We start from the raw sequence: 57,671 nt of genomic DNA, 5'->3' as shown, positions 1-57,671 counted from the left end.
GCGAGCGCCCGCGCCCCGGCGATGGAGGCGTGGCGGTCGGGGGCGGCCAGCGAGACCGGCGCGAGGTCGGTGAGCACCGGCTCCAGCGCGGTGGCCAGCTGCTCGGGCGCGATGCCGGTGCGCCCCACCACGAGGTGCACCGAGCTCACGCCGTGCTCGAGATCGGCCGCCACCTGCTCGGCAGTGCGGGCGGCGTCGGGGTCGTCGAAGGCCTGGCGCACGTCCCACGGCAGCTCGGCCGGTCGCACGGACCCGCCCCGGGTGAAGGGGAACTCGCCCGGCGCCTCCAGCGGCACCGACGGGGAGCTCGCGCCGGTGTAGAGCGGCTCCACGCGGTAGTCGTCCAGGGTGCGGGTGCGCAGCGAGTCGACCGCGTCCTCGACGCTCAACTGGCGCCCCTCGCCGCGCGGCTTGTTGACGACGGCGGCGGCGCTGGCCTCCCAGGACTCCACGGAGCGGGCGTCGAAGCCCTCCATGAGGTCGATGTGGGCCTCCCCCACGTCCGCGGGGGGCGCCTCGGGCGTCGCCTCGGTGGCGGCGGCGGACGGCTCGTTCATGGCACCTCTCTTCACCAGGGGACGGGCACAGGATAGTGACCTGCGCCACGCCCGCTGCACGCGGTGCCGCGGACCGGCGACCGGGCCCCCGTGGCGGTCAGCCCAGGCCCTCGAGGAGCTCGGCCTCGGCGGCCAGCAGGTAGGAGCGCATGTCCCCGGCCGCCTGCTCCCAGGCGCCGTCGCGCATCGTCTCGGCCAGGCTCCGGTTGGTCTCCACGAAGTGGGCGTGGAGCGCACCAGGCAGGTCGAGGGAGCGGAAGGCCAGGCGGGCGTGCGCCAGGAGGGGGGCCGCGGCCGCATCGAGCACCGCCGAGCCACCCAGGCGCACCACGGCGGCGTGGAAGTCCATGTTGAGGTCGCCCACCAAGCGCCACTCCTGGCGCTCCGCGGCGTGGAGGGCACGGGCGGTCACGTCGAGCACCTCGGCCGCGACGCCGGGCCCGCTGAGGGCATGGGTGCGGGCCTGCTCGTGCAGCACGCCGCACTCCAGGATGCGGCGGGCGGTGTAGAGGCGGCGCACGTCCTCGGCGGTGGGGGCGGCCACGAACACGCCACGGTTGGGCTCGTGGCGCACCAGGCCGTCGCCGGCCAGCTCGCGGAAGCCCTCGCGCAGGGTGTTGCGGGAGACCCCCAGCCGGCCGGCCAGGTCCAGCTCCCGGAGATGCTCGCCGGGCCCGATCTCGCCGGCCGTGATCATGGCGCGCACCGCGGCGGCCACCCTCCGGCGGGCGGGCACGGAGGCGTCGGACCTGGCGAGGGACGCTCGGGGGCTCAGGGATTGCGCGGTCATCGCCTGCATTCTGCCCTCCTGGGACGGGGACCGCCTCCGGGCCCCGCGGGAGGACGGACGAGCCGCGACGGGGGCGCCCCATCGGTCAAGGGAGCGTCACGGTTGGGTCACGATCGCCCCGGACCACCTGCACGCATTGTTCAACAATGCCTACGCTACGGCCCATGAACACCCTCGACCCCCAGTCCTCCGGCGGCGCCACGCTCGCCGACGAGGGCACCGGTGGCACCACGGACGCACCCGTCCGCGACCGCAAGGCCACCCGCACCGCACTGCTCGGCGCCATGTTCCTCATGGCCACCAGCGCCATCGGCCCCGGGTTCATCACCCAGACCGGCCAGTTCACCGTCAAGCTCGGCGCCGCGTTCGCCTTCGCGGTGCTCGTGTCGATCCTCATCGACATCGCCCTGCAGCTCAACGTGTGGCGCGTCATCGGCATCAGCGGCCGCCGCGCCCAGGAGCTGGCCAACGAGGTCCTGCCCGGTCTGGGCTGGGTGCTCAGCGCCCTCATCTTCATCGGCGGCCTGGCGTTCAACGTCGGCAACGTCGGCGGCTCGGGGTCCGGCCTCAACATCCTGCTCGGTGTGAGCCCCGCGGTGGGTGCGGCGATCTCCTCGCTGCTGGCCGTGGGCATCTTCCTGAGTGCCTGGGCCGGTGCCGCCATGGACCGCGTCGTGGTCTTCCTCGGCGCGCTGATGATCGCCCTCACGGCCTACGTGATGTTCGTGTCCAAGCCCCCGGTGGGCGAGGCCCTGCAGAACACGGTGGCCCCGAGCACGATCGACGCCACCGTCATCACCACGCTGGTCGGAGGCACCATCGGCGGCTACATCATCTACGCCGGCGCGCACCGCCTGGTGGACTCCGGCAACACCGGCATCGAGGCCGTCCAGGACATCAGCCGCAGCTCCCTGCTGGGCATCCTGGTCACGGGCCTGCTGCGCGGCCTGCTCTTCCTCGCCATCCTCGGCGTGGTGGCCGCCGGCCACGACCTGAGCCAGTCCGCCTCGGTGGCCGGCGACGCCTTCACCATCGCGGCCGGCGACGTGGGCCGACGCCTCTTCGGCCTGGTGTTCTGGGCCGCCGCCATCAGCTCGGTGGTGGGCTGCTCGTACACCACGGTGTCCTTCCTCACCTCCTCCAGCGGGACCTCCACCCGGGTCCGCAACGGCGTCACCATCGCGTTCATCGTGGTGTGCACCGCCATCTTCCTGGGCCTGGGCGCCGCCCCGGCCACCCTGCTGGTGCTGGCCGGCACGCTCAACGGCGTGCTCATCCCGCTGGGCATCGCCGTCATGCTCTGGGTGGCCTGGTTCCGCCGCGACCTGCTGCACGGGTACGTGTACCCCAAGTGGCTGCTGGTCATCGGCTCCGTCGCCTGGCTGGTCACGGTCTGGCTGGCCTACGTGACCGTGAAGGCCAAGTGGCCGGAGCTCGTCGCCCTGTTCAGCTGACACACCCCGCACCATCCCCCGGGCCGGGGCGTCCACACCGACGCCCCGGCCCCACCCACGAGGAGGAGTCCCCATGACCGCCACCATCGACCTCAACGCCGACCTCGGAGAGGGCCTGGGCGCCTGGACCATGGGCGACGACGCGGCCCTCCTGGGCGTCGTGAGCAGCGCCAACGTGGCCACCGGCTTCCACGCCGGTGACCCCACCATCATGCGACGCACCTGTGCCGCGGCCGCCGAGCGCGGCGTGAGCGTGGGCGCCCACGTGGCCTACCGCGACCTGCACGGCTTCGGCCGCCGCGCCCTGGCCGTGGACCCCGAGGACCTCACCGCCGACGTGCTCTACCAGGTCTCCGCCCTGGAGGGCATCGCCCGCGCCGCCGGCACGCAGGTGGCCTACTGCAAGCCGCACGGCGCGCTGTACAACACCATCGCCAAGGACCCCGCGCAGGCCGCCGCCACCGCCGAGGCGCTGGCCGCCTTCCGCCCCGGCCTGACCGTGCTGGGGCTGCCCGGCACCCCCTGGCAGGAGGCCGCCGAGGCCGCCGGGCTGCGCTTCGTGGCCGAGGCCTTCGCCGACCGCGCCTACACCCCGGCCGGCCAGCTCGTCCCCCGCTCCCAGCCCGGGTCGGTGCTGCACGACGTGGACGAGATCACCGCCCGCTGCGTGGCCATGGCCCGTGGCGAGGCCGTCACCGACGTCGAGGGCGGCCAGCTGGTGCTCACCCCCGGGTCCATCTGCGTGCACGGCGACACCCCCGGCGCGGTGGAGATCGCCCGCGCGGCGCGCGCCGCCCTGGAGCAGGCCGGCGTGACCCTCGCCCCCTTCGCAGCCACCCCGGGCCGGGAGGGCTGATGCGCCTCCTCGACTCCGGCACCCGCGCCCTGCTGCTCGACCTCGACGGGCTCGACGACGCCCGCACCTGGCACACCGCACTCACCCGCGCCGTCGGGGCCGGGGAGCTCACCGGCGTGGCCGACGTCGTGCCCGCCGCGAGCACCGTGCTCGTGGTGGCCGCCACCCCCGCCGACGTGCCCGGCCTCCGCGCCGGCATCGAGCAGCTGGCCGAGCGCGGTGTGGACGCCGCGGCCACGGCCGCCGACGACGCCCCGGTGGTGACCGTCCCCGTGGTCTACGACGGCGAGGACCTCGCCGAGGCCGCCGCCGCGCTGGGCATCGAGCCCGCCGAGCTGGTGCGCCGCCACACCTCCGAGGAGTGGACCGTGGCCTTCGCCGGGTTCGCCCCCGGGTTCGGCTACTGCGTGGGCCGCGAGTTCGCCTGGGACACCCCCCGCCGCTCCGAGCCCCGCACCCGCGTGCCCGCCGGGTCGGTGGCCCTGGCCGGGGAGTTCACCGCCGTCTACCCGCAGGACTCCCCCGGTGGCTGGCAGCTCATCGGCCGCACCGACGCCGTCCTGTTCGACCCCGACGCCACCCCGCCCGCCCCGATGCGGGCCGGCGTCCGCATCCGCTTCGAGGAGGTCACCCGATGAGCCTGCGCGTCATCACCCCCGGCCCCCTGACCACCGTGCAGGACCTCGGCCGCCCGGGCCGCTCCGACATCGGCGTGGGCCCCTCGGGCGCGGCCGACCGCGCCGCGGCCGCCCTGGCCAACCGCCTGGTGGGCAACGGCCCCGGCGCGGCGGTGCTGGAGACCACCTTCGGCGGGCTCGAGCTCGAGACCACCACCGACGTCGTGGTGGCCGTCACCGGCGCCCCCTGCCCCGGCGCCCCGATGTCGTCGACCACCCGGCTGCGCGCCGGCCAGCGGCTCACGCTGGGCACCCCGGCGACGGGGCTGCGCACCTACGTGGCCGTGCGCGGCGGCATCGACGTGGAGCCGGTGCTCGGCTCGCGGAGCACCGACCTGCTGGCCCGGCTGGGCCCCGACCCGCTGGCCGAGGGCGACGAGCTGCCGGTGGGCGACGACCAGGACCCCGAGCTGTACGGCGTGGACTGCGCCCCCGCCCCCACCCCCACCGGCGACGTGGTGCGCCTGCCGCTGGTGCGTGGACCGCGCGACGACTGGTTCGGCGACGCCGGGTGGGCCGACCTCACCGGCCGCACGTGGACCGCCTCGCGCAACAGCAACCGCGTGGGCCTGCGCCTGGAGGGCGAGCCGCTGCGACGGGAGCGCGAGGGCGAGCTGGCCAGCGAGGGCATGACCCGCGGCGCCGTGCAGGTGCCGCCCAGCGGCGAGCCCGTGGTCTTCCTGGCCGACCACCCCATCACCGGTGGGTACCCCGTCATCGGGTACGTGTGCGACGAGGCGCTCGACCTGGCCGCGCAGGTGCGCCCCGGGCAGGGCGTGCGCTTCCTCGGCTGAGGCCGGGCGCCGTGAGGGGTGTCAGCGGGCGTCGGCGCGCAACTGCGCGGACACCTGCTCCACGGCCGGCTCCCAGGCCTGGCCGGTGAGACGGGCGAGCTGGCGCACCATCATCGCGAAGTAGGCGTGGAGCCGGCCGAAGGCGACCCCGAAGCCCAGCTCCCGCCCCAGCTCAGCCAGGCGCTCCTGGCCGGCCCTCCCGCCCAGCGCGGCACCCAGCAGGGCCAGCGACTCGGCCTGGTGACCGGCGCGCTCGCGCTCCTGCTCGTCGGTGGAGTCCAGCATCCGGCGGGTCAGCTCACCGAAGGTGTCCTGGATGGCACCGCCCACCACGAGCTGGTCGGGGGTGGTGCCCAGCGCGCGGCCCAGGGCGACCGGGTCCGGCAGCCAGCCGCGCTGCTCGTCGGTGAGGGACTCCCCACGGTCCACCAGCTCGCGGGCCACGCGGATCTGCGCGGCGTGCGCGGCCATGGCCGTCAGGAAGAGCACCGCCGGCTGGCCGAGGCGGTCCCCCAGGGCCAGCACCTGCTCGTGGGAGAGGCTCGGGTCGCCCAGCACGTGCACCACGTCCTGCAGCAGCTCGGCGGTGGTGGCGCGCTCGGTGGCGTCGGGGGTCTGCTCGGTCATGGGTGGCTCCGATGGGGGCTGGCGCGGCGTCCGCCGCGGACCGGGCGGCGTGCCCGGCGCGGGCGGGAGGGGCGGGTCGCGTGGAGCCTACGCCCCCTCCTCGAGGGCGGCACGCGCCTCGGTGAGCCGCAGCAGGACGTGCAGCTCCAGCGCCCGGCCGGGGCGCCGCCAGTCCGCGCCGATCAGCCCGTCCACGACCGCCAGGCGCTGGTAGACGGTGTTCACGTGCACCCCCAGGGCCGATGCGGTGGCCCCCGGGCTGCCGCCGCAGTCCAGGAAGGCCGCCATGGTGCCCAGCAGCGGCACCCCGCGGCGCGCCTCGTGGGCCCGGACCTCGCCGAGCTGCCGCTCGAAGGCCTCCCGCAGGCGGCCACGCCCGGCGTCGCCGAGCAACAGCCGGTGCAGCCCCACGTCCTGCGGCCCCACCACCGCCCGGGTCTCGCCGAGGGAGCGCAGCGCCTTCATGGTCTCCACCGCCTCGGTGTAGGCCGCCCGCAGCCCGTCCACCGGCACCACCGGGGCGCTCACCGACGCCAGCAGGTCGGCCGGGCGCAGCACGTCGGCCACCGCCTCGGGGCCCGCGGGCACCACGAGCACCGCGTCCTGCCGGTGCCCCAGCACGGCCGTGCCCCGCGGCAGCCGGCGCAGCCACTCCGGCGGGTCCTCGGCCGCCGCGCCCTGCCCGTCCACGATGACGACCACGTGGCGCCGCCGCGGGTCGAGCCCCGCCAGCCGGAGCTCGGCCGGGTCCACCTCCTCGTCCTCCCGCGTGGTGAGCAGCTCCAGCAGGTGCAGGGTGCGGGCACGCCCCGCAGCCTGGGCCGTGGCCTGCTGGGCCATCAGCGTGAGCGCCACCGTGGGGGCGGCGCGTTCCAGGGCCACCCGGGCGGACTCCTCCGAGAGCGGGGTGGCCGGGACCAGCCAGCCCAGCAGGCGCCCGGCGGCCTCCACCGCGTGGGCGTCGGCGGGCGGGCCACCGGGGGACCCGGCCGGCAGGAGCTCCACCGCCGTGCCCACCGCGGTGCCCACCTCCGTGAGCAGCTCGTCCACGCCCCCGCCACGCAGCACCACCTCGCGCAGCTGCTCGTCCCAGGAGAGGCTGCGCGCCAGCCGTTCCGAGCGCTGGTCGAGCTCGTCGCGAGCCTCGGCCAGGCGGGCCATGCGGTCGGCATTGTCCAACGCGATGCCGGCGTGGAGCGCCAGCGCGCACAGCAGCGTTACCTCGTCCTCCGGGAAGTCCCGGTGGCTGCGCACCCCGGCGAACAGGGCCCCGACCGCCCGGCCCCGCACCAGCAGCGGCGCCCCGAGCACGGAGTGCATGTTCTCGGCACGGGCGGCGGCGTCCGCCGTCTCGGAGTGGGTGAAGCCGGCATCGTGCTGGTAGTCGGCGCTCCACCGCGGCCGGGCGTGGCGGATCACCCACCCGGCCACCCCGTGCCCCAGGGAGAGCTCCACACCCACCAGCTCGGGGGTGATGTTGCCGTCGCTCACCTCGATGCGGAGCACCTCCCGGTCGCCCTCCCCGTGGAGCAGGGCCAGGTAGGCCAGGTCCACCCGGAGCAGCTGCCGGGCGTGCGCCACCACCTGCGGCAGCAGGTCCTGCGGCGAGCGCATGCTCGAGAGCCGGCCCGCGATGTCGCTCAGCGCACCGAGCTCACCGGCCCGCCGGGCCCGCTGCTGCAGGCGGGCGCTGACCTCCAGCGCCTGCACGGTCTGCGCGGCCCCCTGCGGCCCCAGACCGCGCCCGTGGGCCATGAGCTCGGCCACCGAGGCGTCGCGCAGGAGCAGGGACAGCCAGCCCTCGCCGCCGGGCACGGCCTCGTCGGCCGCCCCCTCGTCCCGGTGCGGATCCGGACTCACCGGCGGGGTGGAGGGATCCTCCACCGACTCGGTCTCACGACGTTGCATCTCACCATTGTGCGCCGGCGCACACACTCCTAGCGTTCAGGCCACCTCAGCCCGCCCCGCGCACACACCGGGAGCCCCCATGAACCCCTCGGACGCACCGCCGGTCCCCTCCGCCCTGGAACGGCGCACCCTGCGCAAGGTCACCCTGCGCCTCATCCCGTTCCTCATCGCGCTGTACTTCGTCAACTACCTCGACCGCACCAACATCGGCTTCGCCGGCCCCAACGGCATGAACGCCGAGCTGGGCCTGACCGCCACCATGTTCGGCCTGGCCTCCGGCATCTTCTTCGCCGGCTACCTGCTGCTCGAGGTGCCCAGCAACCTGGCGCTCCACCGCTTCGGCGCGCGCCGCTGGCTGGCCCGCATCATCGTGTCCTGGGGCGTCCTGGCCAGCCTCATGGCCTTCGTCCCCGGCGCCGGCTGGCTCTACGTCCTGCGCTTCCTGCTGGGTGTGGCCGAGGCCGGCTTCTTCCCCGGCATCATCCTGTACCTGACCTACTGGTTCCCGGCCCGCGAGCGCGCCCGCGCCACGGCGCTCTTCCTGCTGGCCATCCCCCTGTCCACCGTGGTGGGCACGCCCCTGTCGGCCTTCCTGGTCAGCACGGGCGACGGCATCGCCGGCCTCTCCGGGTGGCGTTTCATGTACCTCATGGAGGGCGTGCCGGCCGTGCTGCTCGGCGTCGTGTGCTGGTTCCTGCTCACCGACCGCCCCGAGCAGGCGCAGTGGCTGGAGCCCGAGGAGCGCGACTGGCTGGCCGCCGAGATGGCCCGCGAGCAGGCCACCACCGGCGAGCGCTTCCACTACCCGCTGCGCCGCACCCTGCTCGACGGCCGCGTCTGGGCCCTGGCCTTCGTCTACTTCGGCACCACCTACGGCCTGTACGCCATGAACTTCTTCCTGCCCACCATCATCGCCGGGTTCCAGCAGACCTTCGGGGTGAAGTACTCGGTCATGCAGATCGGGCTCATCACGGCCATCCCGTTCGCCTTCGCCGCCGTGGCGATGGTGCTCTGGGCCCGGCACGCCGACCGCACCGGCGAGCGCGTGTGGCACCTCGTGCTACCCCTGCTGCTGGGCGGCGTGGTGATCCCCGCCGCCCTGTACCTGAACTCGCCGTTCACCGCGATGGCGGCCGTGACCGTGGTGTGCATGTGCATCTGCGCCGCGCTGCCCAACTTCTGGCCCCTGCCCACGCACTTCCTCTCCGGCGCGGCGGCCGCCGGCGGCATCGCCCTCATCAACTCCGTGGGCAACGCCAGCGGGTTCGCCGCCCCGTATGTCACCGGGTGGTTGGCCGACCTGACCGGCACCCAGAACGCGAGCATGTGGGTGGTGGGCGGCGTCATGCTGGCCGCCGCGGCCACCGTGCTGGCGCTCAAGGCGTCGCCGGCCCCCGACGCGGGGCAGGCCGCCGGTCACCACCAGACCGCCCCCACCACGCCCGAGACCGTCCTCGACACCCCCACCCCGGAGGCCGCCCGATGACCGACCCGACCACCGCCACCCAGCCCGCCCCCGACGCCGCCGCACTGACCGCCCTGCTGCAGTCCGAGCTGGCCCCGGCCCTCTCGGACGGCGCGCTCGCCCTCGACGCCGACGTGGTGGCCGCCCACTCGGCCGACACCGCCCTGTTCTGCCCCGCCGAGGGCGCCGTGGCGCTGGTGCGCGCCCGCTCCACCGAGGACGTCCAGGCCACCCTGCGCTTCGCCCACGCCCACCACGTGCCGGTGGTGCCGCAGGGCGCGCGCACCGGCATCAGCGGCGGGGCCAACGCGGTGCCCGGCTGCATCCTGCTCAACCTGGCCGGCATGGACCGCATCCTGGAGGTGGACGCCGCCGAGCAGACCGCCACCGTGCAGCCCGGCGTCATCAACCAGGCCCTCAAGGACCACCTCCGCGAGCACGGCCTGGCCTACCCGCCGGACCCCGGCTCGGTGGCCATCAGCAGCATCGGCGGCAACGTGGCCACCAACGCCGGCGGGCTGTGCTGCGTCAAGTACGGCGTCACCCGCGACTACGTGCGCCAGCTCAAGGTGGTGCTGGCCGACGGGTCCCTTGCCACCCTGGGACCGCGCACCGCCAAGGGCGTGGCCGGCCTGGACCTGCGCGGGCTGTTCATCGGCTCCGAGGGGACGCTCGGCGTGGTGGTGGAGGTGACCCTGCGCCTCGTGCCGCAGCTGGCGCCGCCGCTCACGGCGGTGGCCACCTTCCCCTCCGAGGCCGTGGCCGCCGGCGTGGTGGCCGAGTTCATGGCCACCGGCGCACGGCCCAGCATGGTGGAGATGCTCGACGGCGCCACCCTGGGCATGCTCAACGACTACGGCGACTTCGGCCTGGACGCCGGGGCCGGCGCGATGCTGCTGGTGCAGTCCGACGGGTCGGGCGACCCCGCATCGGCCCAGCGGGAGGTGGAGGAGTTCGCCCGGATCGCCGAGGAGGCCGGCGCGCTGGACGTGGGCTTCACCGACGACCCGGCCGACAGCGAGGCCATGGTGGCCACGCGCCGCCTGGCCCAGCCGGCCTACGAGAAGTACGCGATGGCGCACGGCGGCGGGCAGCTGCTGGACGACATCTGCCTGCCGCGGGCGCGGATGGCCGAGTTCTTCGAGCGGCTGGCCGAGGTGCGGGCGGAGTCCGGCGCGACCGTGGCCGTGGTGGCCCACGCGGGCGACGGCAACCTGCACCCGGCCGTCTTCTTCGATGCCGGCGACCCCGCCGAGGTGGCCCGGGCGGAGCGGGCGTTCGAGCAGCTCATGGAGCTGGGGCTGGCGCTCGGCGGCACCATCACCGGCGAGCACGGGGTGGGCTACCTCAAGCGTGAGTGGCTGGCCCGCGAGCTGGACCCGGCCACGCAGGCCATGCACCGCGCGGTCAAGCAGGCGCTGGACCCGCTCGGCATCCTCAACCCGGGCAAGATGCTGGCGGCGCTGGACGGCTGAGCCGCGCGCCGGGGCGCGGGGGCGCGGGGGCGCACCCGCTCTCGATCCCCATGCCGGGGCGCCCCTCGCCGCACGCGAATGGTGCTGGCAGCACGGGAAGTTCCCCGTGCGGCCAGCACCTTCCCCGTGCCGCGTGAGCTTTCCCGTGTCCCGCGCCCACCCGGCCCCTGTGGACGAGCGCGGTGCCGGCAGCCCGCCCCTCCCACCATCCCCAGCCCCTGTCCGACCACCCCGCGGGCACGGGTCCGCAGCCGGCACCCTGCCCGCCATGACCTCACCCACCGGTGCGCCATCGCACGCCGCTTCCCTCCCGGGCCTGGACACCGTGCTGGCCCGGCACGGCGGCACTGCAACGACATCGGACCTGGCGATGCTGGGAGCCACCCCGGCCCAGGTGCGTCGCCTGGTGGCCCGGCGCACCCTCGTGCGAGTGGGGCGGGGTGCGTACGTCGAGGGGGCGCTCCTCCACGGCGCGCGACCACACCGGGCCCATGCCCTGCGGGCCCTCGCCGTCGGCCGCACCTGGCCCGAGGGCACGGCGGTGAGCCACGACTCGGCTGCTCTCCTGCTGCAGCTGCCTGTCCTCGGCCGGGTGGGACTGGTCCACGGCACCCGCACCCGGCACGGGGTCTCGCGGGCACGGTCCGGCGCCGTCCTCCACGGCGGGCGCCTGCACCGTCCCCCGGAGGAGATCAGCGGGTGCCCGGTGGCGACGGCCGCAGAGGCCGCCGCCGGGGTGGCGTCCCTGCACGGCTGCGATGCCGCGGTGGCCGTCCTCGACGCGGCGCTCCACCGGCGGCTCCAGCACGAGCGCATGGTCGCCGGGGAGATCCCCTGGGACCCCTCCCGGCTGTGGGAGGGCGAGTGGCTGTGGGGGCGCGGGCGGCCACCCGGCACCACGTCGATGGAGGAGGTGCACGCGGTGCTGGCCTCCCGCCGGGGCCATCGCGTGGCGCCCCTCCTGCGCACCGCCGCGGGGTTGGTGGACCCGGCGTGCGAGTCAGTCGGCGAGACCCGCGCCCGGTTGCTGCTGTGGCGACTCGGCTACCGGGTGCGATCCCAGGTGGAGCTGCGCGATGCGGTGGGACGGCTCGTGGCGCGCGTGGACTTCGCCCTCGAGGACGAGGCCGTGGCCATCGAGTTCGACGGGATGGAGAAGTACGAGCGCTACGGCCGCACGCCGGCGGAGGACAAACGTCGCGACCTGGCGATCCGCGACCTGGGGTTCGAGCCGGTGCACGTCGGCTGGGACCATCTGGGGCACCCCGAGGCCGTGCGGCGACTGGTCGAGGACGCCCGCCGGACGGTGCGGGCACGGTGAGTGGGGCCGGAGGGGTGGTGCCGCACGGGACAGCGTGACCGGACGGGCCGTGCCGCACGGGAAACCCCACCGGGCACGGAAAAGGTGCTGGCCGCACGGGAAGTTCCCCGTGTGGCCAGCACCTTTCCCGTGCGGTGCGAGGTTTCGCGTGTCAGGCGGTCACGCGGTCACGCCGAGGCACTGGTGTCTCGCGCACGACGTGACGAGGTCAGCCGCGGGCACGGCGGGGGCCCTGCGCGCGACCGCCACCGGAGCGCTGGCCACGGCTGCCGCCCCGGCCGCCGTCACCTCGGGCCGGACGCTGGCCGCGGCTCGCACCGGAGCCGCCGCAGGTGCGGCCGCCTCGGCCTCCCTGGCTGCCACGCGCACCCTCACCACGCGCCGGGTGGGCACCCTCACCACGACCACCGGGTCCGCCCTCGCCGCGGGCCGGGCGGGCCGACTCGATGTGGCGGCGCTCCCGGGGTGCCCGCTCGCCGCGGGCCGAGGACTCCGAGGTGTAGCGCACCGGGCCGCCCTCACGGCGGGCGGAGCGCTGGCCACGGCTGCCACCCCGGCCGCCACCACCAGCCCGGCGCTGGCCGCGACCGGCGCCCCCTCGGCCACCGGCCGCGTCGGCACCGGCACCACCCGCGCCGCGCCCGCCACGGCGACGGCCCCGGCCGCCACCCGAGCCCACACCGGACCCGGACCCCGAGCTGCCGCCCGAGCCGCCACGTCCCTGCGCCGGCGGCGTCGTCGCGGCCACCAGCTCGGCGGCGTCGCGGTACTCCCGCTCCCCGGGCACCACCTCCTGCAGCACCGGCGCCCCGGGCACGGCCGCGGTCTGCGTCACCGGCCGGATCCTCGCGGCCCGCATCAGCGAGCGCACCTCGTCGCGCTGGTCCGGCAGCATCAGCGTCACCACGGTGCCCTCGGCGCCGGCGCGGGCGGTGCGCCCGGAGCGGTGCAGGTACGCCTTGTGCTCGGCGGGCGGGTCGGCGTGCACCACCAGGGCGATGTCGTCCACGTGGATGCCGCGCGCCGCGATGTCGGTGGCCACGAGGGTGGAGGCGACGCCCTCGGTGAACGCGGCCAGGTTCCGCTGGCGGGCGTTCTGCGAGAGGTTGCCGTGCAGGTCCACGCTCGGCACCCCGTTGGCGGTGAGCTGCTTGGCCAGCTTCTTGGCCCCGTACTTGGTACGGGTGAACACCACGGTGCGGCCGGGTGCCGCGGCCAGCTCGCGCAGCACGGGCAGCTTGTCGTCCTTGGCCACCTCCAGCACGTGGTGGGTCATCGTGGCCACGGGCGACTGAGCGGAGTCGGCCTCGTGCGTCACCGGCTGGCTCAGGAAGCGGTCGGCGATCACCTTGATGCCGCCGTCGAGCGTGGCGCTGAACAGCAGCTTCTGACCGTCGCGCGGGGTGGCGGCCAGCAGGCGCTTCACGCCGGGCAGGAACCCCAGGTCGGCCATGTGGTCGGCCTCGTCGAGCACCGCGATGCCGGCGTCGCGCAGGTCGCAGTGCCCCTGGCCGATGAGGTCCTCCAGGCGGCCGGGGCAGGCGATGAGCACGTCCACGCCCTTGCGCAGCGCGGTCACCTGCGGGTTCTGCCCCACGCCACCGAAGACGACGGTGGTGGTCAGGCGCTCGGCGTCGGCCAGCGGCCTGATGGCGCGCTCGATCTGGCTGGCGAGCTCCCGGGTGGGGGCCAGCACCAGCGCCCGGGGACGGCCCGGGGCGGGGCGGCGGCGGTCGGCGGCCAGGCGCGCCACCAGCGGCAGCCCGAACGCCAGCGTCTTGCCCGACCCGGTGCGGCCGCGGCCGAGCACGTCACGGCCGGCCAGGGAGTCCGGCAGGGTGGCGGCCTGGATGGGGCTGGGGGTGGTGATGCCGGCCTCGGCCAGCACGGCCACGAGGGAGGCGGGTAGCCCGAGGGCGTCGAACGAGGTGGGCGCGGCCACAGGGCGGGTCGCGGAGGAGGACACGGAGGAGTGGGGCACGGGGCACCGTCGATTCTCGCTGGAAGGTCACGCAGGCCCCGGTCGAGGGGCAGGCGGCGTCTCGCGCAGCACGCGGCTCCGGGCGGGGCCGGCACGGGGCCGGGCTCAGCGGGGCCCTCTCGCAGGGCCGGGGAACGACGCGGCAGGTGCGTCGGCCGGGGGCCGGACGTCATCGCCAAAGGGCCCGCGGCAAGACAGGGCGGGCCAGATGACGGACAGCCTACCCGGCCGCGCCGCGTCCCCCGGCCCCCCCCTGTCATATCGCTGTCGCACCCCGCTGATCCACCCACCGTCGCATGGCCCTGCCGCGGATTGTGGAGCAATCTCTGCCAGCATCCCTGATGCAGGCCCCGCCCGGCCCCCGACCGGCCGTGACGGACCCCACCCGCCCACCACCCGACGACCGACCGATGGAGGAACCCGGCATGCAGCTGTCCGTGCTCGGCCCCCTCGAGGTGGTGGGCGAGGACGACCGGGAGGTCTCGCTCGCCCTGCGGGAGGTGCGCATCCTCGAGCTGCTCGCGGCCGCGGCCCCCCACCAGGTGCCCACCGAGGAGATCATCGCCGCCCTCTGGCCGCAGGACCCCCCGGGGACGGCCCGCAACCAGGTGCAGGGGTGCGTCGGCCGCATCCGGCGCGCGGCCGGCGGCGCAGGGGTCCCGATGGTGGACACCACCTCGCGCGGCTACCGCCTCTCCCCCTCGGTGGACCTGGACCTCCGCCGCTACCGCGAGCTGGCCCGGGCGGGGCGCGAAGCCGCTGCGGCCGGCCTCACCGAGCAGGCCATCACCCACCTGGCCGCCGCCATGGGCACCTGGCGCAGCCGCCCCTTCCCCGACTCGCTGGCCGGCACGCGCGCGTCGGGCCTCTCGGCGCAGCTGCGCGCCGAGCACCTCGACCTGTGCGAGCTGCGCTGGTCGCTCACCTCCCGCACCGAGCCGGAGCGCGCCGTCGCCGAGCTCGAGCGGATGGTGACGCTCAGCCCGCTGCGCGAGAGCGCCTGGGGCGAGCTGATGTGCGCCCTGGCCCGGTCGGGCAAGACCGCCGAGGCCCTGGGGGTCTTCGCCCGGCTGCGCACCACGCTGCGCGACGCACTGGGCACCGTGCCCTCGGAGACCCTGCAGACCCTCCACACCCGCATCCTGCGGGGCGAGGACGCAGGGTCGCTCTGGGCCGAGCCCGCCGGCACCTGCAGCAACCTGCCGCCCACGGCGGAGCTGTTCGTGGGCCGCGCCGCGCTGCAGGACGCGATGCGGGCCCACCTCGTGGCCGACGGGGAACGCCGGGTGGTGGCACTGCACGGCCCCCGGGGCATCGGCCGCACGTCGCTCGCGGTACGGGTGGCCGGCACGCTCGCGGACACCTTCCGCGACGGCGTGCTGTACGTCTCGGCGCGCGGCCAGGCCGAGGAGGCCCGCAGCGCCCGCTGGGTGCTCGCCGAGCTGCTCACCCAGACCGGTGCCGAGCGGGCGGAGCTCCCCGAGGACGAAGCAGCACTGCGCACCGCGCTGGGCCGGCGCCTGACCGGCCGCCGCGTGCTGCTCGTGCTGGACGACCTGCGCGATGCCGGGCAGGTGCGCCGGGTGCTGCCCGACGGGCCGGTGCACGCCGTGGTGACCAGCCTGCGCCCACTCCCGGAGCTGGACGACGCCCTCGTGCGCCGGGTGCCCCCGCTGACCCGCGAGGAGTCGCTGGACCTGCTGCGCGGGCTGCTGGGGGCCGAGCGGGTGGACGGCCAGGAGCGGCTGGCCCTCGCCGTGGCCCGGGCCTGCCGCCACAACCCGCTGGCGCTGCGGGTGGCCACCCAGCACATGCGCTCCCACACCGGCTGGGGACTGGAGGTGCTGCTGGACCGGGTGACCACGGTGGGCCAGCCCCTGCCGGAGCTGTCCGTGCGCGGGGTGGACCCGGCAGCGGACGTGGCGGCCGCGGCCGCGGACCTGCCCCCCGAGGCCGCCGACCTGCTGCCGCTGCTGCACCTGCTGGGCGAGGAGTCCTTCCCCGGGTGGGCGGTCGGCGCACTGGCGGGCCGGTGCGAGTGGTTCGACCTCCTGGACCAGCTGGTGGAGCGCGACCTGCTCCACGACCAGGGGGTGGACGGGCTGGGGCAGCCCCGCTTCGTGGTCCCGCCGCTCACCGCGGCGGTCTCCCGCGAGCGCGCCGAGGACGTGGACCCCGCCCTCCTGCGGGAGGCGGCAGGCCGTCTGGCGCGCACCTGGTGGTGGGCGGTGGACTCGGCGGTGGTGGCGGTGCCGCTCACCCTGCACCACCCGGGCGTGGCCCTGCCCGCGGTGGACGTGCCGGCCCCGGAGACCGAGCTGGACGCCGGGGCCCAGCGTGCGCTGCGCTCGGGCCGGGAGTGGTTGCACTGCGAGCACCGCAGCGCCATGGCCGCGGTGCACTGCGCCGCCGACCACGGCTGGCCCGAACTGGCGGCACGCCTCACCACAGCCCTGGAGCCCTTCTTCGACTACCGCTGGATGCACGACGAGTGGGAGCAGGTGGTGGACCGCAGCCTGGAGGCGCTCGAGGAGGGCGACGGCCCCGGCCTCGAGATGGCGCAGGCCAGGATGCTCATCACCTCGGCGCAGCTGCACGCCTACCGGGGACGTTACGAGGCCACGCAGCAGCGGGCCCGTCAGGCACTGGACCTCTTCGAGAGGGCGGGGGTGGCGGACGGCTGCGCCCTGGCGCACCTGGCCCTGGCCGTGGCGCTGCGCGAGACGCACCACCCGCAGGAGGCGCTGGAGCACGTGCAGCAGGCCGCCGGCGCCAGCTCGCTGCACGTGCGGGCGGTGGCGCTCTCGGTGTGGGGCGGGCTGCTGCACCGGGCCGGCCAGCACGAGGAGGCCCTCACGCTGTACGACCGCTCCGTGGCCGATGCCACCGAGGTGGGCGACGACCACCGGCTGGCCCAGGCGCTGCGGGGGCGCAGCACGGTGCTGCACGCGCTGGGGCGCACCCCGGCCGCGCTGGCCGAGGCGGAGCGAAGCGCCGGGCTGTTCGACCGGCTGGGGGACGAGGGCTGCCTCGCCCACGCCCTGCGGGTGCTGGCCCGGCTGCGGGGTGAGACCGGGAACACCGCCGGGGCGGATGCCGCGCACCGCCGCGCCGATGCGCTGTACCTGGCCGTCGGCCGGCCCGGGACGCGGGGCCCGTTCGACGTGGCGGCCGGGTACCGCTGAGGCGCCTCTGGGCCCGCACGGACCCCTCGTCCTGTCCCTTCGCTGTCATTCACCTGTCACGCACCCGCAGCGCCCGGAAATCCCCGCCATTCCGCCATGAGCGGTGCCATGCGACTGTCATCATGCGCGGGACCATCCCCTCACCCCAGGAGTTCTCGTGCGCACTGCTGCCCGCCACCTGACCCTCGCCCTGGCGCTCACCACCCTCGCCGCCTGCTCGGGCGGCGACGAGCAGGCCGGTGACCTGCCGGATGCACCTCCCAAGGTGGAGACCGCCCCGGCCAAGAGCCCGTCCGAGACCACCCCGGAGGCCCCGGCCTCGGAGGACGACGGGGCCCCGGCGTCCAGCGCGCCCACCACCTCGGCCCAGGAGAGCCCCACCGACGAGCCAGCCGCCACGTCCCCGGGGTCGGTCACGGCCTCCCCCACGGACTCCGGACCCGCCGGTGACCAGGGCGCCTCCCCCTCCTCGGCCCCGGCCAGCTCGGCCACCTCGTCCTCCCCGACGTCCTCGAGCGCGCCGAAGTCCCCCGCCCCGAGCAGCCCCACTGCGGAGGACCCGCTGGCCGGGTACGAGCGCGTCTCGTTCCTCATGGAGTCGGAGAACGTCGGTTGCGACATCACGGCCGAGGGCGTGAGCTGCGAGATCGACGTCACCGAGTACAGCGCGGCCCAGGAGCCGGACTGCGTCGGCGAGCTCTCCGTGTCCGGGAACGACCGCCCCACGTGGAACTGCGGCGGCCACGCCCTCGGGCACGGTCGCACCAACGACGGTGGCGAGTGGGTGGACGTCCTGCCCGTCGGCAAGACCAAGGTCATCAAGGGCGAGGTCTACAGCATCCTGTCCTGGGGCGACAGCCTCACCTTCAAGGGCACCACCTGCCACAGCAAGGACACGGGTGTCGAGTGCACCCGCAAGGCGTCCGGCCACGGGTTCCGCCTGGCCAAGAAGGACTACGACCTCTGGTGACGCCCCGGGCCACCACCCACGAGCCACGCACTTCCCCCCATCCCGAGAGGACACGCATGACCACCTGCCAGCAGTGCGGGAGCGAGCTCGCTCCCGCATCACACTTCTGCGCCCAGTGCGGCGCAGCCCGCCCCGAGCCGGCCACCCCGCCGGCCGCGGAGGAAAACACCTCGCCCACGGGTGAGCCGACGGCGTCGCACACCGCCGGGTCGCCCCGCGAGGCCGGCCCCACCGTCGAGGGGGTGGCGGACGCCCCCGCGCCGTCGGCCCCCACCACGGCTCCGCTCGCCGCCGCCCGCACCGGCACCGGGTCGCTCGACCTGGACGCTGACACCCTCAAGCCGGCCGCCCTGGGTGGCCTGGTCGCGTACGGCGCGGCCCTGGCCGCCTCCGTGGTGACCATGCTCGTGATGTTCATCGGGTCGGTCATCCAGGGCGACGACGGCCCCTCGGGCTCCAGCGACCTCAGCGGCGCCGACGTGAACCTCGGCGACATCCTGCTCTCGCTGCCCTTCCAGATGGTCAGCCTGGGGTCCTTCGGCACCCTGAGCCTCGCCAACGGCGAGGACTCCCTCGGCCACGTGTGGCTGCCGCTGTTCACCGTGGCCCCGGGCCTCGTCCTGGGCGCCGCCTTCTGGGCCCGTCGGACGCGCCGCGCCGGCCAGTCGATGGGACAGACCTGGACGCAGGCGGCCCTCGCCGGCCTGGTGGCCGGTGCGCTGACCTGGGCGCTGGCCGCCCTGTTCGGCCTGCGCACCGAGGACACCTGGCTCGGTGAGTTCACCCTGCACGCCGGGTCCTTCACCGCGTTCCTCGGGGCGTTCGTGCTCACCGGCGCCGGGTGGGTGCTGGGCTCGCTGGCCCACCGGAGCCACGAGGTACGTCCGCGCGGGGCGTGGGCCGGTGCCCTCAGCACGTACGGCGTCCACGTGGCCGTGGTGTCCGTGGGCCTGCTGCTCGGGCTGCTGGTCGCGGTCCTCAAGGACAACGGCCTGGGGTGGGCGCTCATCGCCTTCCCGGTGTGGCCCCAGGTACTGCTGTGGGGCTACCAGGTGGTGCACTTCGGCAGCGTCACGGCCGGCAACGAGACCGCCGGCCTCTGGTCCGAGGCCTCGGGCCTGGTGCGCACCCTGTGGATCCTCCTGCTGCTGGTGGCCCTCGTCGTGGCCGGCGTGCGGTGGTGGGTGGTCCGCGACCGTCGCCACACCACGCTCAACTCCCCGGCCGGGTGGCTGGCCCTGCCGGCCGTCTTCGCCGGTGGCGCGCTGCTGATGCTGCTGCTCACCCAGGTGAACGCGGGCATGTCCTTCATGGGCATGAGCGAGGCAGGGCGCATCGCGCCGACCACCACGATCCTGCTCACCGCTCCGTTGGCGGGTCTGGCGGTGGAGCTCGTGTCGCGCTTCGTGGCACCCCACCTGGTGCAGTACGTTCCCGCGTCCCTGATGGGGCGCTGGCAGGCCGCAGCCGCGGACTCCACCACCGTCGACGACCCCACCCCGGCCGCCACGCTTGCTGCACCCGCCCCCGGTGCACCCGCCGTGGCGGACGACGCCACCCAGGCCATCCCTACCCCCACCGCCGGAGACAGCGGCGCCACGGCGTGGCACGGCGAGACCGCACCGGGGTCCACGGACACCACGACGTCCACCGCACCGCTGGGTGCGGGCGCCGGGGCCGGCACCCCCATGGACCCGGCGACGAAGCGCCGCCTCACTCTCGGCGCGATGGTGCTCGGCGGTGTCGTGCTGGCCCTGCTGGTCCTGTCGCTGCTGAGCAAGGCGGTCAACTCCGCCTTCTTCGCCCCGGAGAAGCAGGTGGAGCAGTACATGGAGGCCGTCGTGGACGGGCGCGGCAGCGACGCCATGCGCCTGGCCGACCCCAACATCCCCACCGACCAGCGCCTGCTCATGGTCGACGAGGTGTACGCCGAGGTGGAGAACCGGCCCACCGGCTTCGAGATCGGTGAGGTCAAGAAGGAGGACGACCGCGCCGTGGTGCCGGTGAAGTACACGCAGAACGGCGTCACCGAGTCCGTGGACGTGGCGGTGGAGCGCGATGGCTCGTCCTTCGTGTTCTTCGACAAGTGGAAGATCGCGGACGCCTCCCCCCTGACCGGTCACGTGGACGCCTACGTCCCCGAGGGCACGGAGAAGGTGGTCGTCAACGGCCGCGAGGTGCCCACGAACGCCCGCGCGGAGAGCGGCTTCGCCGTGCTGCCGGGCACCTACCGCTTCTCCCTGCCCAACAGCACCTACCAGCAGTCCTCCGGCGAGGCGGTCCGCACCTGGGGCCCGGCGGGCCAGGAGTCGTCCGCCGGCCAGGACGACGGGCAGCTCACCTACGAGCCCACCCCGGCCCTGGAGGAGGAGGCGCTCAAGCAGGCGAAGGCCCACCTCGAGGAGTGCGCCAAGAGCACCGACGCCGAGCCCCAGGGGTGCCCGTTCTCCACGTACACCAGCGAGGACGTGCGCAACGGGTCGTGGAAGATCGACCAGCAGCCGCAGATGCACCTCGAGGCCGGCGACGACTGGGGACAGGGCGGGCTGAGGCTCACCACCGACTCCTCGGGCCGGGCCACCTACTCCTACGAGGAGGACACGGCGATCTTCGACGAGCCCCCCACCTGGGAGAAGAAGACCGACGAGGTCGAGTTCGACCTGAACGGTGAGGTGCTCGTGCAGGGCGACGAGGTGAGCGTCACCTGGCAGTGAGCCGATGACGCTCGACCACCCGGGGTGGCCCGGACCGCACGCGGCCCGGGCCACCCCGTTCGTGTGCCGCGTCGTTCCGCGCCCGCGACCGACCGGGGAACCGGCGGGAGACACCGTGATGCACCTGACAGAAACGGTGGGTACCGTCCGCCCGCCGCGTGGGCGACGATGGGCGTCCACCCGGCGCGCTGCCGGCAGACACCACGGAGGGAACGTGCAGCTCTCGGTCCTCGGCCCCCTCGAGGCCTTCACCGCCGACGGCCGGCCGCTGGACCTCGCCCTGCGTGAGCGACGCATCCTCGAGCTGCTGGCCGCCGCCGCGCCCCGCAACGTCTCCGCCACCGAGATCATCGAGGCGCTCTGGCCAGACGGTCCCCCGCGCACCGCGGCCAACCAGGTGCAGGGGTGCATCGGCCGCATCCGCCGGGCCGTGCCCGAGAGCGAGGGCAAGGTGGTGCTCACGGTGGCGCGCGGCTACCGCCTGGCCGACGAGGTGGGCCTGGACCTGCACCGCTACCGCGAGGCCGTCCGCCTGGGCCGGGAGGCCTTGGCCGCCCAGCGCCCCGAGGAGGCCCACGCCCAGTTCTCCACGGCCATGGACCTGTGGCGCGACGACCCCTTCCCCGATGCCGTGCCCGGCAACCGGGCGAGCGCCCTGGCCGCCCGCCTGCGCAGCGCCCACCTGGACCTGTGCGAGGAGCACTGGCTGCTCACCGCCCGCACCGACCCCGCCCAGGCAGTGGCCGAGCTGCAGCAGGTGGTGGAGCTGCACCCCCTGCGGGAGAGCGCGTGGGCGGCCCTGATGCGCGCGCAGGTGACGGCGGGCAAGAGCTCCGAGGCCGTGGACACCTACGGCCGGGCGCGGACCTTCCTGCGCAGGACGCTGGGCGTGGAACCCTCCGAACCGCTGCGTGCGCTGCACACCGCGGTGCTGCGCGGCGAGGAGCAGCCCGCGCAACCGCCCACCCGCCCGGTGGCGGCCGGGCACCTGCCCCCGGCGCCGGTGGGCTTCGTGGGGCGGGAGGAGCTGCAGCAGCAGGTCTCGGCCGCCCTGCTGGGGCCGATGGTGCGGCGCGTGGTGGTCGTGCACGGCCCGGCCGGCATCGGCAAGACCGCACTGGCGCTGCAGGTGGCGCACGAGGTGGCCCCCCACTTCCCCGATGGGGTGCTGCACGTCCCGGTGCACGGCCCGGGGCAGACCCTCTCGACCGAGCAGGTCGTGGAGGAGTTGCTCTCCCAGCTGGGCGTGCCGACCCGGTCGGGGATGGCGGAGCACGAGCAGCGACGTCGCGCCCTGGCCGAGGAGCTCTCGACGCGACGTGTGCTGGTGGTGCTGGACGACCTGATCGACGCCGACCAGCTGCACCGGGTGCTGCCCGTGGGGCCGGTGACCGTGCTGGCCACCACGACCCACCCGGTGCCGCCGTCGCCCGGGGTGACCTGCCTGCCGGTCCCGCCGCTGGACCCTGAGGAGTCCGTGCAGCTGCTGCACGCGGCGCTGGGCTCGGAGCGCACGGAGGGCCACGAGGCGGCGGCCGCGGCGGTGGCCCGCGCCTGCGGCCACAGCCCGCTGGCCCTCAACCTCGTGGCCGGTCGGCTGCGTACCCGGCCGTCGTGGAGCCTGGAGGTGCTGCTGGACCGGCTCCTGACCCCCGGGCAGTCGCTGCCGGAGCTGGCCGAGCACGGCTTCGACCTGGGCGCCGGCGTGGAGAACGTGGTGCAGGGCCTGGGCGCGGCCGCCCGGGAGGCCTTCGCCCTGCTGCCGCTGGCCGGGGAGGACCCCTTCCCGGGCTGGGTGGTGGGGGCCCTCACCGGCCGGGACGACTGGTTCGACCAGGTGGACGCCCTCGTGGACGCCCACCTGCTGCTCGAGGAGGGCGTGGACGCCCTGGGACAGCCCCGCTACCGCGTCCCCACCCTTACCCGGGCCGTGGCACAGGGGCACGCCGACGCCCTGGGCGCCGAGGCCGTGCGGGCCGCAGCAGGTCGCCTCGTGGCCACCTGGTGGACTCTGGTGGAGCGCGCCCGGCACGCGCTGCCGCCGGCCTTGTACGACCTCGACCTGGTGGCGCCCGAGATCACCCCGCCGGAGCCGGCGACCCCGCTGGACCGCGGCACGCAGCGGGCCCTGGGAACGGCCCGGGCGTGGTTGCACACCGAGCGTCGTCCCGCCGCCGCGGCCGTGCAGGTGGCCGCCGAGCACGACCTGCCCGGGCTGGCGGCGGGGCTGGCCTGCAGCCTCATGACCTTCTTCGACTACGAGTGGCTCCACGAGGAGTGGCGCGCCACCGCAGGAACCGCCCTGGCCGCGGTGGAGGCCGCCGGGGCGGCCACCGGCAGCGCCCCCGACCGTCCCGAGGACGATCCCGACCTGCTGGGGATGCCCGTGGACGCCGTCACCCGCGCCCGCCTGCAGCGGGGCCTGGCGCAGTTCGACCTGTACCGGCAGCGCTACGAGCAGGCCGAGGAGCGCCTGCTGGAGGCGCTGGACGCCTTCGAGGCGGCGGGCGACGAGCGCGGCATCGCGCTGACCCACCTCAACCTGCTCACCGCCACCCGCGAGACGCACCGCCGGGCCGAGGCGCACGCCCACGCCCGGGAGGCCGGGCGGTGCGGGGTGCTGCGCATCCGGGCCTCCGCGCGCTCGGCCCGGGCGGGTCTGGTGCTGGGCGACGACCGCCCCGAGGAGGCGCTGGAGCTCTACGACCTCGCGGTGAGCGACGCCACCCGGGCCGACGACCCGCACCGCCTCGGGCTGGCCCTGCGGGGCCGCGCCCGCACCCTGGCCCGGCTGGGACGGATGCCGCGTGCGGTGTCCGAGGCGGAGCGCAGCGTGGCGTTGTTCGACCAGATCGAGGACTCCGGCTGCCTGGCGCACGCCCTGCGCATCCTCGGCGAGCTGCGCGCCGAGGCCGGCGACGAGGCCGGCGCCCGGGAGGCCATGGAGCGCGCGGACGGGCTGTACCTGACGGTCGGCCGACCCGGCGCCCGCGGACCGTACGACGCCGCGGCGCGCTTCCGCTGAGCACGACGACGGGGCCGGGTGGGGATCAGTCCCCACCCGGCCCCGTCGCGGGTCCGAGGTGCCCGGTGTCAGTTGCTCCAGGTGAGCTTGGTGGGCATCTCGGAACCGCTGCCCCTGACGCTTGCGGTCACCGCGAGGTCGCCGGCGTCCTGCACGCCCCAGGCCACCCGGTAGGTCTGCGACTCCCCCGGCGGCACGGGGTCGCTCGGCAGGCGGATCTCCTGCGTGTAGTCGAAGATGCGTTCGGCGTCCTGGCCGCCGGACTGGGCCAGGAGGTAGTACGAACCGATGCCCAGCGGCGCGTCCCCGCGGTTGGTGACGGTCACCTCGTGGACCACCGCCTCGGAGGTCTTCTGGGCACCGGCCGCGCCCTCGGCGGGCTGGAACGGCTCGGGCCGGCCCACGGTGATCTCCACGTCACCGGCGCTGGCTGCGTCCCCGAAGGCCACCGCGGCGGCGTCCTCGTCCGGGGTGGTCGGGTCCTCCGCCGGGGTCGTCTCGTCCGGGGTGGTCGGGTCCTCCGCCGGGGTCGTCTCGTCCGGGGTGGTCTCGTCCGGGGTGGTCGGGTCCTCCGCCGGGTTGGTCTGCTCCACCGACGTCTCGTCCCCCGTGCTCTGGTCGTCCTCGGAGTCACCCCCGAACCCGCCGAGGACGAAGAACAGCGCTGCCAGCACGGCCAATACCAGCAGGCCAGCACCCACCAGGCACCCGATGGCGGTGCGGTCGTGCCCGCCCCCGGAGCGCCCGCCCGAGCCCCCGTGGCCCGTCATCGGGTGGGCGGGGTACGCGGGCTGTTCCCGGGCCGGGGTGGCGCCGTACTGCCCGTAGGCGTCCTGGACCGGCTGGTCGTAGGGCGACGACTGCTGCCCCCCGTACACCGGCGGGGTGGGCTGGTCGTAGGGACGGGGCGACCCACCGCCACCGGCGGGGCCGGGCTGGATGCGGTGGGGCTCGGTCGGGCGGTCCTCCCAGTCGGGCGAGCCGGGGGGCGGAGGCGGTGTGGTCATGGTCTTCTCCCTCGTGCGATTGCTCCCAGTACACCTGACGCCACGCGGTCGGACGGGCGACCACGGGCCCATTCCGGTCCGTGGGTCCACGACCCGCGGTGGGTGGGACGGTCACCTCTCCCAGGTGGAGGTGCCGCGGCCCCCGTCGGGGGTCACCACCGAGCCGGTGACCGTCAGGTCCTCGGTGTCCTCCACCGACCAGCCTATGCGGAAGGTGGTGGACCCGCCGGGCTCCACCGCGCCCGACGGCTGGCCGAGGTCCTGGCCGAAGTCGAACCCGCGACGCACGTCCTCGCCGCCGGCGGTGGCCCGGAAGGTCAGGAACGAGACCTCGAAGGGCTTCTCCCCGTGGTTGGTGACCGTCACCTCCTGCACCACCGGATGCGCGTCGGGCGAGAAGCCGGCGGCGGTCTCGCTCGGGGTGAACGACTGCGGCTCGCCCACCACCACCTCCACCCCGTGCACGGTCGCACCCTCCCCGAAGCCGACCGCCTCCGGCGACTCGGCGGCCGGGCCCGTGGGCACCGACGGCAGGGCCACGCTCGGCACGGCCGGGGCCGACGGCATCGCGGGGCCGCCCGTGGGGTCGGTCTCCTGCGGCCGGTCCTCGTCCAGGCCTCCGAACAGCCAGAAGCCGGCCACCACCAGCAGCAGGGCCACCAGCCCGCCGCCCAGCAGGCAGCCGAGGGTGGTGCGGTCCGGCCCACCGGACGAGCCACGCCCACCGGAGGACCGCGGCGCGGACGGGGCGGCGTCCGCCATCGGGTGGCTCCCGTCCACGGGGCCGGTCTGGATGCGCTGCGGGTCGGTGGTGCGGCTCTCCCAGTCGGGTGCCCCGGGGGTCGGCGGCGTGCTCATGGTTCTCCTCGTGCGACGGCGCCCCAGTACACACCACCGCACCAGCGGTGCGTCGCTGCCGTCCACAGGGCCCGGTCGTCGCGTGCCGTACGACGTGGCCCGCTCCCACCGACACCCCTCACCGGACCAGGCGGTAGCCCATCCCGGGTTCGGTGAGCAGGTGGCGCGGTGCGGTGGGGTCCGGCTCCAGCTTGCGGCGCACCTGGTTGGCGTAGACGCGCAGGTAGTTGGACTCGCGCCCGTAGCCCGGTCCCCACACGGACCGCAGCAGGTCCGCATGGGGCACGAGACGCCCGTCGTGGCGGGCGAGCTCCTCCAGGAAACGCCACTCGGTGGGGGTCAGGTGCACCGGCTGGCCGGCCACCTCGCACGATGCCGTGGCGAAGTCGAGCACGAAGTGGGCGGTCACGAAGGGCGGTGTGGCCGCGTTGGTCACCGACTCTCCGCGGCGTAGGGCAGCCCGTACCCGGGCCATGAACTCATCGGAGCCGAACGGCTTCGTCACGAAGTCGTCGGCGCCCTCGTCCAGCGCCTCGACCTTGTCGTCGGAGGCCCGCCGGGCCGAGAGCACCACCACCGGCACCCGGCTCGTGCGGCGGATCCTCCGCAGCACCTCCACACCGTCGATGTCCGGCAGCCCCAGGTCGAGCACCACCAGGTCGGGTGCGTCCTGCTCCACGGAGTCCAGCGCGTCACGGCCACAGCCCACGGCCTCCACCTCGTAACCGCGGGCACGGAGGTTGATGCGCAGGGTGCGGCGGATGGCGTCCTCGTCGTCCACTACCAGGATGCGGGGGGTCATGCGTCGCCCTCCTCGGGGACCTCGGCAGCAGGGGACGCACCGGCCACGGCGCAGGGCGCGCCCGGTGACGAGTGGTCGACCCCGGGATCCGGTGCGGGCAGGGTCACCAGCATCGTCAGCCCGCCGCCGGGAGTGGGCGCGGCCTCCAGGGTGCCACCCATCTCCGTGACCAGGCCCCTGGCCACCGCCAGACCCAGCCCCACGCCGTTGCCGGCCGGCACGTCACCCAACCGTTGGAACGGCTCAAACATGCGCGCCCGCTGGTCGGCGGCCACGCCCACCCCGGTGTCCGCCAGCTCGAGCACCACGGAGGCGCCCGAGGGATCCGCGTCGTCTCCCTCCACCCGGCGGGAGCGAAGCCGCACCGGTTCCCCGGCGGGCTGGTGGCGCAGGGCGTTCTCCAGCAGGTTGCCCAGCACCCTTTCCAACAGACCGGGGTCGGCCAGCACCACCCGGGCGGCGGGGTCGAAGTCGCACTCGACCGCAGTGGCACCCTCCTCCCCCTCCAGGGCGCTGTGCACCGTCTCGGCCAGGTCCACAGGACGCAGTGTGGCCACCACGGCCCCGAACTGCAGGCGCGACATGTCCAGCAGGTTGTCCACCAGGGCCTCGAGGCGGTCCGAGGAGTGCTCGATGATCTCCTGCAGCTCCTCGCGATCCTCCGGAGCGAAGTCGACCTCGGTGCTGCGCAACGACCCGATGGACGCCTTGATGGCGGCCAGCGGGGTCCGCAGGTCGTGGGAGACGGCCGAGAGCAGCGCCCGGCGGGCCCGGTTGTCGCGGGCCAGCTCGTCGGCGGTACGCGCCTCCGCCTCCAGGGCGCGGCGCTGCACCACGGCCTCGGCGTGCACGGCCAGGGCGGAAACCACGCGCCGCTGCATGGCCTCCAGCGGTCGGTCGGTGACCAGCACCAGCTGGTGGCCGTCCCCCACCGGTTCCCGCAGGGTCTCGGCACCCTCCGCAGTGCCTGCTGGCGGCTCCGATGCGGTGTCGGCAGGTCCGTCCGTGGCGTCCGCCGACGCCTCGACCACCGGCGGGCTCCCCTCCTCGAGGCGCACCAGGGACACCCGGCGCAGGCCCAGCAGCTCCACGGCCTGGCGCAGGAGGGTCCCCATCGGGTCGGCACTGCCCAGCACGGTGGGCGCCAGGGCCGCCAACGAGTGCGAGACCTGCTGGGCCCGCACGGCTGCCTGGGCCCGCCTCGCCCGCGCATGGACCACCCCTGCCACGAGCCCCGCGATGAGCACGTACACCACGATGGCGGCCACGTTCTGCGGGTCGGAGATGGTCCACTCGTGCACCGGCGGGGTGAAGTACCAGTTGAGCAGGGCCGAGCAGATCACCGCCGAGGCCACGGCCGGCCAGAGTCCGCCGGCCAGGGCCACCACCACGGTCACCAGGAGGTAGACCTGCACGATGAGGGGCAGCGCCCCGCCGGAGGGCAGCAAGGTCATCGGCGGCGTGAGCAGCAGCGGCAGCAGCACCGCCAGCACCCATCCCCAGCGCACCTGCTCGGCCGGGAGGTCCGCCACCGGGCGGGAGAGCCCACCGCGGCCGGCCAACGCATGGGTCACCACGTGCACGTCGATCTCACCGGAGTCCCGGATGATCTTCTCGCTCGTGCCGGCGTCCACGGCACGGCGCCACCACGGCCGCCGGCTGGACCCCACCACCACCTGGGCGGCGTTCACGCCGCGGGCGAACTCCAGCACGCCCTCGGCCGGGTCGCGCCCGGTGACGGTGTGGAAGGTGCCCCCGAGCTCCTCGGTGAGCTGTCGCAGCCCGGCCACCGCGCCCGGCGAGGAGACGGTGAGTCCGTCCATGGGGGCCACGTGCACGGCGTGGAAGGCCCCTCCGGCCGACCGCCCGGCGATGCGGGCGCCGCGACGCAGCAGCGTGCTGCCCTCGCGTCCCCCCGAGACGGCCACCACCACCCGGTCGCGGGTGGGCCAGGTGCCGTCGATGCCGTGCTCGATCCGGTAGGCGGCCAGGCCCTCGTTGACCCGGTCGGCGAGCCACAGCAGGGCCAGCTCGCGCAGGGCGGCCAGGTTCCCGGGCCGGAAGTAGTTCTGCAGCGCGGAGTCCACCCGCTCGGGCCGGTAGACCAGACCGTCGGTGAGACGTGCCCGCAGGGCCTCCGGCGAGAGGTCCACGAGCTCCACCCGGTCGGCGGCGCGCACCTGGGCGTCGGGAACGGTCTCGCGCTGCACCACCCCGGTGATGGCGGTGACCGTGTCGTTGAGCGACTCCAGGTGCTGGATGTTCACCGTGGAGATCACGTCGATGCCGGCCTCCAGCAGGGCGCGCACGTCCTGCCAGCGCTTGGCGTTCTCCGAGCCGGGCGCGTTGGTGTGAGCCAGCTCGTCCACCAGCGCCACCTCGGGTCGACGGTCCAGCACGGCCTGCAGGTCCATCTCCTCCACGGCCACCCCGCGGTGCACGGTGCGGCGGCGGGGCACCACCTCCAGCCCCTCGGCGCGCCGCCGGGTGGCGGGGCGGTCGTGGTCCTCGAGGTACCCGATGACCACGTCCACCCCGTCGGCCGCGAGGGCGTGCCCCTCGTCCAGCATCGCGCAGGTCTTGCCCACGCCGGGGGCGGCGCCGAGTCGGATGCGGAGTCGTCCCTGGCTCATGGCGTGATTGTCACCGGTCCGTCCCGACGGCGTCGGCCAGGGCCAGGTTGAGCAGCAGGACGTTCACCCGGGGCGCCCCGACGAACCCCAGCGAGGGGCCGTCGGTGTGCTCCTCCACCAGCGCACGCACCTGCTCGACGGGGAGGTCGTTGGCGGCGGCCACGCGCGGCAGCTGGTACTCGGCGTACTCGGGGCTGATGTGGGGGTCCAGCCCGGACCCCGATGCGGTGACCGCGTCGGGCGGGACCGGCCCGGCGGCATCGGGGTTCTCCTGCCTCACGGCGGCCAGGCGCTCCCGGACGACCTCCAGCTGGGCGGGCTCGCGGGTGCCCAGGTTGCTGCCGCCGCTGGAGGCACCGTCGTGGTCGGTGGCCGAGGGGCGGGGGTGGAACCACCGCGGGTCGGTGGTCTCCTGCGAGAACAGCGCCGAGCCCACGGCACGGCCGTCGTGGTGCACCACCGAGCCGTCGGCCCGGGCCGGCAGGGCACGTCCGGCCAGCAGCACGGCGGCCGGGTAGAGCACGCCGAGCACCACGGTCATGACCAGCAGCATCCGCACGGCGGCGAGCAGGGGACGGGTCAGGGAGGAGTTCACGTTCATCACACCATTCCGGGAATCTGGGAGACGACCAGGTCGATCAGCTTGATCCCGACGAAGGGGGCCACCAGGCCACCGACGCCGTAGACCAGGAGGTTGCGGCGCAGCAGTGCACCGGCGGACGCGGCCCGGGCGTGGACGCCCCGCATGGCCAGCGGGATGAGCGCCACGATGATCAGGGCGTTGAACACCACCGCCGAGAGCATCGCCGACTGGGGGCTGGCCAGGTGCATCACGTCCAGGCGCCCGAGCCCCGGCAGGACGCCGGCGAACAGGGCGGGGATGACGGCGAAGTACTTGGCCACGTCGTTGGCCACCGAGAAGGTGGTCAGGGCCCCGCGGGTCACCAGCAGCTCCTTGCCCACGCGCACCACGTCGATCAGCTTGGTGGGGTCCGAGTCGAGGTCCACCATGTTGGCCGCCTCCTTGGCGGCCTGGGTGCCGGTGTTCATGGCCACTCCCACGTCGGCCTGGGCCAGGGCGGGGGCGTCGTTGGTGCCGTCACCCGCCATCGCCACCAGCCGGCCGCCGGACTGCTCGGCCCGGATGAGGCGCATCTTGTCCTCCGGCGTGGCCTCGGCCAGCACGTCGTCCACACCGGCCTCGGCGGCGATGGCGCGGGCGGTGAGCACGTTGTCACCGGTGACCATGACGGTGCGGATGCCCATGGCGCGCAGCTCCTCGAAGCGCTCGCGCATGCCGTCCTTGACCACGTCCTTGAGCGCCACCACACCCAGCACGCGGGCCGGGCGGCCGGGACGCTGCTCGGCCACCACCAGCGGGGTCGAACCCTGCTGGGAGACCTCGTCCACGATCGCCCCCAGGGCGTCGCCCACGGTGCCACCGGCCTCCCGCACCCAGGCGCCCACGGCGCTGGCGGCCCCCTTGCGCAGGCGGGTCCCGTCGGGCAGGTCCACGCCGCTCATGCGGGTCTGGGCGGTGAACGGCACCGGTTCGGCACCGGCGGCGGCCAGCTCCTCCACGGTCGGACGTGCGCTCCCGGGGGCGGCGCGGTCGGCGGCCCACTCCACGATGGACCGCCCCTCCGGCGTCTCGTCCCAGAGCGAGGAGGTGCGGGCCGCTGCGACGGCCTCGGCCTCCTCCACACCGGCTGCGGGGTGCACGGCATCGGCCCGGCGGTTGCCGTGGGTGATGGTGCCGGTCTTGTCCAGCAGCAGCGTGTCCACGTCACCGGCGGCCTCCACGGCCCGGCCGGAGGTCGCCACCACGCGGCGCTGCACGAGGCGGTCCATGCCGGCGATGCCGATGGCCGAGAGCAGCGCCCCGATGGTGGTGGGGATGAGGCACACCAGCAGGGCCACGAGCATCACCGGCTCCACCCGGCTCCCGCTGTGCACGGCCAGGGGTTGCAGGGCCATGACCGTCAGCAGGAACAGGATGGTGAGCACCACCAGCAGCACCGAGAGGGCCTTCTCGTTGGGGGTGCGCTGACGGTCGGCCCCCTCCACCAGGGAGATCATCCGGTCGATGAAGCCGGCGCCGGGCGCGCTCGTCACGCGCACCACGATGCCGTCGGAGACCACCGTCGTGCCGCCGGTCACCGCGCAGCGGTCCCCACCGGACTCGCGGATCACCGGGGCCGACTCACCGGTGATGGCCGACTCGTCCACGGTAGCCACCCCCTCGTGGACGTCACCGTCGCAGGGGATGACCTGCCCGGCGGTCACCACCACGAGGTCGCCCACACCCACCTGTTGGGCGGGCACCTCCTCGGTGCTGCCGTCAGGCAGCAGGCGCAGGGCCGTGCGGTCGGTCTGGGCGGCGCGCAGGGAGTCGGCCTGGGCACGTCCACGACCCTCGGCCACGGCCTCGGCCAGGTTGGCGAAGAGCAGGGTGGCCCAGAGCCACAGCGTGGTGCCGATGCTGAACACGGTGGGGTCCAGCACCGTGTACAGGGTGGTCAGACCCGAGCCGATGAGCACGACGAACAGCACCGGCTGGTCGATGACGTGGCGCGGGTCGAGCTTGCGGAACGCCTGGGGCAGCGCGTCGAGGGCGGTGCGGGACAGGGACGAGCTGGACGGGGTGGTGCTCATGAGAGGGCCTCTCCGATGGGTCCGAGGGCGAGCGCCGGCAGGTAGGTGAGGCCGGCGACCAGGAGGGTGACGGCGAGCAGCAGCACCGCGAAGGTGGGTGTGGCCGTCGGGAGGGTGCCGCGCGTGGCCGGGCGGCGGGTGCGGGCGGCCAGGGCCCCTGCCAGTCCCAGCACCACGGCGATGGTCGCGAAGCGACCCAGCAGCATGCAGAAGGCCAGGCTGAGTGTGAACCACTCGTCGGAGGCCGTCAGGCCCGCGAACGCGGACCCGTTGTTGTTGGCTGCCGAGGCATAGGCGTAGAGCACCTCGCTGAGACCGTGCGGTCCGGAGTTGTTCAGCGCCGCCCCGGTGCCGGGCACGAGCACCGCCACGGCGGAGCACCCGAGCACCAGGGTGGGCACCACGAGCACGCTGAGAGCGGCCCAGGTGATCTCCTTCTGCCCGATGGACTTGCCGAGCAGCTCCGGGGTGCGTCCCACCATCAGGCCAGAGAGGAAGACCGCCACCACCAGCATCACGAGCATGCCGTACAGGCCCGAGCCCACACCGCCGGGCGACAGCTCGCCGAGCAGCATGTTGAGCATCAACATGCCGCCACCGACGGCGCTGTAGGAATCGTGCATCGAGTTGACCGCACCGGTGGAGGTTCCGGTGGTGGCAGCTCCGAAGACCACCGACCACGGCACGCCGAAGCGCACCTCCTTGCCCTCCATGCCGCCGGCCGTCCCCCGGGCGGAGACCATCTCGGCCCAGCCGATGACCACCACCGAGCAGGTGAGCAGGGCCCCCATCACGGTGGCCAGCAGGGCACCGTGACGGGCGTCACCCACCATCAGGCCGAAGGTGCGGGTCAGGGCGAACGGGATGACCAGGATGAGGCAGATCTCCAGCACGTTGGTCCACGGGGTGGGGTTCTCCAGGGGGTGTGCCGAGTTGGCGTTGAAGAAGCCACCGCCGTTGGTGCCGACCTCCTTGATGGCCTCCTGCGAGGCCACCAGTCCGCCCTGGAGCACCTGCGTGCCCCCGGAAAGGGTGGTCACCTCGGAGGGTGCCTGCAGGGTCTGGACCACACCGCCGAGCAGCAGGAGCAGCGCACCCAGGGTGGCCACCGGCAGCAGCACACGGAAGACGGTGCGGGTGAGATCCACCCAGAAGTTGCCCACGGTGTCCGCACCGCTGCGGGCCAGGGCACGCAGCAGTGCGCCCGCCACGGCGATGCCGGTGGCGGCCGAGACGAAGTTCTGCACCGTCAGGCCCGCCGCCTGCACCAGGTAGCCCGCTCCGTCCTCACCGGAGTACGACTGCCAGTTGGTGTTGGTGGTGAAGCTGACGGCCGTGTTGAGGGCGGTGTGCCAGTCCATGGAGCGGCCCAGCCCGTAGGGCAGGTGGCCCTGCACCAGGATGAGTCCCCAGAGGAGCAGCACGGACGCGACCGCGAAGGCGAGCACCGCGGCCAGGTAGGCCCGCCACGGCTGCTCGGCGCGGGGGTCGACGCCCACCAGTCGGTAGGTGAGGCGTTCGACGGCCCAGTCGTGCTCGTCGGTGAGGACCCGGTGGAGCCAGCCACCGAGCAGGTGGGCGGGAACGACGAGGAGGGCGGCGACGACGGCCAGCCCCAGCAGGGAGTGCACGAGGATGTTCACGGCACCACCTCAGTAACGGTCCGTCACGAACATGTGGACGATGTAGGCCAGGGTCGCGATCCCGGCACCCAGCGCGATGAGATCTTCGAACATGTCCCCCATCGGACCTCGCGGACACCGGGGTGGTGCGGGGCGTTGACGTGGGCCTGATGCCCTCTTGACGCGTTGTTGACGGCCGACACCGGCCACCCACCGCACAGACGGGGTGGTTCCCCGCCGGGCCCTCACCTCCCGGTGCTGTCGGCCTCCCCCTGTTCACCCACAGGAAACCCGCGCGTCGCCGAGGTGGGGCACGCTGTGCCCACGTCTTGTCCCCTCCCGTCGCACAGGAGTTCCCGTGGCCACCTCCGCACCCGAGTCCCCACCCACCACCGACGCCGGCCGCCACGGCGACGGCGGCCGCGACCTCTGGTGGCACCTGCTGTTCGCCGTGATGCTGGTGGGCACGCTCATCACCTTCACCAGCTGGGCCACCGGGCAGATCGACTCCCACCACGCGGTGCTCGTGGTGACGATCCTCTTCGGCCTGTTCATGGCCTTCAACATCGGCGGCAACGACGTGGCCAACTCGTTCGGCACCTCGGTGGGTGCCGGCACGCTGAGCATGAAGCAGGCCCTCATGGTGGCCGCCGTGTTCGAGGTGGGCGGCGCGGTCCTGGCCGGTGGTGAGGTCACCGAGACGGTGCGCTCCGGCATCGTGGACCTGGACGGCATGGCCCTGGCGCCCATGGACTTCGCCTTCATCATGATGTCGGCGCTCCTCGGGGCGGCCGTGTGGCTGCTCGTGGCCACCCAGATGGGCTGGCCGGTCTCCACCACGCACTCCATCGTCGGCGGCATCGTCGGCGCGGCGGTCACCCTCGGCCTGGTCACCGGCGAGGGCGGCTGGGAGATGGTGCAGTGGGGCGAGATCGGCCAGATCGTCATCTCCTGGTTCCTCTCCCCGCTGCTGGGCGGCGTCATCGCCTACCTGCTGTTCGGCCTCATCAAGCGGGGCATCCTGCAGTACAACGAGGCCGCCGACGAGCGCCTGCGCCGCATCAAGACCGAGCGCATCGAGCACCGCGCCCGCCACAAGGAGGCCTTCGAGCGCCTCAGCGAGCTGCAGCAGATCTCGTACACCAACGCCATGGCCCGCGACGCCGTGGTGGTGAGCGCCGACGGCGACTTCGACCGCGACGAGCTGGAGACCGACTACTACCGGGAGCTCTACCGCATCCAGGACCAGCGCGACGACGTGGCCGCCCACAAGGCCCTGGAGACCTGGGTGCCGCTGCTGGCGGCCTTCGGCGCCATCGTCATCACCGCGATGCTGCTGTTCAAGGGGCTCAAGAACCTGCACCTCACCGACGGGGTGGCCGACAACCTCATCGTGCTGGCCATGGTGGGCGCGGCGGTGTGGGTGGCCGTGTTCATCTTCGCCAAGAACCTCAAGCAGCAGTCGCTGGCCCGTTCCACCTTCGTGCTCTTCAGCTGGATGCAGGTGTTCACCGCCTGCGCGTTCGCCTTCAGCCACGGCTCCAACGACATCGCCAACGCCGTGGGACCGTTCGCGGCGGTGTTCGACGTGCTCAAGACCGAGCAGATCGGCGAGGAGGCCGCCGTGCCCGCCCCGCTGATGCTCGCCTCGGGCGTGGCCCTGGTGGCCGGTCTGTGGTTCATCGGCCGCAAGGTCATCACCACCGTGGGCTCGGGCCTCACGCAGATGCACCCGGCCAGCGGGTTCGCCGCCGAGCTCTCGGCCGCCGGTGTGGTCATGACCGCCTCGCTGCTGGGGCTGCCGGTGTCGTCCACGCACATCCTCATCGGCGCCGTGCTGGGCGTGGGTCTGGTGAACCGGGCGGCCAACTGGAACCTCATGAAGCCGATCGCCCTGGCGTGGGTCATCACCGTGCCGGCCGCGGCCGTGGTGGGTGCCGGGGGTGTGCTGGTGCTGCGGGCCGTGTTCGGCTGAGGCGTCCCCGCACGCGGCGGGCCGGGCGGGGACTCCCTGCCCGGCCCGTTCGCGTGAGGGCTCAGCGGCGCCCGTCGAGCACGTCGGTAACGAACATGTGTCCCGGCGCGTGCGTGATCGCCCACGGCGGGCGGGAGGCCTCGATCACCGCCTGCGGGGTGACGCCGCACGCCCAGAAGACCGGCACGTCGTCGGGCTCCAGGTCGGTGGGGTCGCCGAAGTCGGGGCGGGCCAGGTCGGCGATGCCGAGGGCGGCCGGGTCGCCGGCGTGCACCGGGGCGCCGTGGGCCAGGGGAACGTTCGCGCTGGTGGTGCTGGCCGTGGGCACCAGCGGCAGCGGCATCGGCCGCATCGAGACCACGAGCTCGCCGTGCAGTCGGCCGGCCGGGGTGAGCTGGCGGTCGGTGAGGTACATGGCCACGTTCCGCCCCTGGTCGATGTTCCGCACCGGCACCCCGGCGGCCTGCAGCGCGTGCTCGAAGCCGAACGAGCAGCCGAAGAGGAAGGCCACCGCGTCGTCGCGCCAGTGGGCGGTGGCGTCGGGCACCTCGTCGGTGACCTGCCCGTCGCGCCAGATGCGGTAGGCCGGCAGGTCGGTGCGCAGGTCCGCGCCCCGGGCCCACGAGATGGTGGGGTCGCCGGGGTCGGTGACGTCCAGGAGCGGCATCGGGGCCGGGTTGCGGTGGGCCAGCAGCAGCATGTCGAACGCCCAGTCGGCCGGCAGCACCACGAGGTTGGCCTGGGTGACGCCCGGGGCCACGCCGCTGGTGGGGCGCACCTCGCCGGCGCGGTAGCGGGCGCGCGCCTCGCGGGCGGCGGTCACGGCATCGGGGGTGGTCATGGCGCCAGCGTAGGCGGGCGGGGTGGGCGAGGCGGCCAGTGCGGCTCAGGCGGTCGGCTCCCGCCGCGCGTCGGGGCGGGCCGGCGCACGGGAAAGGTCACCGCGCACGGGAAAGGTGCTCCCCACACGGGTTGTTTCCCGCGCGGAGAGCACCTTTCGCGTCCGCACGGCAGCTTCGCGTGCGGAGAGCACCCTGGCGCAGGCGGACGAGGCGGCCGACGGGGACGGGTGGGGCCGGGTCCCCGGCCGTCCCGGGACGCCGCCCCATGAGCCCGGCGGCGGCTCCGCGCGGCTCAGACGGTCGGCTCAGAGCTGCCAACGTTCACGCCCCAGTTGATGCCGGACGTGTCCGTGAGGTCGCCGTGGACGTCGCCCCACATCTGCTGCTCCATGGGCATGTTCACCGCGCCTCCTCGGCCAGGCCGTCGAACTGGCGGCGCAGGGTGGCCTCGTCGGAGCCCCACAGCACCAGGTTCATGCCGCCGCGCACCACCTCGTCCTCGGGGCGGGTGCCGTCGGCCGCCATGAGCACGTAGCCGCCATCGGTCTCCAGCTGGCCGTGCATGACGCCCTCCGGGGAGCCCATGGCCGATCCGGCCGTGTGCCACCATGCCGTATGCCCTCCCCCGCACCCCGCCTGCGCGTGGCCACCCCGGCCGATGCCGCCGCTTGCGCCGCCATCTACGCCCCGTCCGTCCGCGACACCGCCATCACCTTCGAGCTGGAGGCCCCCGACGCCGCGGAGATGGCCCGCCGCATCGAGGGGGCGCTGCGGCACCACACCTGGCTGGTGGCCGAGGAGGGCAGCGAGGTGCTCGGCTACGCCTATGGCGGGCGCCACCGGGTGCGCGCCGCGTACGACACCACCGCGGAGGTGAGCGTCTACCTGGCCGAGGCCGCGCGCGGCCGGGGCCTCGGCCGCCTGCTCTGCGAGCGGCTGCTCACCGACCTGGCCGGCCGCGGGCTGCGACTGGCCGTCGCCGGCATCACCCTGCCCAACGCCGCCAGCGTGGCCCTGCACGAGCACCTCGGCTTCGAGCACGTGGGCACCTTCCGGCGCGTGGGGTGGAAGTTCGGCGAGCCGCACGACGTGGGGTGGTGGCAGCGCGACCTCTGAGGCCGCCCCGCCGCCCTACCGGGTCCCGCCGGGCCTCAGCGGCGGGTCGAGCGCTCCACCAGCAGCCAGGCCATCACCGAGGCCACCGCGTGCAGCAGCAAGAGCACCAGCGCGCTGAGCAGGTACACCGGCAGCTCGTGGTCCCACAGCGGGTCCTGGGTGCTGCGGCGCGCGGTCAGGGTCTGCAGGTCCACCGAGGAGGCCGCCATCGCGTAGCCCCACCGGGTGGGCGAGAGCCACGCCGCCTGCTCCAGCCCGGCCCGGTCCACCACCGGGAACAGGCCGCCGCTGAGCACGAGCATCACCATCATCGCCACCACCAGGGTGGGCATCACCTGGTCCAGCGTGCGCAGCACCGCCGAGACGCACAGCCCCACCGCCACGCACGCCGCGGCGCACAGGCCCATGGCCAGGGTGAGCTCCCACCACGACAGGCCGAAGTACGAGAACTCCGGGCGCCCCGTGTGGGCCAGCGTCACGGCCACGAGGATACCGGCCTGCAGCACCGCCACCACCGAGAGCAGCGACACCTTGGCCGCCATGTAGGCCAACGGGCGCAGACCCACCGCGGCCTCCCGGCTGAAGATCGGCCGCTCGGCCACCAGGTCGCGGATGCTGCCGGCCACGCCCATGAACGCCGCTCCCACGGCCACGATGAGCAGCACCATCATCGGGGAGGAGGAGGGGCGGGCCTCCATGCTGGGCTCGCGGAACCCCGCATCGCCCGGCACGAGCCAGGAGAGCAGGCCCACGAGCACCGGCATCGCCAGGGTCATGGCCACGTACACGGGGTCGGCGGCCATGACGCGCAGCTGGCGCCGGACCACCACCGACCACTGCCGCATCGGCGACTGCTGGCGCACCGGCTCGGAGATCTCCCCCGCCGGGCGCCGTGCCGGGGCCGGCTGCGGCGGACGGGTGCGGGCGAAGGCAGCCTCCACGCCCTCGGGGTCGGCGGAGACCTGCTCGAAGACGTCGGCGTGGTTGTCCGCCCCGAAGTGCGGCAGCAGCCCGGCCGGCGGGCCGAAGTAGGCCACGCGTCCGCCGGGGGCCAGCAGCAGCACCCGGTCGCACAGGTCCAGGTTGGCCACCGAGTGGGTGATGACCGCCACCGTGCGCCCGCCGTCGGCCAGCTCGCGGAAGGTGGTCATGAGGCGCTTGTCCAGGCCCGGGTCGAGGCCCGAGGTCGGCTCGTCGAGGAACAGCAGGGAGGGCTCGGTGAGCAGCTCCATGGCCACCGAGACCCGCTTGCGCTGCCCACCGGAGAGCCGGTCGATGCGGGTGCCGGCGTGGGGTGTCAGCGCGAGCGCCTCCATCACCTCGGCCACGCGGGCGGCCCGGGCGGCGGGCTCCACGTCCTCGGGGAAGCGCAGCTCGGCGGCGTAGCCCAGGGCGGCACGCACGGTGAGGTGGCGGTGCACGATGTCGTCCTGCGGCACGATCCCGATGCGGTGGCGCAGCTGGTCGTACGAGGCGTAGAGGTCCAGCCCGTCGTAGAGCACCTCCCCCTCGGTGGCCGGGCGGGAGCCGGTGAGCGCGCCCAGCAGCGTGGACTTGCCCGCACCCGACGGGCCGATGACGGCCAGCAGGCTCGAGCGCGGCAGCTCCAGGTCCACGCCCTGCAGCAGCACCTTGCCCGAGCCGAGGCGCACGCCGAGCCCGTGGGCGGTCAGGGAGACGTTGCCGTGGTCGCTGCCCATCACCAGGGCGCCGTCGCGCACCCGGAAGGTCGCGTGGCCCACGGCCAGGCGCTGCCCCTCGGTGAGCAGGCCGGACTCCACGCGCTGGCCCTCCAGGTAGGTGCCGTTGCTGGAGCCCAGGTCGGTGACGGCGAACCCCTCGGGCCGGGCCTCCAGACGCACGTGGCGGCGGCTGACGAGCAGGTCCTCCACCTGGATGTCGCAGTCGCGCTCGCGGCCGATGGTGAGCACCTGGCCGGGCTGCAGGTGCCAGCTGCCCTCGGTGCGGGCGGTGGCGTCGTCGGGGGTGGTGATGGTGGCAGTCGGTGCGCCCGGGAGGGGGCCGGTGCCGTCGAGGGGGTGGAGGCGGGTGGCCTCCGGCGGGGCCGGCTCGGCGGGTGCGGGCTCGGCGGGTGCAGGCTCCGGCTCCGGCTCGGGCTGCGGCGCGGGCTCGGCGGCGGCCTCCACGGCCACGGTGTGACCCCCCTCGCCCAGCCCGATGTGCTGCCCCGGGTGCACCGGCGCCGAGTCCGCGACCCGCGCCCCGTCGAGGAAGGTGCCGGCCGTGCTGCCGAGGTCCTGCACCCACCAGACGCCCTCATACAGCACCACGCGGGCGTGCCGGCGGGAGACGGCCAGGTCCGGCACCATCACGTCGGCCTCGATGCTGCGCCCGATGACGGCGCCCTCCGGTGAGGGTGGGACGGTGAACTCCGCCGATGCCGTGCGCAGGACGATTCGCGGTGCCATCTCAACCTTTCCCCGGGGAGTCTGCCGACAGGTTAGGTCACGCCCACGGGCACCGGGCGGGCCGCCCCGCCTGCCGCCCTCAGGTGCGCGTCATGAACTCCTCGGGCCGCAACGCGCGCTCCACGATGCGCACGTCACCCAGCCGGGCGCGCGTCACCGCATCGAGCACGCCGTCCCAGGTGTACGCACCCACCAGCCACCGGCGCCCCAGCGTGGCCAGGCCCCGGTTGCGGGTGAGCGGGTTGCGCGCCACGGGGCAGCCCTCCACGTACATCGTGGTGTGACGGCCGTTGTTCACCACCGCCACGTGCCACCAGCGGTCCGTGCGCAGCTCATGGCCCCAGTTCGTCAGGCCCGTGTCCTGCGAGGTGGGGTAGGCCACCCACTGCAGCTGCCGCTCCCCCGAGAGGCTCAGCGTCACCACCGGTTCCTCCGCGTCGCCGCCGTGCTTGCCGGCCTCGGCAGCCGTGCCCTCGCGGCTCAGCAGGGCGGTCCAGGCGTCGCGTCCGGTCCACTCGGCCGGCATCCGGAAGAAGGCCTCCACCGTGTACCCGCGCTCCAGGGTGGCGTCGTTGAGCGGGGCCCCGGCCACGGTGCGCAGGTGGTCGCCCACCGCCTTGGCCGCCCCACCCATCGCGATGCTGGTGCGTCCCGGCTGCTCCGGGTGGTGGTCGGCCATCACCCGGAGCGGGGCGCCGGCGGCCACCACCTCGAGGTGGTTGCCGTGGCCGGAGAGGTCGCGCACCCGCTGGCCGGGGCGCAGCACGTCCCCGTCGCGCCCCTCCCACCGCCAGTACGCCACGGTGCCGGGCACCAACGCCTCGCGGACGGGCTGGCCGGGCAGCTCCGGGGCGGGCGCGAAATCCGCGAAGCGCGCGTCGAAGTCGATCTCCACCGTGAAGCGGTCCAGATCGCCGGTGACCACCAGCTCCTCGGCCATGAGCTCGTTGCGCCGCCCGGGATCCCGCTCGGTCACCCACGGCGCCAGGGTCTCCACGTCGATGACGCCGCGCGCCAGGTCGAAGCGGTAGAGCCGCACCATGGCCGCTCCGCCGTAGTAGCGCTGCTGGTAGTTGGCCAGGTGCAGGTGTACCTCGTGGCCGGCGTCGTTGACCATCGTGGTGCGACCAGACGGCCAGAAGTGACCGTTGAGCGTGAGGAACACGTGGTCGTGGCGGCGCACCAGGCGGTCCCACAGCTGCTGGCCGTACTCCGACGGGGCGGCCACGCCGTCTCCCGCATCGGCCTGCACGAGGTCGTGCGTGGTGAGGATGGTGGGCAGGCGGTGGGTGCGCAGCACGGCATCGGCCCAGGCGAAGCCGGCCTCCGAGAGGCGCCAGTCCAGGGCCAGCACCATCCAGTCGCGGCCGGCGGCGGTGAAGCGGTGGGCGGTGCTGTAGCCGTCCGGGCTGACGGCCACCACGCCGGGCTCGCGGGTGGAGCGGCGGAAGGCGCCCAGGTAGGGGGTGGCGCCGCGAGCGTCGGTGGTGTCCCCGCCCACGTCGTGGTTGCCGGCCAGCAGCGAGTACGGGATGCCGCTGTGGCGCAGTCTCCTCCACGCGCGGTCGAAGGCGTTCACCTCGTGGGGCAGGCCGTTCTCGGTGAGGTCGCCCAGGTGGGCCAGGAAGGCGATGCCCTGCCGCTGGCGCTCGCGCTGCAGGTAGCGCAGCGAGGCGGCGAGCGGCTCAGGGTGGATGGAGTCGTCGTCGAACAGGTACTGCGTGTCCGGCATGACGGCCAGGGTGAACTGCTGGTCGCCCACGGGCTGGGGCCTGGACCGGCGGGCGGCCACGGGCTCGGGGGCCTCTGCGGCGTCGGCGGGCGTGGCCCCGGCGGGGCCACCCAGACCCGTCAGGACACCGGTGAGCCCGGCGGTGCCGCTGCCCAGGATGACGGCACGGCGGGAAGGGGTGGCGCCATCGGCGCAGGTGTTCTCACGGCACATGCGCCGGACCGTACGCAGGGCGCGTGGCCCCACCGTGTCGTGGTGGTGGCGCTCCGATGGCGTGCCGGTGACCCGCCGCGGAACGCCCGCCGCGGGCGACGCCCCGCCACGACGGTCAGCCCAGCGCGGACTCGAGGTCGGTGTGCGTGAAGTCCTCCCCCACGAACAGCAGCGGCTCGCCCCGTTCGGCCGCCAGGGCGTAGGTGTAGCAGTCCCCCAGGTTCAGGCGGGCGGCGGACCCGCTGCCCCGCCCGAAGTCACGGTGGGCCTCCCGCGCCAGCCGGGCGTGCTCCACGGTGAGCGGCACCAACTCGATGCCGAGCACCTCGAACAGCTCGTCCAGTCGCCGTCGCGTCGCGGCCGTCCCGCGGCGGTCCACCACCACGGCGCACTCCACGTACGTGGCGGTGGACATGGCCAGCGAGGGCGCCTCGGTCAGGACGCGCAGGATCTCCTCGCTCCCCTCCTCACCCTGCAGCACCGCCACCACCGCCGAACTGTCCACGATCATCGGGGAAGCCCCTGCTCGTCGTAGAGGTCGGCGAGGTCGGCGCTGAGCGACTCCCCGTCATCAAGGGAGAGACCGTTGCGGATCTGCTGCACCAGCACCGTGGCCCGCTCGAAGCGCCCCTCCGCCGCCCCCTCGGTGGCCCCGTGCCGCGCGAGGTACTCCTCGAGGGCGGCCTCCAGCGCGCTGGTCTGCGTGGTGCCACGCACCTGGGCGGCCTGCCGTGCCAGCTCGTGCACCCGCTCGTTCTTGATGTTGAGCGCCATAACTCCACCGTACACCCGTCGGGTTACACCATGGAACCCTCGGACTACGATGACGGCATGGAGACCACCACCCGCGAGTACCGGACCGGCGACCAGGACGTGGTGCTGGACATCACCCGCGACTGCGAGGGCTTCGTCGCCGGCCGGGGCGACGGACTGCTGCAGCTGTTCGTGCCCCACGCCACCGCCGGCATCGCCGTGATGGAGACCGGCGCCGGCAGCGACGACGACCTGCTCGCCGCCCTGGCCGACCTGCTCCCCGCCGACGACCGCTGGCGCCACGCGCACGGCACCCCCGGGCACGGCCGCTCGCACGTGATGCCCGCCATCGTGCCGCCGCACGCCACCGTGCCCGTGGTGGGCGGGCGCATGATGCTGGGCACCTGGCAGTCGGTCTGCCTGGTGGACCTCAACGTGGACAACCCGGTGCGAACGGTGCGGTTCAGCTTCCTGGCCGGCTGAGGCGGGCCGGGCCGGACGACTGGGCCACCCCGCCCCGGCCCACCGCGCCGCCATCTCAGGGGCGGATGACGGTGATCCCACCACCGGGCGCCGCCCCCAGCTCCGCGAGCGCCGCGGGGGCGTCCTCGAGGCCCACCTCACGCCCGACCAACCCCTCCAGCGCGATGCCGGGACGCCCGCCGGAGCCGGTGACGAGCTCCAGCATCGCGGGGTAGTCGCGCGCCGCCAGGCCGTGCGTGCCGTGGACGGCCAGCTCCCAGGCGACCACGCGGTCCATCGGCAGCGCGGTCCGGGCGGCCTCGCCGAGCAGCAGCCCCACCTGCACGTGGCGTCCGCGGCGCCGCAGGCCGAGCACCGAGGCCAGCGCGGCTGCCGGCGAGCCGAAGGCGTCGAGCGAGACGTGCGCTCCCCCATCGGTCAGGTCGTGCACGGCCTCGCCGACCTGCTCGGGTGACAGGCCGCGGGCGTCCAGCGTGCCCTCGGCGCCCAGGGCACGGGCGCGCTCCAACGCGGTCGGCGCCATGTCGACGGCCACCACGCGGGCCCCCAGCGCACGGGCGATCAGCACCGCCGACAACCCCGCGCCACCGGCCCCGTGCACGGCGACCCACTGTCCGGGCCCGACGCCGCCGTGGGTCACCAGCGCGCGGTAGGAGGTGGCGAAGCGGCAGCCCAGGGCGGCGGCGTGCACGTCATCGAGGGCGTCGGGCAGGGCGACGAGGTTGTGGTCGGCGGCGTGGAGGGCCACCTGCTCGGCCCAGGACCCCCAGCCGGTGAAGCCGGGCTGCGTCTGCTGCGGGCAGACCTGGCTCTCGCCGGCTGCGCAGGTGGGGCAGGCGCCGCATCCGCACACGAAGGGGGTGGTCACGCGGTCGCCCACGCTCCAGCGGGTGACGCCCTCGCCGACCTGGCGGATGGTGCCGGCGAGCTCGTGGCCGGGGACGTGCGGCAGGGGCAACGGGTCGTGCCCCATCCAGGAGTGCCAGTCGGAGCGGCACACGCCGGTCGCGCTGACGTCGAGCACCACGCCGCCGGGCGGGCAGGCCGGCTCGGGCACCTCCCGGACGGTTGGCAGGGCCCCGACCTCGTCGATCACCACGGCGCGCATGGGGGGCAGGGTAGGTGAGGGGGTGCACGGCGGTGCGCGGACCCGCACCTCGCCCCCGCCCTGTGGCAGCCTCCCTGCATGGTTGATGACCTGACTGTGCGCCCCATCCGCGCCGAGGAATGGCGCCGGGTGCGCGACCTTCGACTGACCGCGCTGCAGGACCCGGACGCGGAGATCGCCTTCTACACGCGCTACGCGGAGGCCGCCGCACGCACCGACGAGCAGTGGCGCGAGAACGCGCTGGCGTGGTCGGGTGACGGCCCCGGGGCGACCGGGCGGCAGTTCGTCGCCACCACCTCCGATGGGGTGTGGGTCGCCTCGCTGGTGTGCCTCGTCCAGCGGGCGGGCGAGCCGGAGTTCGGGGGCGGCACCATCCCGTCCGACCGCGGCCAGCTGTTGGGCGTGTACGTCGACCCGGCGTACCGCGGGCGGGGGCTGCTCGGCCGGTTCACGGAGGCGGCGGCCGAGTGGGCACGCGAGCGGGGGTTGGGGGCGCTGTCGCTGTGGGTGCACGAGGACAACGCCCGGGCCCGAGCTGCCTACGCGCGCCTGGGATTCCGGCCCACCGGCGTCACGGCCTACGAGGCGATGGGCCCTGAGCTGCAGATGGAGCGGACCCTGGCGGGGTAGGCGCCGGCGCCCCCGCGCCACGGCTGGGACTGACGCCGGGGCGCCACCGCCTCTGGTACCCATGACGGGAGCGGCTGGCACGGCCGCGTCCGCTTCAGCTCGCGCCACCCCCATGACGAGGATCAGCAGCAGCACCGTCGCGAGCAGCACCCACATACGGACCTCCCTCGGATCGGGCGGCCTCGTCAGAACACCACGTGCGCCACCGGCACGGTGAACAGCAGCGTCAGCACCACGCGCTCGAACCAGATGATCACCAGGTCGCGGATGCGCAGCGGGATCTCCGTGGCGAGGATGCACGGCACCACCGCGGAGAAGAAGATGATCTGGCTGACGCACACCACGGCCACGGTGAACCGGGTGACCATCGAGGCGTCGGCCACCAGCGCCGCGGGCAGGAACATCTCGGCGATGCCGAGCGCGCTCGCCTTGGCGGCCAGCATCGGCTCGGGCAGACCCAGCAGCGCGGTGATCGGGTAGAAGACGTAGGCCAGCCAGTCGAACAGCGGCGTGTACTCGGCCAGCAGCAACCCGGCCAGGCCCACCGAGAGGATCGACGGCAGGATCGCCATGGCCATGAGCAGGCCGTCGCGCAGGTTCTCCCAGATGCTGCGGCCCAGCGAGGGCGCGGTGGCGGCCTGCTCGTCGGCGGCGCGCCACGCGGCGGCCAGACGGGAGCCGGTGGGGCGCTCCTCGGGCTCCACCTCCTGCCCCTGGTACCCGGTGGTGGGGATGGAGCGCAGCGGCCAGATGTGCACGGTGACGGCGGTGACCGCGAAGGTGATGACCAGGGAGCCCCAGAAGTAGGTGGACCAGTGCCCCATCAGGTCCAGCGCCTTGGCCACCACCACCATGAACGTGGCCGAGACGGTGGAGAACCCGGTGGCGATGATGGCGGCCTCCTGGGCCGAGTAGCGGCCCTCCTTGTAGACGCGGTCGGTGATGAGCAGGCCCAGTGAGTAGCTGCCCACGAAGGAGGCCACGGCATCGATGGCGGAACGGCCCGGGGTGCGGAACACGGGGCGCATGACCGGCTGCATGAGCACGCCGACGAACTCCATGAGCCCGTAGCCCACCAGGAGCGCCAGGAAGACGGCACCCACGGGGATGAGCAGCCCCACGGAGACCACCACCTTGTCCCACAGGAAGGGGCCCATGCCGGGGTCGGCGAGCCAGGCCGGCATGCGGTCGAACACGATGAGGCAGCCCACCACGGCACCGACGACCTTGGCGGCGCTGAAGACGAGGTCGGTGGTGCTGCGCCGCCAGGTGCCCTGCACGAAGGGCCACACGGCACCGGCCACCACCATGGCCAGCAGCACCCACGGGACGGCCTGCGGCACCGCGCCCTTGAACCAGGTGACGATGTGGTCCAGGGCGATGGAGTTGGTGCCGTTGACGGTGAACGGCACGAAGAACGCCGCGATGCCGACGAGGCTGGCCAGCACGCTGCGCACCAGCTGGGCGGGGGTGGCGCGGGGGCCCTGGGCATGGGGGCGGGTGGGGTCCTCCCGGGGGACGGCGGGGAAGCGGGTCTGGGAACTCATGGGCGCCATGCAACCGACAGGTCGCGCGGGGCGACACCCCCGCGCGCCGATGGTTGAACAATCGTTATCTGGGGGTGGACGGCTACCCGGCCGCACCGCATCGAGTGACGGGCGTCACAATGCGTGCGCGTCCCGTCCCCGATCCACAGGAGCGCCATGTCCCTCGGCCTGCTCGGCATCCTCGTCTCACTCGCCCTGCTCATCACGCTGGCCTACCGCGGCCACTCGGTGCTGGTGGCCGCCCCGGTCGCGGCGCTGGTGGCCACGCTGTTCGCCGGTGCGCCCCTGCTGGGCACGTACACCCAGGTGTTCATGCCCGCCATGGCCACGTTCCTGGGCTCGTACTTCCCGCTGTTCCTCACCGGTGCGGTGTTCGGGCACCTCATGAAGACCTCCGGCCTGGCCGGCGACTTCGCCGCCTGGGCCTCGCAGCGGCTGGGCGCGCAGCACGCAGTGCTCATCACGGTGCTCACCACGGCCGCCCTCACCTACGGCGGCGTGAGCGCGTGGGTGGTGGTGTTCACCATCTTCCCCATCGCCACCCAGCTGTTCCGCGAGGCGGGCATCCCCCGGCGCCTGATGCCGGCCGCCGTCGCCCTGGGCGTGGTCACCTTCGCGCTCGGTGCCCTGCCGGGGTCGCCGCAGATCCACAACACCATCCCCACCACCGTGTTCGGCACCACCACCTTCGCGGCGCCCGTGCTGGGCCTGCTCACCGGCGCCCTGGTGTTCGGCCTGGGCATGGCCTGGCTGCGGTACCGCCAGCGTTCCCTCATGGCGGCCGGCGAGTCCTTCGAGGACCTCACGATCCGCGAGCGCGAGGCCGGCGTCACCGTGGCCGGCGGCACCGACCGCCCCGCCGAGCGCGGGCGCGTCTCCACGGCATCGGGACTGCTGGGCCTGGTGCCGGTGGCCGTGGTGGTGGCCGTGCAGGCGCTCATGACCTACCTGGTCATCCCCCGCCTGGACACCGCCTACCTGGCCGACGAGAAGTACGGCGCGGTCACGCTGGCCTCGGTGGCCGGCATCTGGGCGGTGACGGTGGCGATGGTGGTGGCCATCCTCGTGGTGGTGCTGCTGCGCCCCGGCGGAATGAAGCACTACCCCGGCGACGTGTCCGAGGGCGCCGGCCAGGCGGTGCTGCCCACGCTCACCACGGCCAGCGAGGTGGGTTTCGGTGCGGTCATCGCCTCCATGGCGGCGTTCACCGTCATCCGTGACGGCATCTTCGGGCTCACGGACAACCCGGTGGTGACGGCGGCGGTCTCCACCGCGGGCATCTCGGGCGTCACCGGCTCGGCATCGGGCGGCCTGCAGATCACCATGAGCACCTTCGGCGAGCAGCTCGCCGCACAGGGGGCGGCGCAGGGCATCGACCCCGAGGTGCTGCACCGCGTGGCGGCCCTGGCGAGCACCAGCTTCGACTCGATGCCGCACAACGGCGCCATCATCACGATGCTGCTGGTGACCGGGCTGACGCACCGCGAGGCGTACAAGGACATCTTCGCCGTCACCGTGGTGGGGCCCCTCATCGGCACCGCGGTGGCCGTGGTGATGGGTCTCACGGTGGGCGCCTTCTGAGGCACTGGACCGCAGCACGGCGCGGCGGCGCGGCCCAGGGCCGTGCCGCCGCGCCGTATTCATGGGGTGAGGACAGCGAAATAACAGTGACACGCGTGCACACTCATCGGACACCCCCACGACGGCGCGCCCTGGAGGTCTGCCTTGAACACCGCACTCCGCGACCTCGTTCGTCAGACCCACACCGAACGCCAGGACGACTGGGCCACGGCGCTGTCCACCGTCGACTCCGCCCTGCGCACCCACTGCCGCGTCACCCTCCAGCCGGGTGAGCCGGCGCGCGCGATCGTGGGCGAGGTGCGCCAGCGTTCCGAGGAGGACACCCTGCGGGCGCTGGAGCAGTGCGCCGCCCAGGGCCACCCGCTGCCGACCACCGTGGAGGAGGTCGAGCACGCGGTGCCCGACCTCACCTCGGCCACCGTGGTGTGCACCTCCACCCGCGCCCAGACCCTGCTGGTGCGGTGCATCGCCGACGAGGTGGCGCAGGCGCCCGGCATCCGCCTGGTGGAGGTGGTCGACCACAGCGGGCTCGACCTGCCCCTGGAGGGCGTGGACGTGCAGCGCGGCGAGGAGGGCGGCTGCTGGGGCGTGGCCTGCCTGCTCGTGGTGGACGTGGAGGGCGCCCGCCCAGCACTGGTGGAGCTGTGCGTGGTGACCCGGCTGCAGCAGGCCTGGGCCGAGCTCACCGAGCAGCACCTCTACGGGCGCGAGGGCGAGCTGGAGGCCGGACCGCTGCGCGCTGCGGTGGTGCGCAGCATGGCGGTGATGCTGCACGAGGTGGACCGCCTGGCCGACCACCTGGCCGAGGAGACCGAGGCCGCCCGGGAGGGCAGCGCGGGCTGAGGGGCGGGGAACCGAGGGCGGGCGCCGCTCAGCGGCGGGCTGGCTCAGCGGCAGGATGCCGCGCGGCGCGTGTGGGCGTCAGCCGCGGGACCCGAGGTGGGCGGCGAGCCAGAGCGCCCCGGCGGCAAGGGGGACGGTCAGCGGCATCGCCACCGCCATCATCGGCCAGGGCAGGGGCGTGGACGGGGGTTCCACCACCAGCAGCAGCGCGCCGACCCCCGCCGCCGCGCCCACTCCGGTCACGGCGGCGAGCGCCAGGGCCAGCAGTCCCCCGCCGCAGCCCACGCGCCACATGGCGCCCAGGGCCATGCCGGTGGACGCCGCCAAGGTGTACTCGGCCAGCAGCCCGGCGACCAAGGCCACCCACGCGAGGACAGGCACGGTCACCTCGTCCCACGCGGCGGTCACCACGAGCCCCACCACCGAGGCGGTGGCCATCAGCGCGGACAGGCCCGCCCCGGCGAGCCACAGCCCCGTGGTGTCGGGACGGACGTGCAGGTTCTTCACGGAGTGCGGGAAGGCCCACATCGTGGCGAGCAGCGCGCTGAGGGTCCCCGTGAACCAGGCCGTGGCGAGCCCCGGGTCCTCCTTGCGCACGAGGAAGAACCACCAGGCCGCGCCCATGGCCAGCCAGAGCGACGCCGCGTAGGCGGCCCAGGGCAGCACGGCGCGCAGGGTGCCGCGCGTGCCCACCGAATGGCGGGTGACGGGAACGGAGGTGGGAAGCACCCGTGAATTCTGGCCGATGGGGGTGGGGGCCGGGCGAGGAGGGTCAGGCCAGGTCGAACAGGCCCGCGGCGTCCCAGGCGAGCCATCCCCCCTCGGCGAGGGTCGCCGTCAGCAGGTGCTCACCGGCGGGCAGGGGCGAGGGCAGCTCCCACTCCAACGACACCGGGCGCAGCGGCGTGTCCGGCAGGGTGGCGTCGCCCTCACGCGACCCCTTGGTGGCTCCTCGCGGCAGGTCCGTGGCCTGCTGCCAGGTGCCCAACGCCACCTCGAGCCGGCCTCCCAGGCGCGTGGTGTCGATGCCCCACAGGGCCACGGCGGGGCGGGACACCGGGCGGTCGGCGCGCACGGTCCAGCGCAGGGTGTAGGCGCGCGAGCCGGCCCACGTGTCGCCCGGCCCGGGCAGCAGGTAGGGCCACTGCGCGGGTCCGTCATCGGGGCCGACGGTGATGAGCCCGTCCGGGTGCTCGGTGGCGATGGCCTTGTACCCCGCCGGGGCGTGGCGCAGCTCCAGGCTGCGGCGGTCGAAGTCACCCACCTGGGCTACCGGGCACCCGGTGGTGACCGACGGCAGCGAGTGGGCGCGCTCGGGGCGGGAGGGACGCGACCAGCGGCCGGCGGCGTCGACCGTGACCACCACGTACACCCACTCCTCCCCCTCAGGCGAGCGCCCACCGTGCTCCCAGCGGGGGTAGACGGTGCGGGCCAGCAGCGTGTCGTCACCGAGGTGGCGCAGTCCACGCTCGGCGCGCCCGGCGGGCACGGCGTGCACGCGGTAGTGGTCCACCAGGGGGCCGTGGGCGCGCGGCTCCCAGGCGAGGTGGACCGTCATCAGGGCGCCGGTGGCGGTCAGGCCGGTCACGGGGCGGGGGTGGTGGGTCATGGGGGTCCTCTCGAGAGGGCGGGTCAGCTCAGGACAGGAGGCGGCGCGAGCCGGCCGGGGTGCGGAAGGCGAAGGCCGTCCGGGCGGGGGCGGTGTCGTCGGCCTCGACCCACGGCACCACCACGAAGCGCGAGCGCATCTCCTGCGGGGTGAGGGTCACGTGCACGTAGCCGCGGCGGGCGTCCATGGCGCGCACGTACGGGTGGGCGGTCCAGTCCGGGTGGCCGCCGGGCTTGCCGTCGCCGTCGGAGGCGATGGAGCTGCAGATCAGCTCCACGGCCACCGGCTCGGCCTCAGGGGCGGGTGCCGTCGGGTCGGCCCACAGCTCGGCGGCGGCGTGGTGGTGGATGTCGCCGGTGAGCACCACCGGGTTGCTCACCCGGGCCAGCTGGTCCATCAGCCGCTGGCGGGCGGCCGGGAAGCCGTCCCACTGGTCCACCCGGTCGTCGGTGACCGGCACCATCGCCACGCCGTCGGCCAGCAGGTTCCACTGCGCCGGGGAGGTGCGCAGACGCTCGGTGAGCCACGCCTCCTGCGCGGCACCCAGGATGCTGCGCTCGGGGTCGGCGACGCGCTGCTCGTCCTGCGGCACCGGGTCGCGGAACTGGCGGGTGTCCAGCACCGAGAGGCGCGCCAGGCGGCCGACGTCCAGGGAGTGGTGGATGCGGCTGTGCGGCCCCTCGGGCAGGGCGGCCGGCCCCAGCGGCAGGTTCTCGTAGTACGCCCGGTAGGCCACCGCGCGGCGCAACAGGAAGTCCTCCTCGCTGAGGCCGTACTGCGACTGGCTGCCCGCGTAGTTGTTCTCCACCTCGTGGTCGTCCCAGGTGGCCACCATCGCGGCCCGGGCGTGGGCGGCCTGCAGGTGCGGGTCGGTCTTGAACAGGGAGTAGCGCAGGCGGTACTGGGCCAGGGTCTGCACCTCCTGGCCGTGCTCCGGGCCCAGCTCCACACCCTGGCGCCACAGGTTGTCGCCGCTGCGGATGCCGTACTCGTAGATGTAGTCGCCGGTGAACACGATGAGGTCCAGGTCGGCCTCGGCCGCCAGGTGCTTCCACGCGGTGAAGTGCCCGTGGTACCAGGCCTGGCAGGAGGCGACCCCCAGCGAGAAGGAGGCCACCTCGGCACCGGCCGCCGGCAGGGTGCGGAAGCGGCCGGCGGGGCTGGTGTGGCGACCGGTGCGGAAGCGGTAGTGGTACTCGGTGGCGGGCTCGAGGCCGGTGACCTGCGGGTGCACGGAGTGGGCGAGCTCCGGCTGGGCCAGGGCGTGGCCGTGGGCCACCCGGCGGGTGAAGTCCGCGTCGCGCGCCACCTCCCAGTGCACCGGCACCGGGTGGGAGGGCATGCCGCCGTGCCCGTCGGCGGCCAGCGGGTCGGTGGCCAGTCGGGTCCACAGCACCATCGAGTCCGGCCCCGGAGTGCCGGCCGCGACGCCGAGGGTGAACGGGTTGGTGCGCGGCGGCGGGCCGCCGGCCGATGCGGGCGCCTCCACACCCAGGGCGAGGGTGGTGGCCGAGAGGCCGGCGACCCCCAGCAGGGTGCGGCGGGAGACGCCGGTGGCGTCCGGGGCGGGGCGGTGGAGCGTGGAAGGCATGCGGGGCAGGACAGTTCACGCGTGTGAACGCGGGGGCAGCGCGGCGTGACGGGGGCGTGAGGGACGGGTGAACGGTGGGTGCGGGGGCAGCGCGTGGCAGGGTGCCGGCATGCTCGCCGACCAGCCGCCCCTCGTCGCCGTACGCCCCGACCCGACCGCAGACGTGCCCGCCAACAGGTGGCCGGTGACCGTCCCCGCCATCGCGCAGGTGCTGCGGCAGGGGTTCGAGCCGGCCCCCGGCATCACCCTGCTGGTGGGCGAGAACGGCTCCGGCAAGTCGACGCTGCTGGAGGGCGTGGCCGAGGCGTTCGGGCTCAACGTGGAAGGCGGCTCGCGCCACGCGCGACACAGCACGCGACGCAGCGAGTCACCCCTGGCCGAGTGGCTCCGCGTGCAGCGCGGGGTCGGGGCGCCGCGCGACGGCTTCTTCCTGCGCGCCGAGACGATGCATGCCTTCTACACCTACCTGGAGCAGAACCCCAGCCCCAGCGCGCTCGAACCGCGCTTCCACGAGATGAGCCACGGCGAGTCCTTCCTGGCCCTGCTGGAGTCCCGCTTCACCCGGGCGGGGTTCTACTGCCTCGACGAGCCGGAGGCGGCCCTGTCGTTCCAGTCGACCCTGCACCTCATGGCCACCCTGGACCGGCTGGCGGCCGACGGGGCGCAGGTGCTGTGCGCCACGCACTCCCCCGTGCTGGCGGCGCTGCCCGGGGCGCGGATCCTGGAGCTGGGCGAGTGGGGACTCCGCGAGGCCGCGTGGGACGACCTGGAGCTGGTGGGGCACTGGCGGGCGTTCCTCGACGCGCCGCCGCGGTACCTGCGGCACCTGGTGGGGTGAGGCAGCACCACCCCGCGTTCGCCCACTCCACACCCGGCGGCCCCTCGGCGGCCGCCCTCCTGGGCACGGCCGCGCTCTCTACCACCGCCGACTCCGGCGGCGGGCGCGCGGGCCACCCCCGCGACGAGCGGCTGGTGAACACCGTGAGCCAGACCTCCCGCTCCACCGCGTGGAAGCACACCGGCACCACCGACCTGAAGTTCAAGGCCTTCCACCCGCAGGCCACGGAGGTGGACGGCGACGAGCTGGGTGAAGGGCACATCCACCACCCCGGCGGCATCGACGTGGACGAGGAGTCCATCTGGGTGCCGGTGGCCGAGCACCGGCCCGACTCGCGCGCGATCGTCTACCGCATCGACCGCGACACGCTCGAAGTCACCGAGGTGTTCCGGGTGGACGACCACGTGGGCGGGATCGTCCACGACCGCGACCGCCACCGGCTCGTGGGGCAGTCGTGGGGCTCGCGCCGGTTCTACGAGTGGTCGACGGACGGCCGGCTGCGCGACAAGCGGATGAACGACAGCCACTTCATCGACTACCAGGACTGCGAGTCCGTCCGCCGTTCCAAGATGCTGTGCTCCGGCGTGGCCAACCTGCCCCAGGCGCCCGGGCACTCCGGTCAGTACGAGCTGGGCGGCCCCGGACGACTCCGACGAGGGCGCCGGCACGCAGATCCTGCGCTACGAGGCGGACGTCGAGCTGCTGAAGTGAGGGGGCGGGCCCGTCAGATCTGCTGGAGTCGCACCCTCACCCGGTCCGCGAAGGCCGGGCAACCAGCACGCTCCAGAGCCTGCGGCAGGTCGATGTCCACCGGCTCGCCGCGACGGTGCGCCTGCTCCACGTAGTAGTCGCAGTTCCGAGCTGTCGCTGCCCGCACCACGTGCGGGGCACTGTCGTCCACGAGCAGGAAGAACTCGTCGGCGGTGTGGACCTCGTGGTGCAGGGCGTCCTGCTCGTCCTCGCTTGCGGGCCGGAGGTGGCGGACGTTGGCTGTCACGAGGAGGTCTGCCCGGCAGTGCTCGGCCAGGGCGCGGACGTGGATGTCCCCGGCGTCCGCTGGGCGCGGCATATCACCGGGGACCACGTAGTCGCGCACCCGCCCGTCGGGAAAGACCGCCTCGAAGGCCTCAGCAACCTTGGCCGTCACGCCACCGTCCACCTCAGGGTGTCGACGACGAATCACGCGGACGGTCTCGGCCCGCAGGTCCTCCGACCACGCGACCTGATAGAGCCCCGGACCTTCCTGGTGCAGGAGCGCCAGCCAGTCCCGCAACGTGCGAGAGGCCCAGACGTTGGAGTCGACCACCACCAAGTGCGTCCGGCCACCGATCACAGTGAGTCCTCCCCGCCAGGCTGACGGACGTCAGTCCGTCAGCCCCCCGTCGTCCTGAGCACGACGCAACTCGTCGAAGGCTTCACGGCGCTGCTGCTGGGTCCTGGTTTGCGCTGCCAGAACGTCCGCCGTGCGCAGACGGGTGTGGCTGCCCACCTTGTGGGCAGGGATCTCGCCCGCACGGACACGCTTCATCAACGTCGGGCGGGAGATCTCGAGCATCTCGGCAGCGAGGGTGGTCGTGACCTCCTCCGGCAACTCACCCACCGTGACGCGGCGCCCCTCGGCGACGGACTCCACGATGCGCCGCAGCAACGGCTGCAACTCGGCAGGCAACTCGACGAAGGAGTCCCCCTGGGACAGTCCAAATCGAGGGGCGTCTTGGCCAGCGCGGGTGGGCAGCGCCCGGCGAGCGGCCTCGGACTGGTCCCGCGTGACGTGCACTGACTCTCGGTCGATAACGGTGGGCACGAGCGCCCTCCCTCCTGAGTGTGCGGAAAGGCCACACTAGACAGTTTCAGATGTAAGTGCAAATTGCGTGCGTTCGGGGCGCTCGTGCACCCCCGTGGCACGATGCCGGGACACCTCACCCCACCCCGGAGCGCCATGAAGACCGACGCCCTCACCCCGCACGAGCTCCTGCGCCATCCGCAGCTCCTGGTGGTGCCCCTCTACCAGCGCCGCTACGTGTGGCAGGAGCAGGCCCAGTGGGAGCCGCTGTGGCAGGACGTCCTGCGCATGGCCGAGGTCCGCGCCACCCAGCGGGAGGTCACCCACTTCCTCGGGGCGTGCGTGCTCCAGCGGCAGGACCACGGCGCCGGGCGCCTGACCGCCTGGGAGGTGGTGGACGGCCAGCAGCGCCTCACCACCATGCAGGTGGCTGCCGATGCAGTGGCGGCCGTCGCGCAGGAGCGCGGCTGGGACCGGCTGGTGCGCCAGTTGGAGAAGCTGACGCTCAACGACGCCGACGAGATCTCCGATGCCGCGCACCGGCTCAAGTTCCAGCACCGCAACGACGACGGGGCCCCGTTCCGGGAGGTGATGCTGGCAGCCCCGCCCGTGGACCACGGCGCTCTCACCCACGCCGAGGCCCGCATCGCCCAGGCGCACCGTTTCTTCAGCGAGCGCGCCCGGGACCACCTGGCCGATGCCGGCGAGGAGCAGGCCGAGCGGCTGGTGGACGCGCTGCGCGACGGGTTGCGTCTGGTGGTCATCACCCTGGAGGCCGACGAGGACTCGCAGGTGATCTTCGAGACCCTCAACGCTCGCGGCACGCCGCTGACCCCGGCGGACCTCATCAAGAACTTCGTCCTGCACCGGGTGGCGGAGGCCGGTGGCGACCCCGAGGCCGTGTGGCGCGAGCACTGGTCGCGCTTTGAGGACCCGTTCTGGACCCAAGAGGTCAAGGCCGGACGCACGCGGGTGCAGCGCTCCACCCTGTTCCTGCACCAGTGGCTCATCAGCCGCGTGGGGGCCGAGGTGCTGCAGAGCCGTCTGTTCCCGGAGTTCAAGCACTTCGTGGAGCACCGCACCGACACCCCCGTGGCGCAGCTCATCGCCGAGATCGCTGCCGTGGCCACCCGGTACCGGGCGCTGGTGGAGGAGACCACCTCCGGGGCGCCTGACATCGACCGGGTCGTCCTGGCTGTGCACCGGTTCGCGGTGGCCGACACCCAGGTGGCCACCCCGGTTCTGCTGTGGCTGCTCGACCCGCGTCACGGCATCGATGCCGCGGTGCGCGAGCGGGCGGTGACGCACCTGGAGAGCTGGGTGATGCGGCGGATGATGCTGCGCGCCACCACCGCCGACCTGGGGCGTGTGGCGGCCAACCTCATCACCCGGCTCGACGCCGCCGGGGCTCCAGCCGACGAGGTGGTGTGGGAGCACCTGGGCGGGCTCACCGCGGCCAGCACGTACTGGCCGCGTGACGAGGAGCTGCAGCGCCACCTGGCCACCGCCCCGGTCTACACGGCCTTCGGCCGCGGGCGGCTGCAGATGCTGCTCGAGGCGGTGGAGGACGACGAGCGCGGCTTCACCACCGGGCGGGCGCGGTCGGCATCGCGGGTGGCGCGGGGGCGCATGCACATCGAGCACCTGCTGCCCCAGACGTGGCGCCCGCACTGGCCGGTGGAGGACCCCGTGCAGGAGCTGGAGCGCGACGAGCACGTGCACCGGCTGGGCAACCTGACGCTGCTGACGGCGCGGTTGAACTCCTCGGTGAGCAACCGGGCGTGGACCGGTGAGCGCGGCAAGTGGGCGGCGCTGGAGCAACACGACGACAATTTGATGACGCGCCGCATCCGCCGGGAGCACACCGAGGAGTGGGACGAAGCCGCCATCGACGCCCGGACGCGGGCGATGGTCGGGGCGATGCTACGCACCTGGCCGGCGCCGGCGGCGAACCCAGCCATGGACCCAGCGGCGGCGGTTGCGGCCCGGGTGCGGTCGGTCTTCGGGGTGACGTTGGCGGACATGATCGCCACCGGGTACCTCGAGGTCGGCCAGACGTTGTACTTCCGCGAGGCCGGCGGAGACCGGACGGCGACGTTGACGGCCGACGGGCGGCTGGAGATCGACGGGATGGAGTTCCGCGAGCTCATCGACGCGACGCGGCACTACGAGCCGTCGGCCACCCAATCGTGGTGGCGGTGGCTCACCGAAGACGGACGGCACCTAGCGCCGCTGCGCAAGGCCTGCTTCGAGGGGTTGGAGGGCGCCCGCGGGTGACACGGTCCGCCGGCCAACCGGTCTCCCGGGAGTCCTGCACTGCTAGTCCGTCTTGCGCCCCGGCGAGTTCGGCGTGACGCCAACAGACCTGAAGCGCTTGGCGGACTTGGGGCACATCAGCCGCCTACGCCGGGGCGTCTACGCCTTGCCCTCCGCATCGCACGGCCCCCTCCAGGAGCTCCGCGCGGCGTGGCTGGAGGCCAGCACCCGGGATCCCCTCTCCGGCGACCCGCCCGACACGGTGATCAGTCACCTGTCGGCCGCCGCCGTGCACGGCCTGGGCGAGGTCATTCCCCGGCAGCACGAGTTGACCTCACCGCGGCGTCGTCAGACCGTCCACGAGGACGTGCGCTTCCATCGCGCCAAGCTCGCGAAGGGCGAGCACACTGTGGTGCTGCGTCTGGCCGTCACGAGCGTCCCGCGGACCCTGGAGGACGTGGCCCGCACCACCAGCGACCTGGACCACTTTGCGACGATGGTGAAGGACGCCTTCTCGGCGCCGGGAGTGGGCTACGGGGCACTCATCAAGGCCCTCGACCGCTGCGCGCCCCGCTTCGGCCTCGAGGATCACGAAGAGCTCCTGACCGAGTCGTTCACCCGGGCCGGGCTGCCCTCGGCGATCACTGCGACGAATGCCCTGCGCCGGACGCGCGCCGTCTCCGCACTCACCCGCGGCAAGACCGATGAGGAGTGCACCCCATGACCACACCGCATCGGCCCTGACACCCCAGGCCCGCACCAGGCAGCTGACCGACCGCCTGCGGAACGAGGCCCGACGGCGTGGCGCGCCCGTCGACTCACTGCGCAAGCAGTTCGTGTTCGCCCTGATGTTCAAGCGCCTCTTCCACCACGACGACGGGGAATGGGGCTCTTCGGAGTTGAGCGTGGGTCATGGGGTGAGTCCTCCGCCGATGAGGAGCATGCGGAGTCGGTAGTTGTGGCGGT

45 protein-coding genes (1 of these 45 running past the window's edge) are annotated in these 57,671 nt (G+C 74.2%); 21 read left to right on the top strand and 24 right to left on the bottom strand.

Annotation, left to right across the window (positions count from 1 at the left end):
* Window positions 1–557, bottom strand: the 5' portion of a protein-coding gene (locus CYJ76_RS04340; RefSeq protein ID WP_101849360.1) for a methylmalonyl-CoA mutase family protein. It extends 1,489 nt beyond the left edge of the window; only the first 557 of its 2,046 coding nucleotides appear in the window; the start codon lies at window positions 555–557; its stop codon lies beyond the left edge, outside the window.
* A 97-nt stretch (window positions 558–654) separates the two neighbouring features.
* Window positions 655–1,347 carry a GntR family transcriptional regulator gene (locus CYJ76_RS04335; protein WP_180802207.1) on the bottom strand — a complete coding sequence of 231 codons (693 nt, stop codon included), beginning with the start codon at window positions 1,345–1,347 and terminating at the stop codon, window positions 655–657.
* A 164-nt stretch (window positions 1,348–1,511) separates the two neighbouring features.
* Between CYJ76_RS04335 and CYJ76_RS04330 the strand changes: the two genes are divergently transcribed.
* The 4 genes from CYJ76_RS04330 (at window position 1,512) to CYJ76_RS13155 (ending at window position 5,128) form a co-directional block, all read left to right on the top strand.
* Window positions 1,512–2,801: an NRAMP family divalent metal transporter gene (locus tag CYJ76_RS04330; protein WP_101849358.1), complete on the top strand. Its 1,290-nt coding sequence runs from the start codon at window positions 1,512–1,514 to the stop codon at window positions 2,799–2,801.
* 73 nt (window positions 2,802–2,874) lie between these two features.
* Complete coding sequence (locus CYJ76_RS04325) at window positions 2,875–3,657, top strand: LamB/YcsF family protein (protein ID WP_101849357.1); 783 nt, start codon at window positions 2,875–2,877, stop codon at window positions 3,655–3,657.
* Window positions 3,657–4,295 carry a 5-oxoprolinase subunit B family protein gene (locus CYJ76_RS13160; RefSeq protein WP_070704825.1) on the top strand — a complete coding sequence of 213 codons (639 nt, stop codon included), beginning with the start codon at window positions 3,657–3,659 and terminating at the stop codon, window positions 4,293–4,295. Before CYJ76_RS04325 ends, CYJ76_RS13160 begins: the two co-directional genes overlap by 1 nt.
* A complete protein-coding gene (locus tag CYJ76_RS13155) occupies window positions 4,292–5,128 on the top strand; it encodes a 5-oxoprolinase subunit C family protein (RefSeq protein WP_101849356.1) in 837 nt (278 codons plus the stop codon). The genes CYJ76_RS13160 and CYJ76_RS13155 overlap by 4 nt, the downstream gene beginning before the upstream one ends.
* Window positions 5,129–5,149: 21 nt before the next feature.
* On the opposite strand, the gene CYJ76_RS04310 is transcribed toward CYJ76_RS13155, so the two are convergent.
* Together CYJ76_RS04310 and CYJ76_RS13065 are read right to left on the bottom strand one after the other, a co-directional pair.
* Window positions 5,150–5,755: a hypothetical protein gene (locus CYJ76_RS04310; RefSeq protein ID WP_070704819.1), complete on the bottom strand. Its 606-nt coding sequence runs from the start codon at window positions 5,753–5,755 to the stop codon at window positions 5,150–5,152.
* 87 nt (window positions 5,756–5,842) lie between these two features.
* Window positions 5,843–7,663 (bottom strand): helix-turn-helix domain-containing protein, encoded by a 1,821-nt coding sequence (locus CYJ76_RS13065; RefSeq protein ID WP_101849355.1) that lies wholly within the window; start codon window positions 7,661–7,663, stop codon window positions 5,843–5,845.
* Between the two features lie 79 nt (window positions 7,664–7,742).
* On the opposite strand from CYJ76_RS13065, the gene CYJ76_RS04300 reads away from it, so the two are divergent.
* The 3 genes from CYJ76_RS04300 to CYJ76_RS04290 all read left to right on the top strand — a co-directional run bounded on the left by CYJ76_RS04300 (window position 7,743) and on the right by CYJ76_RS04290 (window position 11,924).
* A complete protein-coding gene (locus CYJ76_RS04300; protein WP_101849354.1) occupies window positions 7,743–9,149 on the top strand; it encodes an MFS transporter in 1,407 nt (468 codons plus the stop codon).
* Between the two features lie 113 nt (window positions 9,150–9,262).
* The gene (locus CYJ76_RS04295) at window positions 9,263–10,603 is read left to right on the top strand and encodes an FAD-binding oxidoreductase (RefSeq protein ID WP_414467276.1); all 1,341 of its coding nucleotides are present in this window, start codon (window positions 9,263–9,265) and stop codon (window positions 10,601–10,603) included.
* Window positions 10,604–10,871: 268 nt separating this feature from the next.
* Window positions 10,872–11,924, top strand: coding sequence for a type IV toxin-antitoxin system AbiEi family antitoxin domain-containing protein (locus CYJ76_RS04290; protein WP_101849352.1), 1,053 nt, complete (start codon window positions 10,872–10,874; stop codon window positions 11,922–11,924).
* A 208-nt stretch (window positions 11,925–12,132) separates the two neighbouring features.
* Here the strand turns inward: CYJ76_RS04290 and CYJ76_RS04285 are convergent, their stop codons facing one another.
* Complete coding sequence (locus tag CYJ76_RS04285; RefSeq protein ID WP_238138145.1) at window positions 12,133–13,905, bottom strand: DEAD/DEAH box helicase; 1,773 nt, start codon at window positions 13,903–13,905, stop codon at window positions 12,133–12,135.
* Between the two features lie 425 nt (window positions 13,906–14,330).
* Here CYJ76_RS04285 and CYJ76_RS04280 point away from each other — a divergent pair, with 425 nt between their 5' ends.
* The 4 genes from CYJ76_RS04280 (at window position 14,331) to CYJ76_RS04265 (ending at window position 23,799) form a co-directional block, all read left to right on the top strand.
* A complete protein-coding gene (locus CYJ76_RS04280; protein WP_180802206.1) occupies window positions 14,331–17,090 on the top strand; it encodes a BTAD domain-containing putative transcriptional regulator in 2,760 nt (919 codons plus the stop codon).
* A gap of 157 nt (window positions 17,091–17,247) precedes the next feature.
* A complete protein-coding gene (locus tag CYJ76_RS04275) occupies window positions 17,248–18,060 on the top strand; it encodes a hypothetical protein (protein ID WP_101849350.1) in 813 nt (270 codons plus the stop codon).
* 56 nt (window positions 18,061–18,116) lie between these two features.
* Complete coding sequence (locus tag CYJ76_RS04270; protein WP_101849349.1) at window positions 18,117–20,774, top strand: zinc ribbon domain-containing protein; 2,658 nt, start codon at window positions 18,117–18,119, stop codon at window positions 20,772–20,774.
* Window positions 20,775–20,988: 214 nt separating this feature from the next.
* The gene (locus CYJ76_RS04265; RefSeq protein ID WP_180802205.1) at window positions 20,989–23,799 is read left to right on the top strand and encodes an AfsR/SARP family transcriptional regulator; all 2,811 of its coding nucleotides are present in this window, start codon (window positions 20,989–20,991) and stop codon (window positions 23,797–23,799) included.
* 68 nt (window positions 23,800–23,867) lie between these two features.
* Here CYJ76_RS04265 and CYJ76_RS04260 read toward each other — a convergent pair whose 3' ends face one another.
* From CYJ76_RS04260 to kdpA, 7 genes are all read right to left on the bottom strand, one after another.
* Window positions 23,868–24,806 (bottom strand): hypothetical protein, encoded by a 939-nt coding sequence (locus CYJ76_RS04260; protein ID WP_101849347.1) that lies wholly within the window; start codon window positions 24,804–24,806, stop codon window positions 23,868–23,870.
* A gap of 111 nt (window positions 24,807–24,917) precedes the next feature.
* Entirely contained in the window at window positions 24,918–25,664 is a 747-nt protein-coding gene (locus tag CYJ76_RS04255; RefSeq protein ID WP_101849346.1) for a hypothetical protein, read from the bottom strand.
* A gap of 118 nt (window positions 25,665–25,782) precedes the next feature.
* On the bottom strand, window positions 25,783–26,466 hold the full coding sequence (locus tag CYJ76_RS04250; RefSeq protein WP_070704337.1) for a response regulator transcription factor: 684 nt from the start codon (window positions 26,464–26,466) through the stop codon (window positions 25,783–25,785).
* Window positions 26,463–29,099 carry an ATP-binding protein gene (locus CYJ76_RS04245; RefSeq protein WP_101849345.1) on the bottom strand — a complete coding sequence of 879 codons (2,637 nt, stop codon included), beginning with the start codon at window positions 29,097–29,099 and terminating at the stop codon, window positions 26,463–26,465. The genes CYJ76_RS04250 and CYJ76_RS04245 overlap by 4 nt, the downstream gene beginning before the upstream one ends.
* A 10-nt stretch (window positions 29,100–29,109) precedes the next feature.
* Complete coding sequence (gene kdpC, locus CYJ76_RS04240) at window positions 29,110–29,700, bottom strand: potassium-transporting ATPase subunit KdpC (protein ID WP_070704331.1); 591 nt, start codon at window positions 29,698–29,700, stop codon at window positions 29,110–29,112.
* A complete protein-coding gene (kdpB, locus tag CYJ76_RS04235; RefSeq protein ID WP_101849344.1) occupies window positions 29,700–31,754 on the bottom strand; it encodes a potassium-transporting ATPase subunit KdpB in 2,055 nt (684 codons plus the stop codon). Before kdpB ends, kdpC begins: the two co-directional genes overlap by 1 nt.
* A complete protein-coding gene (kdpA, locus tag CYJ76_RS04230; RefSeq protein WP_070704326.1) occupies window positions 31,751–33,397 on the bottom strand; it encodes a potassium-transporting ATPase subunit KdpA in 1,647 nt (548 codons plus the stop codon). The genes kdpB and kdpA overlap by 4 nt, the downstream gene beginning before the upstream one ends.
* 337 nt (window positions 33,398–33,734) lie before the next feature.
* On the opposite strand from kdpA, the gene CYJ76_RS04225 reads away from it, so the two are divergent.
* Complete coding sequence (locus CYJ76_RS04225; protein WP_101849343.1) at window positions 33,735–35,351, top strand: inorganic phosphate transporter; 1,617 nt, start codon at window positions 33,735–33,737, stop codon at window positions 35,349–35,351.
* A 61-nt stretch (window positions 35,352–35,412) separates the two neighbouring features.
* Here the strand turns inward: CYJ76_RS04225 and CYJ76_RS04220 are convergent, their stop codons facing one another.
* Window positions 35,413–36,192 (bottom strand): putative hydro-lyase, encoded by a 780-nt coding sequence (locus tag CYJ76_RS04220; RefSeq protein ID WP_101849342.1) that lies wholly within the window; start codon window positions 36,190–36,192, stop codon window positions 35,413–35,415.
* A gap of 400 nt (window positions 36,193–36,592) precedes the next feature.
* Window positions 36,593–36,778: a VOC family protein gene (locus tag CYJ76_RS04215; RefSeq protein WP_070704317.1), complete on the bottom strand. Its 186-nt coding sequence runs from the start codon at window positions 36,776–36,778 to the stop codon at window positions 36,593–36,595.
* A gap of 30 nt (window positions 36,779–36,808) precedes the next feature.
* Here CYJ76_RS04215 and CYJ76_RS04210 point away from each other — a divergent pair, with 30 nt between their 5' ends.
* On the top strand, window positions 36,809–37,309 hold the full coding sequence (locus tag CYJ76_RS04210; RefSeq protein WP_101849341.1) for a GNAT family N-acetyltransferase: 501 nt from the start codon (window positions 36,809–36,811) through the stop codon (window positions 37,307–37,309).
* A gap of 35 nt (window positions 37,310–37,344) precedes the next feature.
* Here the strand turns inward: CYJ76_RS04210 and CYJ76_RS04205 are convergent, their stop codons facing one another.
* From CYJ76_RS04205 to CYJ76_RS04190, 4 genes are all read right to left on the bottom strand, one after another.
* Window positions 37,345–39,738: an FHA domain-containing protein gene (locus CYJ76_RS04205; protein ID WP_101849340.1), complete on the bottom strand. Its 2,394-nt coding sequence runs from the start codon at window positions 39,736–39,738 to the stop codon at window positions 37,345–37,347.
* A 79-nt stretch (window positions 39,739–39,817) separates the two neighbouring features.
* Complete coding sequence (locus CYJ76_RS04200; RefSeq protein ID WP_101849339.1) at window positions 39,818–41,683, bottom strand: LamG-like jellyroll fold domain-containing protein; 1,866 nt, start codon at window positions 41,681–41,683, stop codon at window positions 39,818–39,820.
* A 115-nt stretch (window positions 41,684–41,798) separates the two neighbouring features.
* On the bottom strand, window positions 41,799–42,194 hold the full coding sequence (locus CYJ76_RS04195; RefSeq protein ID WP_070704936.1) for a type II toxin-antitoxin system VapC family toxin: 396 nt from the start codon (window positions 42,192–42,194) through the stop codon (window positions 41,799–41,801).
* A complete protein-coding gene (locus CYJ76_RS04190; RefSeq protein WP_070704939.1) occupies window positions 42,191–42,457 on the bottom strand; it encodes a type II toxin-antitoxin system VapB family antitoxin in 267 nt (88 codons plus the stop codon). Before CYJ76_RS04190 ends, CYJ76_RS04195 begins: the two co-directional genes overlap by 4 nt.
* 57 nt (window positions 42,458–42,514) lie before the next feature.
* On the opposite strand from CYJ76_RS04190, the gene CYJ76_RS04185 reads away from it, so the two are divergent.
* Window positions 42,515–42,919, top strand: coding sequence for a YjbQ family protein (locus tag CYJ76_RS04185; protein WP_101849390.1), 405 nt, complete (start codon window positions 42,515–42,517; stop codon window positions 42,917–42,919).
* A 55-nt stretch (window positions 42,920–42,974) separates the two neighbouring features.
* Here the strand turns inward: CYJ76_RS04185 and CYJ76_RS04180 are convergent, their stop codons facing one another.
* Complete coding sequence (locus CYJ76_RS04180) at window positions 42,975–44,027, bottom strand: zinc-dependent alcohol dehydrogenase family protein (RefSeq protein WP_101849338.1); 1,053 nt, start codon at window positions 44,025–44,027, stop codon at window positions 42,975–42,977.
* 78 nt (window positions 44,028–44,105) lie between these two features.
* On the opposite strand from CYJ76_RS04180, the gene CYJ76_RS04175 reads away from it, so the two are divergent.
* The gene (locus tag CYJ76_RS04175) at window positions 44,106–44,657 is read left to right on the top strand and encodes a GNAT family N-acetyltransferase (protein WP_070704948.1); all 552 of its coding nucleotides are present in this window, start codon (window positions 44,106–44,108) and stop codon (window positions 44,655–44,657) included.
* Between the two features lie 185 nt (window positions 44,658–44,842).
* Here the strand turns inward: CYJ76_RS04175 and CYJ76_RS04170 are convergent, their stop codons facing one another.
* Window positions 44,843–46,204, bottom strand: a complete 1,362-nt coding sequence (locus CYJ76_RS04170) for a YjiH family protein (RefSeq protein ID WP_101849337.1) — start codon at window positions 46,202–46,204, stop codon at window positions 44,843–44,845.
* A gap of 156 nt (window positions 46,205–46,360) precedes the next feature.
* On the opposite strand from CYJ76_RS04170, the gene CYJ76_RS04165 reads away from it, so the two are divergent.
* Both CYJ76_RS04165 and CYJ76_RS04160 read left to right on the top strand, forming a co-directional pair.
* Complete coding sequence (locus CYJ76_RS04165) at window positions 46,361–47,785, top strand: GntP family permease (protein ID WP_101849336.1); 1,425 nt, start codon at window positions 46,361–46,363, stop codon at window positions 47,783–47,785.
* Between the two features lie 144 nt (window positions 47,786–47,929).
* Window positions 47,930–48,628, top strand: coding sequence for a hypothetical protein (locus tag CYJ76_RS04160; RefSeq protein WP_070706177.1), 699 nt, complete (start codon window positions 47,930–47,932; stop codon window positions 48,626–48,628).
* 78 nt (window positions 48,629–48,706) lie between these two features.
* Here CYJ76_RS04160 and CYJ76_RS04155 read toward each other — a convergent pair whose 3' ends face one another.
* From CYJ76_RS04155 to CYJ76_RS04145, 3 genes are read right to left on the bottom strand one after another with little or no spacing between them, the layout of a single operon-like run.
* Entirely contained in the window at window positions 48,707–49,357 is a 651-nt protein-coding gene (locus CYJ76_RS04155; RefSeq protein WP_141494962.1) for a hypothetical protein, read from the bottom strand.
* A 43-nt stretch (window positions 49,358–49,400) separates the two neighbouring features.
* A complete protein-coding gene (locus CYJ76_RS04150; protein WP_070706181.1) occupies window positions 49,401–50,237 on the bottom strand; it encodes a hypothetical protein in 837 nt (278 codons plus the stop codon).
* Between the two features lie 28 nt (window positions 50,238–50,265).
* Window positions 50,266–51,828, bottom strand: a complete 1,563-nt coding sequence (locus tag CYJ76_RS04145) for an alkaline phosphatase D family protein (RefSeq protein WP_101849335.1) — start codon at window positions 51,826–51,828, stop codon at window positions 50,266–50,268.
* Between the two features lie 109 nt (window positions 51,829–51,937).
* Between CYJ76_RS04145 and CYJ76_RS04140 the strand changes: the two genes are divergently transcribed.
* Entirely contained in the window at window positions 51,938–52,666 is a 729-nt protein-coding gene (locus CYJ76_RS04140) for an AAA family ATPase (protein ID WP_070706184.1), read from the top strand.
* Complete coding sequence (locus CYJ76_RS12790) at window positions 52,663–53,511, top strand: DUF6454 family protein (protein ID WP_238138144.1); 849 nt, start codon at window positions 52,663–52,665, stop codon at window positions 53,509–53,511. The genes CYJ76_RS04140 and CYJ76_RS12790 overlap by 4 nt, the downstream gene beginning before the upstream one ends.
* A 518-nt stretch (window positions 53,512–54,029) precedes the next feature.
* Here CYJ76_RS12790 and CYJ76_RS04130 read toward each other — a convergent pair.
* A complete protein-coding gene (locus CYJ76_RS04130; protein WP_101849333.1) occupies window positions 54,030–54,470 on the bottom strand; it encodes a helix-turn-helix domain-containing protein in 441 nt (146 codons plus the stop codon).
* Window positions 54,471–54,605: 135 nt separating this feature from the next.
* On the opposite strand from CYJ76_RS04130, the gene CYJ76_RS04125 reads away from it, so the two are divergent.
* Both CYJ76_RS04125 and CYJ76_RS04120 read left to right on the top strand, forming a co-directional pair.
* The gene (locus tag CYJ76_RS04125; protein ID WP_180802204.1) at window positions 54,606–56,726 is read left to right on the top strand and encodes a GmrSD restriction endonuclease domain-containing protein; all 2,121 of its coding nucleotides are present in this window, start codon (window positions 54,606–54,608) and stop codon (window positions 56,724–56,726) included.
* Window positions 56,727–56,778: 52 nt separating this feature from the next.
* A complete protein-coding gene (locus tag CYJ76_RS04120) occupies window positions 56,779–57,429 on the top strand; it encodes a type IV toxin-antitoxin system AbiEi family antitoxin domain-containing protein (RefSeq protein WP_144043032.1) in 651 nt (216 codons plus the stop codon).
* Window positions 57,430–57,671 lie beyond the last annotated feature (242 nt).

This window comes from Kytococcus schroeteri (assembly GCF_002847825.1).
In the GTDB taxonomy this organism is placed as follows: domain Bacteria; phylum Actinomycetota; class Actinomycetes; order Actinomycetales; family Dermatophilaceae; genus Kytococcus; species Kytococcus schroeteri.
Note: the sequence above shows the minus strand (reverse complement) of the source record. Positions and strands in the feature narration are given on the sequence as shown.

Coding starts and splice junctions, on each gene's coding strand:
- CYJ76_RS04260 (WP_101849347.1), bottom strand. CDS start 24,806: ATGACCACACCGCCTCCGCCCCCCGGCTCGCCCGACTGGGAGGACCGC.
- CYJ76_RS04150 (WP_070706181.1), bottom strand. CDS start 50,237: ATGACCCACCACCCCCGCCCCGTGACCGGCCTGACCGCCACCGGCGCC.
- CYJ76_RS13065 (WP_101849355.1), bottom strand. CDS start 7,663: ATGCAACGTCGTGAGACCGAGTCGGTGGAGGATCCCTCCACCCCGCCG.
- CYJ76_RS04255 (WP_101849346.1), bottom strand. CDS start 25,664: ATGAGCACGCCGCCGACCCCCGGGGCACCCGACTGGGAGAGCCGCACC.
- CYJ76_RS04205 (WP_101849340.1), bottom strand. CDS start 39,738: ATGGCACCGCGAATCGTCCTGCGCACGGCATCGGCGGAGTTCACCGTC.
- CYJ76_RS04125 (WP_180802204.1), top strand. CDS start 54,606: ATGAAGACCGACGCCCTCACCCCGCACGAGCTCCTGCGCCATCCGCAG.
- CYJ76_RS04300 (WP_101849354.1), top strand. CDS start 7,743: ATGAACCCCTCGGACGCACCGCCGGTCCCCTCCGCCCTGGAACGGCGC.
- CYJ76_RS04175 (WP_070704948.1), top strand. CDS start 44,106: ATGGTTGATGACCTGACTGTGCGCCCCATCCGCGCCGAGGAATGGCGC.
- CYJ76_RS04165 (WP_101849336.1), top strand. CDS start 46,361: ATGTCCCTCGGCCTGCTCGGCATCCTCGTCTCACTCGCCCTGCTCATC.
- CYJ76_RS04280 (WP_180802206.1), top strand. CDS start 14,331: ATGCAGCTGTCCGTGCTCGGCCCCCTCGAGGTGGTGGGCGAGGACGAC.
- CYJ76_RS04215 (WP_070704317.1), bottom strand. CDS start 36,778: ATGGGCTCCCCGGAGGGCGTCATGCACGGCCAGCTGGAGACCGATGGC.
- CYJ76_RS04290 (WP_101849352.1), top strand. CDS start 10,872: ATGACCTCACCCACCGGTGCGCCATCGCACGCCGCTTCCCTCCCGGGC.
- CYJ76_RS04210 (WP_101849341.1), top strand. CDS start 36,809: ATGCCCTCCCCCGCACCCCGCCTGCGCGTGGCCACCCCGGCCGATGCC.
- CYJ76_RS04325 (WP_101849357.1), top strand. CDS start 2,875: ATGACCGCCACCATCGACCTCAACGCCGACCTCGGAGAGGGCCTGGGC.
- CYJ76_RS04140 (WP_070706184.1), top strand. CDS start 51,938: ATGCTCGCCGACCAGCCGCCCCTCGTCGCCGTACGCCCCGACCCGACC.
- CYJ76_RS04245 (WP_101849345.1), bottom strand. CDS start 29,099: ATGAGCCAGGGACGACTCCGCATCCGACTCGGCGCCGCCCCCGGCGTG.
- CYJ76_RS04250 (WP_070704337.1), bottom strand. CDS start 26,466: ATGACCCCCCGCATCCTGGTAGTGGACGACGAGGACGCCATCCGCCGC.
- CYJ76_RS13160 (WP_070704825.1), top strand. CDS start 3,657: ATGCGCCTCCTCGACTCCGGCACCCGCGCCCTGCTGCTCGACCTCGAC.
- CYJ76_RS04220 (WP_101849342.1), bottom strand. CDS start 36,192: ATGACCACCCCCGATGCCGTGACCGCCGCCCGCGAGGCGCGCGCCCGC.
- CYJ76_RS04270 (WP_101849349.1), top strand. CDS start 18,117: ATGACCACCTGCCAGCAGTGCGGGAGCGAGCTCGCTCCCGCATCACAC.
- CYJ76_RS04180 (WP_101849338.1), bottom strand. CDS start 44,027: ATGCGCGCCGTGGTGATCGACGAGGTCGGGGCCCTGCCAACCGTCCGG.
- CYJ76_RS04190 (WP_070704939.1), bottom strand. CDS start 42,457: ATGGCGCTCAACATCAAGAACGAGCGGGTGCACGAGCTGGCACGGCAG.
- CYJ76_RS04330 (WP_101849358.1), top strand. CDS start 1,512: ATGAACACCCTCGACCCCCAGTCCTCCGGCGGCGCCACGCTCGCCGAC.
- CYJ76_RS04170 (WP_101849337.1), bottom strand. CDS start 46,204: ATGAGTTCCCAGACCCGCTTCCCCGCCGTCCCCCGGGAGGACCCCACC.
- CYJ76_RS04335 (WP_180802207.1), bottom strand. CDS start 1,347: ATGACCGCGCAATCCCTGAGCCCCCGAGCGTCCCTCGCCAGGTCCGAC.
- CYJ76_RS04145 (WP_101849335.1), bottom strand. CDS start 51,828: ATGCCTTCCACGCTCCACCGCCCCGCCCCGGACGCCACCGGCGTCTCC.
- CYJ76_RS04185 (WP_101849390.1), top strand. CDS start 42,515: ATGGAGACCACCACCCGCGAGTACCGGACCGGCGACCAGGACGTGGTG.
- CYJ76_RS04310 (WP_070704819.1), bottom strand. CDS start 5,755: ATGACCGAGCAGACCCCCGACGCCACCGAGCGCGCCACCACCGCCGAG.
- kdpB (WP_101849344.1), bottom strand. CDS start 31,754: ATGAGCACCACCCCGTCCAGCTCGTCCCTGTCCCGCACCGCCCTCGAC.
- CYJ76_RS04195 (WP_070704936.1), bottom strand. CDS start 42,194: ATGATCGTGGACAGTTCGGCGGTGGTGGCGGTGCTGCAGGGTGAGGAG.
- CYJ76_RS13155 (WP_101849356.1), top strand. CDS start 4,292: ATGAGCCTGCGCGTCATCACCCCCGGCCCCCTGACCACCGTGCAGGAC.
- kdpC (WP_070704331.1), bottom strand. CDS start 29,700: ATGAACGTGAACTCCTCCCTGACCCGTCCCCTGCTCGCCGCCGTGCGG.
- CYJ76_RS04200 (WP_101849339.1), bottom strand. CDS start 41,683: ATGTGCCGTGAGAACACCTGCGCCGATGGCGCCACCCCTTCCCGCCGT.